General features: G+C 24.1%; 51 protein-coding genes, 1 tRNA gene and 1 rRNA gene (2 of these 53 running past the window's edge). 33 read left to right on the top strand and 20 right to left on the bottom strand.

The genetic code is table 4. From position 1 onward, the window contains the following. From ACR34G_RS04115 to ACR34G_RS04100, 4 genes are all read right to left on the bottom strand, one after another. Positions 1-64 carry the beginning of a signal peptidase II gene (locus ACR34G_RS04115; RefSeq protein ID WP_436358711.1) on the bottom strand. The gene continues 605 nt to the left of window position 1, outside the view, so the window shows 64 of its 669 coding nt (coding positions 1-64); it begins with the start codon at positions 62-64; the stop codon falls past the left edge of the window. Beyond that, positions 51-2,723: an isoleucine--tRNA ligase gene (gene ileS, locus ACR34G_RS04110; protein ID WP_436358710.1), complete on the bottom strand. Its 2,673-nt coding sequence runs from the start codon at positions 2,721-2,723 to the stop codon at positions 51-53. The genes ACR34G_RS04115 and ileS overlap by 14 nt, the downstream gene beginning before the upstream one ends. Positions 2,724-3,018: 295 nt before the next feature. Further along, positions 3,019-5,067, bottom strand: coding sequence for a heavy metal translocating P-type ATPase (locus tag ACR34G_RS04105; RefSeq protein ID WP_436358709.1), 2,049 nt, complete (start codon positions 5,065-5,067; stop codon positions 3,019-3,021). Then, positions 5,048-5,251: a heavy-metal-associated domain-containing protein gene (locus ACR34G_RS04100; RefSeq protein WP_436358708.1), complete on the bottom strand. Its 204-nt coding sequence runs from the start codon at positions 5,249-5,251 to the stop codon at positions 5,048-5,050. Before ACR34G_RS04100 ends, ACR34G_RS04105 begins: the two co-directional genes overlap by 20 nt. Before the next feature lie 219 nt (positions 5,252-5,470). On the opposite strand from ACR34G_RS04100, the gene ACR34G_RS04095 reads away from it, so the two are divergent. From ACR34G_RS04095 to ACR34G_RS04085, 3 genes are all read left to right on the top strand, one after another. After that, entirely contained in the window at positions 5,471-5,785 is a 315-nt protein-coding gene (locus ACR34G_RS04095; protein ID WP_436358707.1) for a hypothetical protein, read from the top strand. A 70-nt stretch (positions 5,786-5,855) separates the two neighbouring features. Then, positions 5,856-7,658, top strand: coding sequence for a translation elongation factor 4 (gene lepA, locus ACR34G_RS04090; protein ID WP_436358706.1), 1,803 nt, complete (start codon positions 5,856-5,858; stop codon positions 7,656-7,658). Beyond that, positions 7,658-8,524, top strand: a complete 867-nt coding sequence (locus tag ACR34G_RS04085; protein WP_436358705.1) for an MSC_0882 family membrane protein — start codon at positions 7,658-7,660, stop codon at positions 8,522-8,524. Before lepA ends, ACR34G_RS04085 begins: the two co-directional genes overlap by 1 nt. 35 nt (positions 8,525-8,559) lie before the next feature. Here the strand turns inward: ACR34G_RS04085 and ACR34G_RS04080 are convergent, their stop codons facing one another. From ACR34G_RS04080 to ACR34G_RS04040, 9 genes are all read right to left on the bottom strand, one after another. Further along, positions 8,560-9,036 carry a hypothetical protein gene (locus ACR34G_RS04080; protein WP_436358704.1) on the bottom strand — a complete coding sequence of 159 codons (477 nt, stop codon included), beginning with the start codon at positions 9,034-9,036 and terminating at the stop codon, positions 8,560-8,562. A gap of 106 nt (positions 9,037-9,142) precedes the next feature. Beyond that, positions 9,143-9,496, bottom strand: a complete 354-nt coding sequence (locus ACR34G_RS04075; protein ID WP_436358703.1) for a hypothetical protein — start codon at positions 9,494-9,496, stop codon at positions 9,143-9,145. A 19-nt stretch (positions 9,497-9,515) separates the two neighbouring features. Then, a complete protein-coding gene (locus ACR34G_RS04070; RefSeq protein ID WP_436358702.1) occupies positions 9,516-10,433 on the bottom strand; it encodes a DUF4231 domain-containing protein in 918 nt (305 codons plus the stop codon). Between the two features lies 1 nt (position 10,434). After that, complete coding sequence (locus ACR34G_RS04065; RefSeq protein ID WP_436358701.1) at positions 10,435-10,956, bottom strand: hypothetical protein; 522 nt, start codon at positions 10,954-10,956, stop codon at positions 10,435-10,437. After that, positions 10,949-11,185: a sigma factor-like helix-turn-helix DNA-binding protein gene (locus tag ACR34G_RS04060; protein ID WP_436358700.1), complete on the bottom strand. Its 237-nt coding sequence runs from the start codon at positions 11,183-11,185 to the stop codon at positions 10,949-10,951. Before ACR34G_RS04060 ends, ACR34G_RS04065 begins: the two co-directional genes overlap by 8 nt. Beyond that, entirely contained in the window at positions 11,178-12,269 is a 1,092-nt protein-coding gene (gene ftsY, locus ACR34G_RS04055) for a signal recognition particle-docking protein FtsY (protein WP_436358699.1), read from the bottom strand. The genes ACR34G_RS04060 and ftsY overlap by 8 nt, the downstream gene beginning before the upstream one ends. A 66-nt stretch (positions 12,270-12,335) precedes the next feature. Further along, entirely contained in the window at positions 12,336-12,653 is a 318-nt protein-coding gene (locus tag ACR34G_RS04050; protein ID WP_436358698.1) for a thioredoxin family protein, read from the bottom strand. Between the two features lie 18 nt (positions 12,654-12,671). Further along, entirely contained in the window at positions 12,672-13,478 is an 807-nt protein-coding gene (locus ACR34G_RS04045) for a hypothetical protein (protein WP_436358697.1), read from the bottom strand. Further along, positions 13,468-15,129, bottom strand: coding sequence for a ribonuclease J (locus ACR34G_RS04040; protein WP_436358696.1), 1,662 nt, complete (start codon positions 15,127-15,129; stop codon positions 13,468-13,470). Before ACR34G_RS04040 ends, ACR34G_RS04045 begins: the two co-directional genes overlap by 11 nt. A 194-nt stretch (positions 15,130-15,323) precedes the next feature. Here ACR34G_RS04040 and ACR34G_RS04035 point away from each other — a divergent pair, with 194 nt between their 5' ends. Together ACR34G_RS04035 and ACR34G_RS04030 are read left to right on the top strand one after the other, a co-directional pair. Further along, positions 15,324-17,120, top strand: a complete 1,797-nt coding sequence (locus tag ACR34G_RS04035) for an LppA-related lipoprotein (RefSeq protein WP_436358695.1) — start codon at positions 15,324-15,326, stop codon at positions 17,118-17,120. A 98-nt stretch (positions 17,121-17,218) separates the two neighbouring features. Beyond that, complete coding sequence (locus ACR34G_RS04030; RefSeq protein WP_436358694.1) at positions 17,219-18,136, top strand: hypothetical protein; 918 nt, start codon at positions 17,219-17,221, stop codon at positions 18,134-18,136. 60 nt (positions 18,137-18,196) lie between these two features. Here ACR34G_RS04030 and ACR34G_RS04025 read toward each other — a convergent pair whose 3' ends face one another. Both ACR34G_RS04025 and ACR34G_RS04020 read right to left on the bottom strand, forming a co-directional pair. Beyond that, positions 18,197-19,483 carry a glucose-6-phosphate isomerase gene (locus ACR34G_RS04025; RefSeq protein WP_436358693.1) on the bottom strand — a complete coding sequence of 429 codons (1,287 nt, stop codon included), beginning with the start codon at positions 19,481-19,483 and terminating at the stop codon, positions 18,197-18,199. Continuing rightward, on the bottom strand, positions 19,471-19,806 hold the full coding sequence (locus ACR34G_RS04020) for a S1 RNA-binding domain-containing protein (RefSeq protein WP_436358692.1): 336 nt from the start codon (positions 19,804-19,806) through the stop codon (positions 19,471-19,473). Before ACR34G_RS04020 ends, ACR34G_RS04025 begins: the two co-directional genes overlap by 13 nt. Before the next feature lie 218 nt (positions 19,807-20,024). Between ACR34G_RS04020 and ftsH the strand changes: the two genes are divergently transcribed. The 12 genes from ftsH (at position 20,025) to ACR34G_RS03960 (ending at position 35,052) form a co-directional block, all read left to right on the top strand. Continuing rightward, positions 20,025-22,202: an ATP-dependent zinc metalloprotease FtsH gene (gene ftsH, locus ACR34G_RS04015; RefSeq protein ID WP_436358691.1), complete on the top strand. Its 2,178-nt coding sequence runs from the start codon at positions 20,025-20,027 to the stop codon at positions 22,200-22,202. Positions 22,203-22,408: 206 nt separating this feature from the next. Then, positions 22,409-23,875 (top strand): lysine--tRNA ligase, encoded by a 1,467-nt coding sequence (lysS, locus tag ACR34G_RS04010; protein WP_436358690.1) that lies wholly within the window; start codon positions 22,409-22,411, stop codon positions 23,873-23,875. Next, on the top strand, positions 23,875-24,690 hold the full coding sequence (locus tag ACR34G_RS04005; protein ID WP_436358689.1) for an HAD family hydrolase: 816 nt from the start codon (positions 23,875-23,877) through the stop codon (positions 24,688-24,690). The genes lysS and ACR34G_RS04005 overlap by 1 nt, the downstream gene beginning before the upstream one ends. Positions 24,691-24,805: 115 nt before the next feature. After that, positions 24,806-26,422 (top strand): ABC-F family ATP-binding cassette domain-containing protein, encoded by a 1,617-nt coding sequence (locus tag ACR34G_RS04000; protein WP_436358688.1) that lies wholly within the window; start codon positions 24,806-24,808, stop codon positions 26,420-26,422. Further along, positions 26,422-27,750: a tRNA uridine-5-carboxymethylaminomethyl(34) synthesis GTPase MnmE gene (gene mnmE / locus ACR34G_RS03995; RefSeq protein WP_436358687.1), complete on the top strand. Its 1,329-nt coding sequence runs from the start codon at positions 26,422-26,424 to the stop codon at positions 27,748-27,750. Before ACR34G_RS04000 ends, mnmE begins: the two co-directional genes overlap by 1 nt. A gap of 268 nt (positions 27,751-28,018) precedes the next feature. Continuing rightward, positions 28,019-28,501, top strand: coding sequence for a hypothetical protein (locus ACR34G_RS03990; RefSeq protein WP_436358686.1), 483 nt, complete (start codon positions 28,019-28,021; stop codon positions 28,499-28,501). After that, positions 28,476-28,889, top strand: a complete 414-nt coding sequence (locus tag ACR34G_RS03985) for a hypothetical protein (RefSeq protein WP_436358685.1) — start codon at positions 28,476-28,478, stop codon at positions 28,887-28,889. The genes ACR34G_RS03990 and ACR34G_RS03985 overlap by 26 nt, the downstream gene beginning before the upstream one ends. A gap of 8 nt (positions 28,890-28,897) precedes the next feature. Further along, entirely contained in the window at positions 28,898-29,602 is a 705-nt protein-coding gene (locus ACR34G_RS03980; RefSeq protein ID WP_436358684.1) for a hypothetical protein, read from the top strand. 189 nt (positions 29,603-29,791) lie between these two features. After that, positions 29,792-30,139 (top strand): transposase, encoded by a 348-nt coding sequence (locus ACR34G_RS03975; RefSeq protein ID WP_436358344.1) that lies wholly within the window; start codon positions 29,792-29,794, stop codon positions 30,137-30,139. A gap of 433 nt (positions 30,140-30,572) precedes the next feature. Further along, on the top strand, positions 30,573-32,876 hold the full coding sequence (locus ACR34G_RS03970) for an alpha-amylase family glycosyl hydrolase (protein WP_436358683.1): 2,304 nt from the start codon (positions 30,573-30,575) through the stop codon (positions 32,874-32,876). A 150-nt stretch (positions 32,877-33,026) separates the two neighbouring features. Then, complete coding sequence (locus tag ACR34G_RS03965; RefSeq protein ID WP_436358682.1) at positions 33,027-34,040, top strand: hypothetical protein; 1,014 nt, start codon at positions 33,027-33,029, stop codon at positions 34,038-34,040. 1 nt (position 34,041) lies between these two features. Then, positions 34,042-35,052, top strand: coding sequence for a hypothetical protein (locus tag ACR34G_RS03960; RefSeq protein ID WP_436358681.1), 1,011 nt, complete (start codon positions 34,042-34,044; stop codon positions 35,050-35,052). 23 nt (positions 35,053-35,075) lie between these two features. Here the strand turns inward: ACR34G_RS03960 and fmt are convergent, their stop codons facing one another. Further along, positions 35,076-35,915 (bottom strand): methionyl-tRNA formyltransferase, encoded by an 840-nt coding sequence (gene fmt, locus ACR34G_RS03955; protein ID WP_436358680.1) that lies wholly within the window; start codon positions 35,913-35,915, stop codon positions 35,076-35,078. Positions 35,916-36,028: 113 nt separating this feature from the next. Here fmt and ACR34G_RS03950 point away from each other — a divergent pair, with 113 nt between their 5' ends. From ACR34G_RS03950 to ACR34G_RS03880, 15 genes are all read left to right on the top strand, one after another. Beyond that, positions 36,029-36,184, top strand: a complete 156-nt coding sequence (locus tag ACR34G_RS03950) for a hypothetical protein (protein WP_436358679.1) — start codon at positions 36,029-36,031, stop codon at positions 36,182-36,184. A 76-nt stretch (positions 36,185-36,260) separates the two neighbouring features. Then, on the top strand, positions 36,261-36,500 hold the full coding sequence (locus ACR34G_RS03945) for a hypothetical protein (protein WP_436358678.1): 240 nt from the start codon (positions 36,261-36,263) through the stop codon (positions 36,498-36,500). Continuing rightward, positions 36,490-37,716 carry a DNA (cytosine-5-)-methyltransferase gene (gene dcm / locus ACR34G_RS03940; protein ID WP_436358677.1) on the top strand — a complete coding sequence of 409 codons (1,227 nt, stop codon included), beginning with the start codon at positions 36,490-36,492 and terminating at the stop codon, positions 37,714-37,716. The genes ACR34G_RS03945 and dcm overlap by 11 nt, the downstream gene beginning before the upstream one ends. Then, the gene (locus tag ACR34G_RS03935; RefSeq protein ID WP_436358676.1) at positions 37,709-40,528 is read left to right on the top strand and encodes a DUF262 domain-containing protein; all 2,820 of its coding nucleotides are present in this window, start codon (positions 37,709-37,711) and stop codon (positions 40,526-40,528) included. Before dcm ends, ACR34G_RS03935 begins: the two co-directional genes overlap by 8 nt. Before the next feature lie 218 nt (positions 40,529-40,746). After that, positions 40,747-40,977 (top strand): preprotein translocase subunit SecG, encoded by a 231-nt coding sequence (gene secG, locus ACR34G_RS03930; RefSeq protein WP_436358675.1) that lies wholly within the window; start codon positions 40,747-40,749, stop codon positions 40,975-40,977. A 2-nt stretch (positions 40,978-40,979) separates the two neighbouring features. Continuing rightward, a complete protein-coding gene (rnr, locus tag ACR34G_RS03925) occupies positions 40,980-43,043 on the top strand; it encodes a ribonuclease R (protein WP_436358674.1) in 2,064 nt (687 codons plus the stop codon). A gap of 124 nt (positions 43,044-43,167) precedes the next feature. Beyond that, positions 43,168-43,737 (top strand): chromate transporter, encoded by a 570-nt coding sequence (locus ACR34G_RS03920; protein ID WP_436358673.1) that lies wholly within the window; start codon positions 43,168-43,170, stop codon positions 43,735-43,737. Continuing rightward, positions 43,737-44,393 (top strand): chromate transporter, encoded by a 657-nt coding sequence (locus tag ACR34G_RS03915; RefSeq protein WP_436358672.1) that lies wholly within the window; start codon positions 43,737-43,739, stop codon positions 44,391-44,393. The genes ACR34G_RS03920 and ACR34G_RS03915 overlap by 1 nt, the downstream gene beginning before the upstream one ends. Before the next feature lie 9 nt (positions 44,394-44,402). After that, positions 44,403-45,929 carry a GIY-YIG nuclease family protein gene (locus ACR34G_RS03910; protein WP_436358671.1) on the top strand — a complete coding sequence of 509 codons (1,527 nt, stop codon included), beginning with the start codon at positions 44,403-44,405 and terminating at the stop codon, positions 45,927-45,929. Positions 45,930-46,032: 103 nt separating this feature from the next. Next, the gene (locus ACR34G_RS03905) at positions 46,033-48,897 is read left to right on the top strand and encodes an SGNH/GDSL hydrolase family protein (protein ID WP_436358670.1); all 2,865 of its coding nucleotides are present in this window, start codon (positions 46,033-46,035) and stop codon (positions 48,895-48,897) included. Positions 48,898-48,963: 66 nt separating this feature from the next. Further along, positions 48,964-49,069, top strand: a 5S ribosomal RNA gene (gene rrf / locus ACR34G_RS03900). A gap of 35 nt (positions 49,070-49,104) precedes the next feature. Continuing rightward, positions 49,105-49,950, top strand: a complete 846-nt coding sequence (gene whiA, locus ACR34G_RS03895; RefSeq protein ID WP_436358669.1) for a DNA-binding protein WhiA — start codon at positions 49,105-49,107, stop codon at positions 49,948-49,950. A gap of 257 nt (positions 49,951-50,207) precedes the next feature. After that, a complete protein-coding gene (locus ACR34G_RS03890; RefSeq protein WP_436358668.1) occupies positions 50,208-51,719 on the top strand; it encodes an APC family permease in 1,512 nt (503 codons plus the stop codon). Between the two features lie 88 nt (positions 51,720-51,807). Continuing rightward, positions 51,808-52,626: a DNA-formamidopyrimidine glycosylase gene (gene mutM, locus ACR34G_RS03885; protein ID WP_436358667.1), complete on the top strand. Its 819-nt coding sequence runs from the start codon at positions 51,808-51,810 to the stop codon at positions 52,624-52,626. Then, complete coding sequence (locus ACR34G_RS03880; RefSeq protein ID WP_436358666.1) at positions 52,627-52,869, top strand: Smr/MutS family protein; 243 nt, start codon at positions 52,627-52,629, stop codon at positions 52,867-52,869. A gap of 41 nt (positions 52,870-52,910) precedes the next feature. On the opposite strand, the gene ACR34G_RS03875 is transcribed toward ACR34G_RS03880, so the two are convergent. The 4 genes from ACR34G_RS03875 to ACR34G_RS03860 form a co-directional block, all read right to left on the bottom strand. After that, a tRNA-Gly gene (locus ACR34G_RS03875) sits at positions 52,911-52,984 on the bottom strand. 116 nt (positions 52,985-53,100) lie between these two features. Continuing rightward, the gene (gene tilS / locus ACR34G_RS03870; RefSeq protein ID WP_436358665.1) at positions 53,101-53,988 is read right to left on the bottom strand and encodes a tRNA lysidine(34) synthetase TilS; all 888 of its coding nucleotides are present in this window, start codon (positions 53,986-53,988) and stop codon (positions 53,101-53,103) included. Continuing rightward, positions 53,948-54,526 (bottom strand): aminoacyl-tRNA hydrolase, encoded by a 579-nt coding sequence (pth, locus tag ACR34G_RS03865; RefSeq protein WP_436358664.1) that lies wholly within the window; start codon positions 54,524-54,526, stop codon positions 53,948-53,950. Before pth ends, tilS begins: the two co-directional genes overlap by 41 nt. A 55-nt stretch (positions 54,527-54,581) precedes the next feature. Further along, positions 54,582-56,711, bottom strand: coding sequence for an AAA family ATPase (locus ACR34G_RS03860; RefSeq protein ID WP_436358663.1), 2,130 nt, complete (start codon positions 56,709-56,711; stop codon positions 54,582-54,584). Positions 56,712-56,798: 87 nt separating this feature from the next. On the opposite strand from ACR34G_RS03860, the gene serS reads away from it, so the two are divergent. Then, on the top strand, positions 56,799-57,671 hold the 5' portion of the coding sequence (serS, locus tag ACR34G_RS03855) for a serine--tRNA ligase (RefSeq protein ID WP_436358662.1). It continues 399 nt past the right edge of the window; the window shows 873 of its 1,272 coding nt (coding positions 1-873); the start codon lies at positions 56,799-56,801; its stop codon lies off the right edge, out of view.

Raw genomic sequence — 57,671 nt, 5'->3', positions numbered from 1 at the left:
TTTTTTTATTAAAACTCAAAATTTTTGTTTTTCAATTCTTGAAAAAAATGTTAATTTTGTCCATCTTTTAAAACCTCAAAACATCTTAAACATATGTCATCTTTAATTTGAGTCATTTCAAAGTGATTTCAACATCTTTGACATTTTAATGAATCAAAAGCAGTAACTTTAGTTTCATTTGCAAATTCCACTGTACCAACCATTAAGAGTTTAACTAAGTTAAGTTTTTTAATAAATTCACTGTCTGTTTTTATATAAACTTTAGCTTCATTTTGTCTTTTGATAGCTCCATTTTTAATTTGTTCTTCAATTAATTTATATATTTCATCTTTAAGTGTAAAGAACTCTTTTCACTCTTGATCTATTTGTTCATCAATTTTTTTCTCTTTTAAAAAGTCTTCTAAGTGAATTGAAATTTGTTTATTTTCTTTTTTAAAGAAAGAATAAGCTTCTTCGGTTGTTGTTGGTAAAATAGGAGCTAAAGAAATTAAAAGTAATTGAGTTAAGTTGTAAAGGTTTTTTTGAATCATTAATCTTTCTGGCGAATTTTTTTTATCTGCATATAAACTATCTTTAGTTATAGAAAGATAAAATCCAGAAAAATCAATAATGAAATTATTTATTTCTTTTACAACCAACAAGAATCTAAAGTCATTATAGTGCTTAATAATTTCATTATTTAACTTATTAATTTTATTAGCAATAAATTCATGTATTCCTTTAAGTTGAATATTGTCAATTTTTTCATAATCAAAATCATTAATATTTCCAAGTAAAAATCTAATTGTATTTCTTATTTTTCTGTATATTTCTATGTTTTGTTCAAAAATTTTAGTTGAATAAGAAATATCATCAGAATATTCGCTGTTGGAAACTCAAAGTCTTAAAACATCAGCTCCGTGTTTGTTAATTAGGTCAATTGGTTCAACTCCATTACCAAGAGATTTAGACATTTTTTGTCCTTTTTCATCAACAATAAATCCGTGTGAAAGCAGTTCTTTATATGGAGCAGTTCCTCTATAAACTACTGAATTAATTAAAGAAGAGTTAAATCAACCACGATATTGATCTGAACCTTCAAAGTATAAATCAAAAGGTTTTGTTGTTCCTTCTATTTCTACTCCTATAGAAGTAGAACCAGAATCAAATCAAACATCCATAATATCTTTTTCTTTTGTTCAACCTAAATTTCTATATTTTTCAGGTAAAAGATCATCAACTTCTTTTTCATATCAAACATCGCTTCCGTTTTGTTTGACTAAATTAATTACATAGTCAAAAATTTCTTCGTTAATCACAGGATCTCTGTTTTTATCATAGAAAATTGTGATTGGAACTCCTCAAGTTCTTTGTCTGGAAATTGTTCATTCAGCACGATTTTCAATCATTTTTGATAAACGTTTTTTACCTCATTCATTGAAGAATTTAACTTCATCAATAGCTTCTAAAATTTTATTTTTAAATTTATCAATTGAAACAAATCATTGTGGTGTTCCTCTAAATATAATAGGTTTTTTAGTTCTTCAATCATGTGGATATGAGTGTTTTATAAATTGTAATTTTAATAATTCACCTTTTGATTCTAAAAACATTCCTATTTCTTTATTAGCGTCTTCATAGAACATTCCTTCATATTGTTCTGCTTCTTTATTTAGAGTTCCATCATCAGCAACGTGCATTATCATATCTAGATTTTCTTTTTTACCAATTAAGAAGTCATCTTCACCAAATAAAGGAGCCATATGAACAAGACCAGTACCTGCTGTGATTTCTACGTGATGTCCTAAAACCACTTTACCAGTTAAATCTCTTTTTATAGGTCTTATGTATTCTGCTCCATATAATTCTTTCCCTTTTGTAGTTTCAAGAATTTTATATGATTCTCATTTAAACTCTGCTGCAAGTTTTTCAACCAATTCAGTTGCTACTATATAAATTTTTTCTTGTACTTGAACTCTAGAATAATCAAAATCTTGCCCAATAGCAACACCTGAGTTAGCAATTAAAGTTCAAGGAGTTGTTGTTCAAATAATTAGATTATCATTTTCTTTTATAAAGGAATTTCCCTTTGTAACAAGATAACTAACATAAATTGAAGGAGATATGTGTTCTGCATATTCTACTTCAGCTTCAGCTAAAGCTGTTTGGCTTGAAGGTGATCAATATACTGGTTTTAATCCTTTTCTTAATAAACCATCTAAAGCCATTTTTTTAAGTAATTCAAGTTGTTTTGCTTCAAATTCAGGTCTTAATGTTATATAAATTTCTTTAAAATCACTAAGCATTTGTAATTTTTGCATTTGATTTTTTTGATTTTCTATTTGCTCTAAAGCATATTTTTTTGATTCTTTTCTAAGTTCTAAAATAGAAAAATCTTTTTGATTTTTATTCAAATTCTGTAGCATTTTTAACTCAATAGGTAGACCATGAGTATCTCAACCATTTACAAAAGGTGAGTAGAAACCACTCATACTTTTATATCTAACTATAATATCTTTAATAATTTTATTTAGAGCATGTCCTAAATGGATGTTTCCATTTGCATAAGGTGGACCATCGTGTAAAACATATTGTGGTTTACCTTTATTTTTCTTTAAAACTTGTTGGTAAATTTCTTTTTCGAGTCAGAATTGTCTGTATTTTTTTTCTTTTTCAACTAAATTTGCCTTCATTTCAAAATCTGTTTGAGGCATATTTAAAGTATCTTTATATTGTTTTTCCATAACTACTCCTTTTTAAATAAAATAAAAATCTGCATTCAAGGACTAACGTACCACCTTGAATCAGATTCTCTTTTTTGTTCGTTTCGTGAACCAAACGCCTTGTTAGGTCTCGGAAGTGATATTCAAAGGATCCAGATTGACTTGCACCAACCGTCAATTCTCTAGTGCTTTAACTCTTTGAACGTGTCTTCGTCATCGATATTCTATTATTTTTAAATTATATAAAAAAAATAGAAAAAATTCATTTTTTTGTTTTTAAATTATTGTTTATTTACAATTTTTATCCAAATATAAATTATTCAACAATAGTTTTGAGTTTTTTAGATGTATGTCTTTTAAAGTATAGTGTATTTACTAAAAGTAAAATATTGGAAAGAATCATTATAAGAGCAGCTATTCAAGGAAAAATTAATCCACTAATAGCTAAAGGAATTGCAAGTGAATTAAATAAGAAAGCTCAAATAAAATTCATTTTGATAACCATTAATGTTTTTTTAGCTAAATAAATTGCTTGATAAACAGCATATAATTCATTAGTCATTAATGAAATATCAGCTGTACTATTTACCAAATCAGACCCACTTGCAAAAGCAATTCCTAAATCTGCTTGTTTAATAGCTAAAATATCATTTAGGCCATCTCCAACAAAGATAGTTTCACCTTTTTCTTTGTATTCACTTATTAATTTGAGTTTATCTTCTGGTTGCAATTGTCCGTAAAATTCCTTTATATTCAACTCAGATGCAATTTGTTTTACAACTTCTTTATTATCTCCAGAAGCAATAACTACTTCTAATCCGAGTTTATGAAATTTTTCTATTATTTTTTTAGCATCTTGCTTGATTTGATCACCAAGAGCATAAACAAAAACTATTTTATTGTCCTTTGAAAGAACAACATAACTATATGCTTCAAAAGAATTGATTTTTACTTCGTCAATAAAACCTTTTTCTAACATTTTTTTATAAGATCCAAGTTCGTATTGACTTTGTTCAAATTCACCTATGATTCCATATCCCGGAATCTCTTTTTCATTAGAAATAGAAACGGGATTAAATTTTTTATAATTAGTTATAACTTGAGATAAAGGGTGGTGAGATTTGCTAGCTAAACTTTGAGCAATTGTTTCAAAATTGCTATCTCCAAAAACTTTAACAATTTCAGGTTTTCCTTTTGTTAATGTTCCTGTTTTGTCAAAAATTAGGTATTTTGCTTTTTTAAGTTTTTCATAAACATCAGCAGAAGAAAAGAGAATTTTATTTTTTGTTGCAAGTCCGCTTGCAGAATAAATAGCAGCAGGAGCCGCAATTCCAAAAGCACAAGGACAAGCTATAACAACAACAGTTACGCCAATTTTTATTCCATAATAAATTGGTTGTAGATCTTTTTCTAAATAAGAAGGTCAATACTTAGAATCAATTAGATATAAAGAAATTGTTCAAGCAAGAAAACTTATAAGAGCAATTGATAAAATAACAGGAATAAAATATTTAACTATTACATCAGCTAATCTCTGTATTTTCGAAGTTGAATCAACTATATTTTCAAGTTTATCAATGATTTTAGCAAGAGTAGATTCTCTTGCTGTTTTTTGTACTTGAATTTTTAGTGAAGCAGTTAAATTGATAGCACCAGAAACCACAAAATCCCCTGGTTGCACGGTTTTTGGTAAAGGTTCACCATTAATTGCTGCCATATCTAACTCAGAAGTATTTTCTAAAATTATTCCATCAATAGGCACGTTTTGCCCTTTTGGTAAAATGATGACATCACCTACTTTTAAAGTACTTGTTGATACTTTTTTAGTTGTTCCATCTTCTAAAACAAGCATTGAATAGCGATTTTGTAATTTTAATAATTCTTTAATTCCTATACTTGATTTTCTCATTAATTTATTTTCTAAATAGTGTCCAATGGACACAAAAAGAAGCAAAGCAGAAGGAACCTCTCAAAAATACATTTCTATTTTGTAGTATCCACCATCTTTAGAAAATAAAGTATATAAAGTCATTATTAATGAGTAAAAATAAGATATATGAACCCCGATTGCAATTAAAAGGTTCATATTCATTACACCTTTAAATAGTCTTACATAGTTTTTGAAGTATTCAACAGAAACTACAAAAACTATAAAGGATGCAAGCATTCCTAATACTATAAAAACTCAATTTTGTTGATTATTATAAATAATTTCGTGTTTATTGTTAATTGCACCAATTATATTAGTTAAAATAACTAAGAAAAAAGGGATAAAGATGATAATTTGAATTACCATATTGTTAAATGGGGTTCAAATTCATCTTAAAAATTTTGACCAAAATTTTTTAGTATGGTTCAGCATCATATCCAGCCTGTTTTGCTAATTTTATAATTAATTCATCTGGATAAAGTTCATCATCTGCATCTACTTTTAACATTTTATCCATTAAATTAAGTGAATATTTAATTTCAGGATATTGTTGAAACTGTTTATCAATATTTGATTTACATGATGCACATGAAACATTGATAGTAAAATATCTTGACATTTTTCCTCCTTGTTTTTATGAATAAATTTAAATTTATTTCGATTATATTATATAAACGCACTTAAAAATTTTTTATTTTTTTATGTTTTGAATAAAAAAAAGGCAAAATTTTGAGATTTTTTATTTTGTAGTGAATAATTTTATCTACAAAAAACAGAAAAAAATAAAAATAAATAATAAAAATGTTATAATTTTATATATTTAAATTAATGAGGTAATATGAAAAAAGAAATGACGTTAGAAGAAAAAGAAGTAAAACAAGAAAAATCTCAAAAAAAATCAAAAGAAAGTAGAAAAGCTAAAACAAGACAAGGAAGAAATAACAGATGACTTTGAGGAATTTTCTTAGGATTTGCATCTGCTGTATTTTTAGGTGCTTCTGTTTGACTAATTGTTCAAAAAGTGCAAAAAGATCATTCTGTAAATCCAGCTGTTCCTACAACTCAAAATATTCAAAAAGATAAAAATAATGATAATTCTAACAAAGAAGCAGAAACTTCAACTAACAATCCAAGCACTACTACAACAAACTAATTTTTAGAACCTTAATAAAAGGTTCTTTTTTTAATATTTGTTTTACAAAAATATTGTAAAATTTATAAATATGAAGAAAGAAAATATAAGAAATTTTTGTATAATTGCACACATTGATCATGGAAAATCAACATTAGCTGATAGAATACTAGAATTAACTGGTGCTGTTGCTAAAAGAGAATTAAAAACTCAACATTTAGATTCAATGGACTTGGAAAAAGAAAGAGGAATTACAATAAAATTAAACGCTGTACAACTAAAGTACAAGGATTTTATTTTTCATTTGATTGATACTCCTGGTCATGTTGATTTTACTTATGAAGTTTCTAGATCGTTAGCAGCAACAGAAGGTGCTTTGCTTCTTGTTGATGCTACGCAAGGAATAGAAGCTCAAACATTAGCTAATGTATATTTGGCAATTGATAATAATTTAGAAATAATTCCTATAATTAATAAGGTTGACTTACCTTCTGCTGATCCAGAAAGAGTAAAAAAGGAAATTGAAAATGTTATTGGAATCCCTGCTGATGAAAGTGTGCTTATTTCCGCTAAAACTGGTCAAAATATTGATCAAGTTTTAGAAGCAATAATTAGTAAAATTCCTGCACCTAAAGAAGCAGATGATAATAAACCTTTAAAAGCTTTAATTTTTGATTCTTATTTTGATCCATATAAAGGCGTTGTTCTTTTAGTAAGAATTGTAGAAGGAAAAATTAGAGTCGGAGATAATTTCTTTTTATTTTCTTCAGGAAAAAAATTCCACGTGGTTGAATTGGGTGTAAGAACTCCTGCTGAGTTAAAAAAGGAAGAATTAGTTTCTGGTGAAGTTGGTTGAATTGCTGCTTCTATTAGAGATGCTAAAGATATTTCTGTAGGAGACACCATTACTTTAGTTGATAATCCAGCAGATAGTGCTTTACCTGGTTATAAAAAACTAAAACCTGTTGTTTATACAGGGTTTTATCCAATAGATGGAAAGGATTACGATTTATTAAAAGAGTCTTTAGAAAAAATTTCTTTATCAGATTCTTCAATAACATTTGAACCAGAATCCTCAAAAGCCCTTGGTTTTGGTTATAGAATTGGATTTCTTGGAATGCTTCATATGGAAATATTACAAGAAAGATTAGAAAGAGAATTTAATATGGATTTAATAGCTACTGCTCCTTCAGTGGAATTCCATGTGTATAAAACTGATGGTTCAATGGAAATTATCGCTAATCCTTCTAATTTACCTGATCCAACATTTATTTCAAAAATCGAAGAACCTTATATTAAAGCATCAATTATAGTTCCTGAAAATTATGTAGGTTCTATTATGGAATTATCACAAAATAAAAGAGGAACTTATGTTGATATTGAATTTATAGATGCCAATAGAAGAAGAGTTATTTATGAATTACCTTTAGTAGAAATAATTTTTGATTTTTTTGATAAATTAAAATCTATTTCTAAAGGTTATGCTTCTTTTGAATATGAATTAATTGGATATAGAGAATCAAATTTAGTTAAACTAGACATCCTTTTAAATGGAGATAAAGTCGATGCTCTTTCAATGATCGTACACAAAGATTTTGCTTATAATAAAGGAAGAGAACTAACTGAAAAGTTAAAAGAAGTTATTCCACGTCAATCCTTTGAAGTTCCTGTTCAAGCGGTAATTGGTTCAAAGGTAATAGCAAGAGAAACAATAAAAGCTTATAGAAAAGATGTTACAGCAAAATTATATGGTGGAGATCCAACCAGAAGACAAAAACTCCTTAAAAAACAAAAAGAAGGAAAAAAACGTATGAAAGCAATAGGTTCTGTAGAAGTGCCACAAGAAGCATTCTTAGCAATTTTAAAAACTGACAACAATGGTGGTAAAAAATAATGAAAATAACACCACTAAATAACACGGAAACTGTTAGATTTACTCATTTTAAAGTTGCAGAAACAGACAAAAAACAACCAAAATATAAAAGTAGTTATAAAGATCCTGAAAATGTAATTCCCACAGGTGCTTATAAAATTTTTGCTCTTGAAAATAAAATCATACTATCTATGCTTTTGTTTTATTCAATAATGATATTAATAATTTCTATTTTAATAACGCTTATTGCAACAAATAGTTTTAAAGCAATGAAAATTGTTGATAGAGATTATAGTTGAAGTTGATTTATTATTCCTGTTGGTTTATTATCATATTCTTTTTTTAAATTTATAATGAAGTTAATTGAATTTTCTTCTATTAAAAAGGCTTTAAAGTTTTATAGAATAGAATTAGAAAAAAATACACAAGCTATTCCAACATTTATAGCTCAGTTGTATAAAAAGTTAATAAAACAACAAATTCATCACAACTGATTCTTAGTCTTTTCTATATTTTATATGGGTATTTTTACTTTATTTATATGATATTTTAAAGATAAAAATTATCACGATATATTTTTAAATTTTAAAGCTTGAATTAGTGCTTTAAGTCCCAATCCACAATTGCTTTCAATAATTCTTTCTTTAATTATTTTAGGAAATATTGTTATTTGAGCAATATTGACTATAGCAAGAAAAAAAAGAACAAATGATATACAAGATTATTTTGGTTATCAAATAGTTAAAGATACAGAAATTGATCAAATGAAGATTAAAATGAATAAAGGATATTTAAAATTATTTTTCTTATCTATTGCTATCATTTTAATTCTTCCTATAATTACCTTATTGATAGTAAAAAGAATAATTTTAAAAAGAAAAAAATAAAGGAAATTCCTTTATTTTTATTTTATTTGTTTTATTTAGAACACAAAAAGAAAATCGAAGAAGCTTGAATTTTTCTTAGCTCATTTTAAATATCTTTCGTGTTTATCAAGTTGCTCAATTGCATCTAATGCAGCATAATATTTACTTAATGTAGAAATTCTTACTGATTTGTTTTTAGATAATGAAAGTTGAATTTCTTCATCTCCTGCTTTTTTTCCTAATTGTTTTAAAGCTTTTCTATTATTAACAAAATTAATTATAAAAAATATCAATAAAATTATAGATATTAAAATTGTTATTGCTGAAATAATTGAATATGCTATTTTATATGAATTTTGTCTTTCTAAAGGAAGAATAGCATAAATTATTCCGTGAAAAATTGAAAACAATGCAAATAATATAAAAGGCAATCAAAACATAAAGAAATTTTCTCTAGAAGCATAACCAATAACTTTTTTAATTTTTGTTTCTTTAATTGTAAGTTCAACTTGAGTATTTTCTTTATTTTTCATATCACTCCTATTTGTTATGTAATAAAATTACTAAATAATTATAATACAAAAAGCGTTTTTATAAAAGAACTGAAAAAAAGAAAAGAATTTTTAAAAACTCTTTTCTTTATTTTTCTTTATATAATCATAAAGGATTTTGTTTTACTTTAAAATAAACATAAATTTCTAAACTATAAAAAGAAACAGAAAGAATATAAATTAAAGTAGAAAATAATGTTAAGAAAACTGCAACAGATAAAGAAAAATGGTTATTAAATAATTGATAAATTACATTAACTAAACCACCTAATGAAGCAAAAACATAAGTGTTATAAGTTAGTAAATTGAATTTTTCTATTTTTCCTCATACATGAGTTTTTCTAAATGTTTTATAAGGTTTTTTAATTCTGTTATATAAAATAGCAGCAGATGCTATATTTCATAAAAAGAAAATTATAATTTGAATTATTGGTAATCACATATTTTAATTATATTAAATTTTATAATAATTCTCCATAATTTGATATAGATTCAATTCATTCATTTAGATTTTCAATTGGAACTGTTTTAAATTCTTCTAATTTTTTTTCTAACTCTTTAATATCACTATTAATTTTTTCTCTTTTTTCTCCAAAGGCAAAAAAGGAAGAAATAGAAGTAAGTAAGGTTGTTAAAGCAGAAGCTAAAGTTATTTCTAGTAAGTAATAAATTGATTTTTCTGTTCCTTTTATGTCAGGAAATTGATTAAATCTTAATGAGTATAAGTTGAATACAATCATTAAGGAAGTCATAACTATTACTAAAATATTAAGTAATAAAAATAAATAGTATGAAATTATAAATTTTCTTTTATATTTGTTTCTTGTTTTATTTACAAGTTGTAATAATTCCTTTTCTTCCATATTTTCTAGGTTTTTTAATACATATTTTTTATGTGTTTGACTTGCGAGAATAGTTTCTGAAGATACATCACTTTCTCTATCTAAATAGTTTCATTTTAATATTAAAAATAATCTTTTTAAAAGGATTTCTCCTTTATGCTTGTTTTTTTTGTACAGACCAAGATTAGCATCATAAAGAGCTTTTTCTAGTTTGATAGTAGTAAGAGCTTTTTTATTTTTTTTATATTTTGCTTGCATTGCAAAGAAAGAAATAATAGATGTTATGAAACTACCTGAAGCAGATAATCAAGCAATTATAATTGCATAGTTATTTCTAAATTCGCTGTTTGTGAATTGTTCTGGCAATACCGGTCTAAATCTTTCTCCTACTCCGGCTAAAAAATAAGCAGTAAGCATAGAACTTAAAAAGACCAAAATAAAAGTCACAAAAGTTAATGTAAAGAAAAGAAATCTTAATACAAAAACTTTGGAAAAAAGAATATTATATATTTTCTTGTATTTTTTTTCAATTTCCATATTAGTTTACCTTCTTCAATAGAGTTGATTTTAATTCTTTTTTTAGACTTTTTTTGTTTCTGTTAATTAGTATAGGTTCAACTAACTCTAATTCTTTCTTAAATTGTTCAATGGTATATTCTTCATCTTGTGATTCATATTTTATGAGTAAATAAGTTAACTGTCTTTGGACTTTTTTATATTGATTGTAGTGAAAAGAAGTTTTAAATATAGCTAAAAATAAACTTAGGAAAAAGATGGTGATAAGAAATACAACAAAAATCGCAGTATATGAAAGAGTTTTTAAAATTTCAATTCATTGACTTTTTGAAGTTATGTGTCTTCCTATCTCTGAATTATCTTTAACTAACTCAGTGGCAGCATAGTCTAAATAGATAATAGCGCTAATTATAGAGTAAATATTTAAGATAATAATTAATGCTGAAAAAGCAATGTTTGCTCAAAAATATATTTTTGATATTTTTTTCAAACTTTTTATCTTATTTTCTATATGTTTTATTATTTTTACATTAGGTTTAAACATCTATTTCTCCTTTCTCTATTTCTTTATAAAATTTAGTTAATTTAGTTTTTGTTTTTTTCAATGAATCAAAAACTGCACTTCTTGTTGTGGCACAAATTTCTGCAATTTCTGCCAATGAAAGATCTTCAAAATAAAAAAGCTGGAAAATTTGTTTTTGATTTTGTGTTAATAATGAAGAATATTTATCGAATAATTTAATTAATAAATCTCTATCTTCGATATTACTCATTGCTTTCCTTATTCATAAAGTCTTTAGTTAAAGCATAAATAAATGCATCTAAATCAAACTCTTCTAAATCTTCCATTTTTTCACCAAGACCTATTAATTTAACATCTAAATCAAGTTTTTCCTTTATGGAAAGAATTATTCCACCTTTACTTGTACCGTCCATTTTAGTTAAAACAATACCAGAAATAGGGGTTACTTCTTTAAAGTGCATAGCTTGAGAAATTCCGTTTTGACCTGTAGTTGCATCAATAACTAATAAAGATTCATGAGGTGCTTCCGGTATTCTTTTTTGAATAATGTTATTAATTTTAGCAAGTTCATTCATTAAATTAACTTTATTTTGTAATCTTCCGGCTGTATCTATTATTAATAAATCATAGTTTTCAGCAATCGCTTTATCTAAAGACCTATAAACTATTGAAGCAGGATCGTGTTCATTTGGATTAGGCATAATAATATCCGCTCCTGCTCTTTGTGCTCAAATAGATAATTGTTCTACGGCAGCAGCTCTAAAAGTGTCACCAGCAGCAACTAAAACTTTTTTATTTTGGTCACAATATTTTTTTGCTATTTTGGAAATAGATGTTGTTTTTCCTGAACCGTTAACACCAACCATTAAAATAATATTTAAACGGTTTTCTTCGATGTTTAGTTGAGTGTTAATTATTGAATTATTGGCATAAATTGTGTAAATTTTGTCAGCAATAATTTCACCTATTAATTTAGGATCACTAAGATTTTCTCTTTTTACTTCTTTTTTTATTTCATAAATAATCACTTCAACAAGCGAATAAGAAATGTCAGACATAATAAGAATTTCTTCTAATTCTTCAAACATTTCTTCATCAATTTTTTTATAAGAATTTTGTAAATTTATAATTTTTTCAGTTAAAGAAACATTGGATTTTTTTAAACCAGCAACGTATCTTTCTACTTTGTCTTCTTTAATTATTTTCTTTTCTAAATCTTTTTCAATTTTCTTTTCTAATTTTTCTTTTTTCTTTTCTAATTCAAGTTCTTTAAGTTTTTCTTTATCTTCTTTTGAACCGAATAATCTTGTTTTTAGTTTTTCAAAAAATTTCATAATTATAATTATAAATGTTTATAAAAAAAATTCTAAAATATAAATAAAAAAAGTACCTTCAGGTACTTATTTTAGAGCGTTTTCAATTCACTCAATTAAGACTTCTTTTGGAAAATATTCAAATCCTTTGTTTAAAATTTTTCCATCTTTTAAAACAAGGTGAGTAGGAACTCTTAAAACTTCAAAACGAGTTCCTTCTTTTCTAAATAATTGTGCTTCTTCAGCATCAACATTAATCATTTTTAAACCTGAGTTTTCATCAAAGTGATCTGCAACTTTTTGCACCACTGGTGCCATCATTTTACAGTCTCCACATCAAGTTGTTGTAAATTCTAAATAAACAACTCCGTTTTCAATGTGTTTTTGAGCTTCTTCTCAACTCATTTTTTTTATTTCCATATATTAATCAAAAGGATTTTCAAAAGGTAAAGTCTCATTTAAGTCTAAATTATTTTTAGATGGGTTATCTTTATTTTCATCAATTACTTTCTGATTGTCATAAGTTTCTTGATGTTGCTTAACACTAACTTCATCTTTTGAAATTCCTTCTTTATCCTCCGTTGATTCTTGATTTATTTTTTTCTTTTTAAATTTTACTATTTTTTCTTCATTTTTTTCATTTTTCTTAATTTTGGGCATTTTTTTCATAAAAATCAATATTTTTACCAATAAGTAAGTTATAAATGCTACAAGAGGAACAAGAATAACCCCTATTACTGAAGTGGTGGATTTTAGTACAGAATAAAGAAAAATATTGATAAATCCCAAGTGATTTAAATTTGGTAAAGATGAATTTACTTTTTCAGGAGCTAAAGTATTTCATCACTCTTGAAAATTGTGATTTCAAACATTAGCACCCACACTAAAATAGAAATTGCCTTCATATTGCACAACTTCAAGCACTATAAAAGAAACAAACATATTTACAAAAATTAAAAATAAACTAATTAAAAACAAGTCTATTTTGAAATTTTTAATAAACATAATTTTAGGTGTACTCAATTTTATTATGCACAAAATAAAAACAATTAAAAAGTAAGAATATGCTAAATTTCCAAACAAAAGACCAATAGTGTATGAATAAATAGTAGTTAAACCTTTGATATTTAAAAATGCAAAAACAATTAGTGCTAAGTGAATAATTATGATAATAAATCAAAGAAATTTATTTTCTAAAATTTTTTCAACATTTCTGTTTTTAAATTTCATAAAACACCACAACAATGATTGGTTCCTTATCAAAAATTTTGAAAATTTTCTTTTTAATTATTTTTTTAATTTTTTCTTGTAAATCTTTTAAAACTATTTTTTCTGCATCTAAAAAAGATTGATAAAAAGCAGAAGTTATTATTTCATGAATTATATTTTTGTTTTCTTTAGAAATAATTCCAGAAGAATTTATTTGTAAATCACCTTGAAGTTTTTTGGTTTTATATTCCACTAAACTGGTTATTGTTATGATTCCATCACGGGCAAGAGTTTCTCTTTCTTTTATTACTTCAGAAGAAATATCTCCAATTCCAAAACCATCTATAATTACTTCACCAACTTGTTTTAGGGTTCCTTTTTGTGAAAATAAGTTTCCATCAATAAAAGTTGCTATTTTTCCATTTTGTAAAATTATAGAATTACTTTTATTAACTCCAGCAAGTGCTGCTATTTCAGATGCAACCACAAGATATCTATAAAGTCCTTGTAAAGGGATAAAGTATTTAGGTTTCAAACTGGAAACAGTTTGGAAAATATCTTCTCTTGCAGGTCTTATTCTATAATATTCATTTTCTGTAATATCTACAACTTTAGGGGTAATTCTTGCAATTTCATCTAAAGTCATAGCATAAAGAACTTCTAAACCATTTAATGGTGGTGCAATCATAATTACTGTATCGGTGCTTAATAATTTAAAAAATACATCGTTATTTTCTGTAATTCTTAAGAATCTTTGATACAGTCTTTCACTTGTAGAAGTGATTAATACAACAGCATTTTTGTGATTGTTAACTTCTTTATAATCGATGAATTTGGGTAATTTTAAAAATTGACCTTCATATTTTATTTTTTTAATAAGATCTACCAGTTGTCCGTATGTTCTACCATAAACAGCAACAGGTCTATCATATTTTTTAGCTAAATCTAAAATTTCTTGTAAAAGGGCCATTTCTTCATCAAATGAACCAATAACGATTCTAGAATTTTGATCAGTTTTGAAAAAAATATTTTCAATAGATGGAGTCACATCTATTTTATCAATGGCTTTTCCTTTATAATTAGCTCTTCCAGAATCAATTAATAAAGTGTGAATTCCTTTTGGAGATTCAATTGATGATTTAATATAATCTAAATTTGTAGTTCCATATATATTTAAAGATCCAACAACAAAATTAAGCATCACAACAATAGAACCATCTTCTGTTTCGAAGTTGTATCCATAAACTCCAGGCATTGATCCAGCAAGTGGAATAGATTTAACTATTGCATCATTACAGTCAATTTTTTCATTTGTTATTGAAATAACTTCAAAATCTGTGTGTCCTATTTTATACTTTGAAATCCTGTCTAAAATTAAAAATTTAGTAAAAGGCGAACAAAATATTTTTAAACCTTTTATTTTCATCAATAATCAAGGAATTGCTGAAAAAGATTCGTTTTTCCCATCTGTAATGAATATTCCTTTAATTTTGTCTTTGTTTTGTTCTAAATAGGTAAAATCAGGGATTAAAGTATCTACACCATTAGTTGAACTTATAGGAACCTTTGCTCCTGCATTAACTAGAAAAATAGAATTATTTACTTCAATAACATAGGAGTTTTTTCCATTTTCATCTAATCCTCCTAAACCAAAAATGCTAATTTTTGCCATTTTTTCCTTTCTTTTCATTATTAATTATTAATTTAATAAAAACATCTTGTAATTTCTTTTTTAAATTATACTTTTTTTTATTGAAAAAGTAAGATAATAATGAATTTTATATAAAAGATTATCTAATTCTTTTTATTTTAAAAGAAATTTGCAAAATTTTATAAATTTAAAATAAAAAGTGTTATATTTAAAATATGATAAAAAAGAAAAATAAATTAATAAATTTAGTTTTAGTAACATCAATAGTTACAACATCTATTGTTGCTGTTTCTTGTAAAAAAGAGCAAAATGAATCTGATATTTCACCATTTCCTCCAATTAAAGTAATTTCATATGATGTTAATGATTTAAAGTTTAAAAATGTTAAGGAAACTTCTGTTGAAATTGAAGTAGGTTTTAATTTAAATATTGAAAAAGATATAACTTTTTCTTTTGTTCTTAAAAATTTAGATAATTCCGAAACAAAGGAATATTACGTAACTCCAAAAGCAATTGAAAACAAAAGAGAGTTTAAAATTGAAAATCTTGAAGAAAATACAAATTATAAATTAATTTCAATAGATGCAAATAAACCTAATTCTGATATTTCTATATCAATTTCCCCTATAAAAGAAGAAATAAATACAATTTTTAGAACAAAAAATAGCAAAATTTTAGATGAAAATGAGCAAGAAATAATGAAATCAGTTGATGAACTTGGTAATTCGTTAAATGTAATTGATTTTTATAAAACCTATGATGCATCTTCATTTTATGAAAGATTTAAAAATAATGATGCAGAAAGTTTAAGTTCTAGCATAAGTTTACCTTATGATATTAGACATAAATTTTCTAAAATTATAGCTACTTTTTCTAAAGGAATCAGTGATGTAAAAAATAATGTAGGAATAATAGATAATGTTAAAATTTCCTTTTATACAGAAAAAAACAACAAAAAAGATATTTTCGTTTCTTTAAAAGGTTTTAGTTATTTTCAAAACAAAAATACAGAAAAAGATGCTGAAAAAGAAAACTTTTTAAGAGCAAAAGAATTGTCAGCAGAAATAAAAGAACTTTATCCTTCATTAATAGCAAGTTTATTACTTTATAACGAAAATAGAGAGAGTTTTCAAGATATAGAAAATCAACCGAAAAGTGAAAATGAAACGATACTAAATTATGAATTTTTAGTTTCTGGCACAAATGCAAAAGACTTATTTAGAAATCCTAAAATTAAACTAAATCCTTCATTAATAACAAAATTTTTAGAAAGAAATATAGAAAATAATAATAATCCAAAATTTCATTATGAAGTTTTAGGTGTTAAAGCAGATGATTTAGCAGGAACATTAGATATAGAAGTTGGAATTTACAATAGAGATGAAGAAGAAGTTAATGCAAGTGTTCCAAGGTATTTAAAAATATTTAGTTTTTCAGGATTAAGAAAACATAACCTAAATGAAAAAGGCAATGTTGATAATGAATTATTTAATTTCAGTATAAATAAAGAAAAATTTAGTGAATATTTATCTAAATTGAAAGTTAAATCCCTTTTAGAAGAAGAATCTAAAAATCTAAATAATACAAAAACCAAAGTCAATGTTAATTCATTAATTAAAAATGCTAATTTATTTGAAAGAATCAAAAATTACGTAATTAATAATTTACTAGTAAAAATTAAAGATAGTAATTCTTCTAAAACTTATGAGTGAAAATATGACTTTTTACCTTTAAATTCATTAATTTCAAGAAACGATCGTTTAACTGCTTATCCTTTTGTAACCATTATAAATAATTCTAATTTTGACAACATTAATTTTTATTTAAATAAAAAAGAAAATAATGAATACGAACTAAGTCTTGAATTAAATGCACAATTTCCTTTATATAAAGCAGAAAGAATACAGGACATTAATTCCTTTGATTCATTTTCTGATAAAAATCTGGTCTATACAGGAGAAATATTTAAAGTAAATATTGATGAATTAAAGTCAACTAATAAAAGTAAATAGAAAAATACAAAAAGTTTAATTGAAAAAGTTTGAACTTTTTGTATTTTAATTATGCTATTTTATTCAAATTATGTATAATTATATTATAAGGAGGGAAAGTGAAAAAAAGATGAATTTTGCTTAATTTAAGTGCTTTTGTATTTTCATCTATTGCCATAACTTCTTGTAATTCTAAAACAGAAGAAAATAAGAAAATACATAGCGATTCTGAAGGTGGAGAATTTCGTTATACAACAGAGCCTTTAGTTGATGATTGAAATCCTGATATTCATACTTTCAATAATCAAAATCTTAAGAACGTAGAAAAACTAAAAAATATTTTTGGAATAGATTTAACCAATTCAGATACTTTTGAAAACAAAAATTTGTTTTTAAGCGACAAACAACACAACATTTATTTTAATAATGAATATATAAATCATTCTAATAAAGAAAAAGAAGAATTTTTAGAATTTTCAAAAAATAGCGAAAATGCTTTATTTTCTATAGAAAACAACTTAAATATTTCTAATTTTGAAAATTATAATTTTGCTTTAAGTGTTAAATTATTGAATTATAAAAATTTTAGATATGACATTAATTTATTACCAAGTATTTTAAGCGAAGCAGTTCTTATAAACTTTTATGTTAAGGCTCCTTCTGATTTTAATCAAGAAAATATAAAAAAATCAGGATTAAATATTGATGTTTCTGATAAAAAAGATAGTTTATCTTTAGGAACTATAGTTAAAAATAATTCTCTAGATTATGATGTTTTAAAACGAATTTATCCTATGTTTAATTCAATTTATTTTGATTATAACAACAAAACACTTCATATGAATTTTCAGTTAGAAAAATCAAAAGAAAGGAAAACTGATTTTAAATTTTTAAAACAAACAAAATTAAATAATTCATACAAAATATTGCAATTTTCCTTTATGGTTCCAATTAATAGTATGGATTTAAAAGACTTTAATTCTATTAGTGATTTAGAAGTCAAAATGAATAATTGAGAGCAAATTTTTACTAAATAAGTTAAGTTACTTTTTGATAAAAAAATCATAAACCTGTATAAGATTTATGATTTTTATTGTCTATTTTTTACCAAGAATTTTAAACATATTTGATTTATATACTTCAACACCTGGTTGATTAAATGGATTAACTCCAAGTAAGTATGCTGAAATTGCACAAGCTCTTTCAAAGAACATTACTAATCACCCAAAACTTCTTTCTTTAGAATCTTCTAATAATAAGTGAATGTTAGGAACTTTACCTACATTTACGTGTGCATCCATTGTAGCTTCAAAAGCTGCATTATTTACAAAATGAACTGTTTTATCTACTAAATAATTTAATTTATCTAAATTCTCTTCATCTTCATTAATTATTAAATCGTGTTCTGGGTGTTTTAAGGTTATTATTGTTTCAAAAAGAATTTTTGATCCTTCTTGAATAAATTGACCTAATGAATGAAGATCGGTTGAGAATATAGCAGATGTTGGTAGTAATCCTTTTTCATTTTTACCTTCACTTTCTCCAAATAATTGTTTTCATCATTCATTAAAGAAAGCAAAATTAGGTTCATAAGAAACAAGCATTTCTGCTTTATTTTTTTTACCTAAAAGGAATCTTGCAACAGCATATCTATAAGCATCATTTGTTTCAAGCGAACTATTTTTATAAATTTCATTAGCTTCTGCAGCACCTTTAAGCACTTCATCAATATCTACTCCAGCACAAATTAAAGGGAATAAACCAACTGGAGAAAGCACACTGAATCTTCCACCAATATTATCTAAAATAACGAATTTTTGGTATTTTTTAATTTTTGCCATTTCAAATAATGTTCCTTTATTTGCATCGGTAGTTGCAAAAATTAATTCTTGTGCTTGTTCAACACCTACTTTAGATTCTAAAAGAGATTTAAAGAATCTAAAAGCAATAGCAGGTTCTGTTGTTGTTCCTGATTTGGAAATAACATTGATTGCAAATCTTTTGTTTTCCACATATTTTAATAATTGATATAAAGAATTTGAACTAATGGAAGTACCTGCAAAAATGATTTCCATTTTTCTTTCAATTCCAGGATACATACCTTGAATAACATCAAGAGCGGCTTTAGCTCCTAAATATGAACCCCCAATCCCTATAACTACTAAAACTTCAATATTATCAGCATGAAGTTTTTTAGCAGCTTTTTTCATTTCATTTATTTCTTTTCAATTGCTATTTTCTGGTAAATCTTTTCAACCTAAAAAATCAGAACCAATTGCAGAAAAATCATTCATTGAATCGTTAATTTTAGTCACTTGATCTTGAAATTTTAAAATTTCTTCTTCTTTTATTGCATTTTTTAAATTTAAAGTTATTTTTTTCATTTTTCTACCTCGTTTTTTGTAAATCTTAATAAATTTTTAAAACCATTTTCTGTTTCGGTTAATTTAAAAGAAAAAGGACTTTTTAAGTATTTAGGTCTTATTTGTTTAAAAGAAAGTGTTGCTTTTTTTGTATGGTGATTAATACTTAAAATTTTTAGTTTTATTTCATCCCCTATTATAAACATTTCTTCTAAATTTTGAATGTAATAATCACTAATTTCCTTTATAAAAACAATACCTTGATAACCATCTTTTAAATTGACACAAAAGTAATTTTTAAAGATTTTTTTAACTTTACCTGTTACTATTTCTCCATTTTCCATAATTATTTAAAATTATAGCACTATAAAGCAAAAAGAAATCAAACTGTTTTTAAATTTATTTTTTTATCACTAAGAGTGAAAAAAATTGGAAATTTTATTTTTTGAAATGGAAAAAAGGGACTTTTTTCCCAAATAAGTATCATTTTTATAAATTTTATTAATAAATCAATTAAAAGTCTTATAATTTATAATACTTAATATGAAGAAAGGATTAATTAATGAATTTTTTAAAGAAAAAAAAGTGAACTGTAGTATTAATTACAATTTTAACTATCATACTTTTATGATTTTTATGACAACTAATTTTTGGTTCTCATCCACAAACAATTAGTATTACGCAGTTTGAAGATAAAATAAGAGAATATAGTGCATCCACTACTGATGATAAATTCTTCGCAAATATAACAATCAGTGAAAACGAATGAGTTTTAAGGTTTCAGGAAATAGGTGGTCAAAAAAATAATAATTTTTATGTTCAAGATTACATAGTGCAAATTTCACCAACTATTGCAAATAAATACAATGGAAATATAGCAAAAATAATGGGTGATACTACTTATTTTGAAGCAATTCAAAAAGCACTTGCTTATAAACAATTTGATCAAAATGGACAAGAAGTTAAAACTGAACTTTCTAAATTTATTTTAAATAACAGAATTCAAACTGGTTATTATAGTTTAGGAATTCCACAACCATCAACTTTAAGTAGAATTTTAGGATTTATTCCATTACTAGTTTCTGTAGGTTTCCCTTTAGTTTTATTATTTTTTATTTATAGACAATTTAGAGGTTCAGGAAACGGAAATGGATTATTTGGTGGTCTTCAAAGTAGTCAAGCAACTAAAATAACTTCTGACAAAAAATTTAGTGATATTGCTGGAAATAAAGAAGTAAAAGAAGAAGTTATGGAGTTAGTGGATTATTTAAAATATCCACAAAAATATCAAGCAGCTGGAGCAAGAATTCCAAAAGGAATTTTACTTGGTGGTCCTCCAGGTACAGGAAAAACATTACTTGCAAAAGCAACTGCAGGTGAAGCTAATGTACCTTTCTTATTTATTTCAGCTTCCAATTTTGTTGAACTATATGTAGGTATGGGAGCAAAAAGAGTTAGAGAATTATTTAGAGAAGCTAGAAAAGAAGCACCAGCAATTATATTTATTGATGAATTAGATGCTGTTGGACGTTCTAGAGGTTCAGGTATTGGTGGTGGAAATGATGAAAGAGAACAAACACTAAACCAATTACTTGTAGAAATGGACGGAATGGCTGATAATAGTGGTCTTTTAGTAATTGCTGCAACAAACAGAACAGATGTTTTAGATCCTGCTCTTCAAAGACCTGGTCGTTTTGATAGAACTATTACAGTTGGTTATCCAGATGTAAAAGAGAGAGAAGAAATTTTACATTTACATGCAAGAGGTAAAAGAGTTGATAGTTCTATCGATTTTAGAAACATTGCTAAAAGAACTCCAGGTTTTTCTGGTGCACAATTAGAAAATGTAATAAATGAAGCTTCCATTTTATCAGTTAGAGAAAAAACAGAAGTTATAACTCCAGAACAAATTGATGAAGCAATTGATAGAGTTATGAGTGGTCCTGCTAAAAAACACAGAACAATTACAGAAGCTGAAAGAACAATGGTTGCTTACCATGAAGCTGGTCACGCTGTTGTTGGTATTAAAGTTCCAGGTGGAAGTAAAGTACAAAAAATCACTATTATTCCAAGAGGAAATGCTGGTGGTTACAATTTAATGCTTCCAGAAGAAGAAAAATATAATGCAACTAAATCAGAATTATTAGCGACAATAGCATCATTTATGGGTGGTAGAGTTGCAGAAGAATTAATTTATGGACAAAAAGAAATTTCTACCGGAGCAGCAAACGATATTGAAAAAGCTACAAAAATAGCAAGAAGAATGGTTACTGAATTTGGTATGTCTGCACTTGGACCAATTCAATATGAAGAAAATACAGGTTCTCCATTCTTAGGTAGAGATTATGCAAAAAATATGTCATTTTCACACCAAGTAGGGCATGAAATAGACTTAGAAGTAAGAAAAATAATTTCTGAAGCTTATGAACAAGCAAAAGAAGTGGTTAAAAACAATAGAGAATTATTAGAATTAATTAAAGATTCTCTTCTTGAAAATGAAACTATTGTTTCTGAAGAAATTGAATATATTGCTAAATATATGAAATTACCAGAAAGAAAAGAAAAAGAAGAATATAAAAAACAAGAAGAAATTGATATAGATAAATTAATTGAAGATGTTCAATTGGAAAATTCTAATGAAAAGAATTCTGAAATGGAAACAGAAAAAGAAACTCAAGAAACACAACCAATCTTAGATTCAGAAAACCAAGATAAAGAAGATGAAAATAAAATAATCTAAAATATTAAAAGGTGAGCATAAAAAAGTTCATCTTTTTATTTCTAAATTTACTTCATTAAATTAAATTCTGCTTACAGAACACAATTTAATAAAAGCAAGATTAGAATATCTAAAATTAAATAATAAATAGCATATTTATTTATATAAAATAAAGAATTTATAATATAATTTAATATATTAATTTATAGTTAGAAAGAAAGGGTAAAATGGAAAGAAATTTTAATGAACAAGAACTAATTAGAAGAAAAAAAATAGACAAATACAAAGAAATGGGTATTAATCCTTTTTCACAAAATCAACCAATTAGCGATAACTCAATTTCACTACTTGTTAAATATAATTCTTATAGCAAAGATGAATTACACAATAAAGAATTTAAAGCTTCAGTGGTTGGAAGAATAATGACTTTTAGAGGACCTTTTATTGTTATAAAAGATGAAGAATCAAGAACACAAATTTATTTTAATAAAAAGGAAAATACTGTATATTCAGAATTAGTAGAAACTTTAGATATAGGAGATATAGTTTATTTTGAAGGTATTGTAATGAAAACAAATACTGGAGAAATTTCACTAAAAGCAGAAAAAGTTCAATTATTAACTAAAGCACTTAAACCACTTCCGGAAAAATATCATGGTTTAACTGATATCGAAGAAAAATACCGTCGTCGTTATGTGGATTTAATTATCAATGAAGAAGCAAAACAAATTTTTTGAACAAGAAGCAAAATTATTTCTTATGTTAGAAAATTTTTCGATGATTTAAAATATTTAGAAGCTGATACTCCTGTATTACATCCTATTTTAGGTGGTGCAAGTGCTCGTCCATTTACCACTTTTCACAATGCTTTAAGTATGGACTTTTATTTAAGAATAGCTACAGAATTGCCTTTAAAAAAACTTTTAGTAGGTGGTTTTGATAGAGTTTATGAAATAGGAAGAATTTTCAGAAACGAAGGTGTCGATACCACTCATAATCCTGAATTTACTTCAATTGAGTTTTATGAAGCTTATTCAGATTTACACGGAATGATGAAAAGAACTGAAGATTTAATTTCATCTTTAGCTAAAAAGTTAGGAAAAGAAGAAATAATGTATGGTGGTCATAAAATTTCACTAAAAGCACCTTTTAGAAAAATTGATATGGTAGATGAAACCTCTAAATATGTAGGTATTGATTTGAAAAAAGCAACATTTGAAGAAATTAAAGAAGTTGCTATCAAAAACAAAGTAAAAATTGAAAAATATTTTACATCAGGTCACTTAATTAATGAATTATTTGAATTATTTGTTGAAGATACATTAATTCAACCAACATTTGTTTATGGACATCCAATCGAAATTTCTCCATTAGCAAGAGAAAACGAAAAAGATCCAAGATTTACAGACAGAGCAGAATTATTTATCAATAAAAAAGAATATGCTAACATGTTTAGTGAATTAAACGATCCAATTGATCAATTAAAAAGATTTGAATCACAACTAGAAGAAAAAAATGCTGGAAATGATGAAGCTAGTGAAATTGATATGGATTTTGTTGAAGCTTTAGAATACGGAATGCCGCCAGCAGGTGGTTGTGGTATTGGTATAGATAGATTAGTAATGCTATTAACTCAAAAAGAATCAATTAGAGAAATACTTTTATTTCCACACTTAAAAAATAAAGGAAACTAATGAAAAAATTATTTGCATTTGATTTAGATGGAACATTACTAAGAAGTGATGGAACAATACATCCAGAAACTATTAAAATTTTAAAACAAGCAAAAAGTAAAGGTCATTATTTAGCAATCGCTACAGGTAGAGCAATTGCTTCCACTACAATCTTTTTAAGTCAATTTAGTGATTTTGATTTTTTAGTTTCAAACAACGGAGTAGCTATTTATGATGTTAAAAATAAAAAAACTACAATAAAAGAGTTTTTACCTGTTGAATTACTTAAAACACTTTTAGAAGAAGCGAAAGAAAGCGAAAGTTTCTTTACATTAAGTACAGAAAAAAACGTTTATCCTTTCAAAGACAATAGTAAAACTTTTTCATGATTAACAGAGCAAGAAAAAATGGATTATGATGAACAAGGTTTTAAAACAGAAGAAGAAATTTTAAATGCAATTTACAAAAATAATGAAAAAATTACCCAATTAGCTTTAAGAAATTCTGAAGAAAAAATTAAGCAATTATTCGATAAATACAACAAATTAATAGGGGATTCATACACTTGTTTATTAACAAATAGAGTCTATTTAGATGTTAATCCAAAAAATACAGATAAATTTTATGGACTAAAAAAAGTTTTAGAGTTATTAAATTTAACAACAAATGACTTAATTACTTTTGGTGATTCTGGAAACGATGTTTTAATGATAAAAAACGCTTATAAAGGATTTGCTATGGAAAACGGAACAGTTTCATCAAAAGAAGTGGCTTGTGAAGTTATTGGAAATCATAATACAGATGCTATTGCTAAAACAATGGAAAAACTAATTTAAGACACAAATTAGTGTCTTTTTTAATAAAATGAAATTAAACATATATAATTTAATATAAATTACTAACTAATAAAATAATAAATTAAATACTATTGATAAAAAATAAAGGAGTAAAATGTTAGAAATCAAAAATCTGTCCAAAATTTTTTATGATAAAAAATTATTCGACAATGTTAATTTAAAATTCACTGAAGGAAACACTTACGGAATTATAGGAGCAAATGGAGCTGGAAAATCTACCTTTTTAAAAATAATTTCAGGGCAAATTGAAGCTTCTTCAGGTGAAATTATCAAAGATAAAAACCAAAGAATTTCAGTTTTGAGTCAAGATCACAATATGTATAATGATTTTAATGTGACTGATGTGGTTATTATGGGAAATGAAGAATTATTTAAAATTCAACAAGAAAAAAATGCAATTTATGAAAATCCAGAAGCTACAGAAGAAGACTATACAAAAGCAGGGGAATTAGAAGAAAAATTCGGTCTAATGGGCGGTTGAAACGCTGAAAATGATGCACAAATTTTATTATCTGGGTTAGATATTCCTAAAGAAAAATGGAATGTAAAAATGAGCGATTTAAAAGCTTCACAAAAGGTAAAAGTTCTTTTAGCAAAGGCTTTATTTGGAAATCCAGATATTTTGATTATGGACGAACCTACTAACCATTTAGATCTAAAAGCAATCAAATGATTAGAAAACTTTTTAGTTGATTATCAAAATATTGTTATTGTTGTTTCACACGATAGTGACTTTTTAGATCAAGTATGTACTAACATTGTAGATATTGATTTTGGTGAAGCTAAAATGTTTACAGGTAATTATAGTTTCTGAAAAGAATCTTCAACATTAATAAGAGAAATGCAAAAAAATTCTAATGCTAAAAAAGAAGAACAAATTGCTAAATTACAGGCTTTTATTGCTAAATTCTCTGCAAATGCTTCAAAATCATCTCAAGCAACATCAAGAAAAAAATCACTTGAAAAAATTACTCTTGAAGAAATTAAACCTTCTTCAAGAAAATATCCTTTTATTAGATTTGATATTTTTAAACAACCAGGAAAGCAAATTTTAAGAGTAGAAGACTTATCTTATGTTAATCCAGAGACAGGAGAAACTTTGTTTGAAAGTTTATCATTTGATATTTTACCTGGCGAAAAAATGGTTTTACTTGGTGAAGACGACATTGCTAAAACCAAACTACTTGAAATTCTGCTTGGACTTGAAAAACCAACTTCTGGTCAAGTTATTTGAGGATCCACAATAACTCCAGAATATTTCCCATCAGATAACTCTAAATATTTTGATAAAGATGAAAACTTAATGGAATGATTAAGCAAATGACCAATTGAAAATACAGAAGAATCTAATAAAGATAACTCAGATCAAAGAATGAGAAGTTTTTTAGGTAGAATGCTTTTTAGTGGTGATTCTGTTTTTAAAAATGTTAAGGTAACATCCGGTGGAGAAAAAGCAAGATTAATGTTTTCTAGAATGATGCTAAAAGAATCTAATTTTCTTGTATTTGACCAACCTTTAGATCACTTAGATGCAGAATCAATTGATTCAGTAATTGAAGGACTTGCTGATTATAAATCATCTATGATTTTTACAACTTATAATCGTGCTTTAGTTAAACAAGTTTCTAATGTAATTTTAGAAATCAAACCAGATTCCTCTTTTATTTTTAGAGGGACATTAGATGAATATGAGAAAAAAATGGGATACTAATGTTTGATAATATTGCCGCGATTTCATCTGGAGGTTTGGTTAACCAAGCAATTTCCATAATTAGGATCACTGGTCCAGACGCTTTTTTGATTGTTAAAAAAATTTTCACAGGAAAAGTTGGTAAAGATAAAGAAATTACTTATGGTTGAATCAAAAATAAAGATGAACTTATTGATGAAGTTTTAGTAATGTGATTTGAAGGCAAAAATAATTTTATAGGGGAAAATACCGTAGAAATAAATGCACACGGTGGTATAGTTAATACTAATTTAATTCTAGAATTAGTACTAGCTAATGGAGCTAGAATGGCTGAACCAGGAGAATTTTCTAGAAGAGCCTTTTTAAATGGAAAAATGGATTTAATCAAAGCAGAAGCTATCAATGATTTAATCCATGCTAAAACCAAGTTACAAACAAAAGCATCTATTGAAAAATTTGATGGAAAAACAAGTAATTATATTAAAAATTTAATTAGTGAATTGTTAGAAATAATAGCAATTATAGAAGTTAATATCGATTATCCTGAATATGATGATGTAGAAATTTTAACTAATCAAACCCTTTTACCAAAATTAGAAATATTAAAAGAAAAACTCAAAACCACTATAGACCTTTCGGAAAGATCTAGAGTTATTTATGATGGTGTAAAAATCGCTATTGTAGGTAAACCAAATGCTGGAAAATCTTCTTTATTAAATGCTTTTTTAAATGAAGAAAAGGCAATAGTAACAGACGAAGCAGGAACCACAAGAGATGTTATTGAATCTGAGTTTGTTTTACAAGGGATACCTTTTATAATAAAAGACACTGCTGGTATTAGAAACTCAACAAATAAAGTTGAAAAAATAGGTATAGAACGTTCTTTTAAACAAATAGAAGAATCTGATATTGTCATCCACTTGCTTGATGCTTCGGTAGAAACCGACCAATTTGATCAACAAATTGTTGATTTTTCTAAAAATAAACAATATATCCCTGTTTATAATAAAAAAGATTTATTGGATTCTAAAAAATTAGATAATACCAAAATTTATATAAGTGCTAAAAATAAAGAAATAGAAAATCTCGAAAACGAGATTATAAAAAATTATCAAAATATTGATATTAATAATGAAAAGGTTATTACAAATATAAGACAACTTTCTTTAATTAAGTCTTCTTTTCTTTCAATAGAAAACGCCATTTTTTCTTTAAAAAATGGTTTTGAACCAGATGTAGTTATAGTTGATTTAAGAAAGTCTTGAGAAGACTTGGTAAATATTAAAGGTAAAGCTGATAATGAAACTTTATTAGATTCAATGTTTAAAAACTTTTGTCTTGGAAAATAATTATATTTTGAATAAATCATACCAGTATTTTTACTGGTTTTTTTCATTTCAAAAACTATTTAAACAATATCACTATTTTGCATATTTCAAAGAAAAAAAACCGAAAATGCAAAAAACATGAACTTTTTTAAAATTTTTAAATTTGTTGTATAAAAAAAAAAAAGAATAAATAAGAATAAAATTATATTGAAAGGAGCAAAAATGTTTACACCAAATACGGTTATAGAGAAAAAAATGATTTTAAAAAAAGAAAAAAAAGAGGGAAAATATGGAAAAAGTATTTTATAGATTTGCTTATGCAATAATAAGAAATTCTATTTTGTTATTTGTTTATAATATATTATTAGTAATTTATTTATCTTTGTTATCATATTTTACAATAATTAGAGATCTATTCTTTTGACAAAGTAAATGAACTTTATTTTTTGCTTTTATTTGACCAGTTTTCATAATTGTGCCTTTATATATTTGAAATTTGTATAACTTATTGAAAATTTTTAAAATCACTAAAAACAAAGAAAATTTAGAAGAATGAGAAATAACAAAAATTAATAAATATTTTAAAGTTTTATTTTTAATAGGATTTTGAGGAAAAAAATCAGAAAATAAATTAGAAACAAAATCAATTAAACAAAAAGAAAAATTGAAAAAAATAGCTTGTACACATCCTTTATTAGGTTTATATCTTCAACTAAATTTAGTTTTATTTACTAAAGAGGTGAAAAATGATAAATTTAAAAAACAAAATTAGACTTTCTTTTTATTTAAAGACTTACTCTAATATTGTATTTTTTCTTTGAATAAGTCAAATAATAATAGTATCAACTACTTTTTCTTTAGATTACAAAGAAATTGCATTACTTTGATTTGGATGATCAACTTTATTAGTTAATGGTATTTTATATCTTTATATTCTGTTTGTATATATGAAATTAATAAAAATAAGAATTAAATTAGAAGAGAATCCAGATATAGAGATAAAATTTAAATCCTTTTTTATTTTCTTTATAAAAGAAAAAACAATAATGAAATTTATTTCTGATTCTAAATATCAACAAAAATTAAATTTTGCTTTAAAAATGTATAACAAGATAAACAGGGACATAAATTTGGGACACCAAATTTATGTTTTTATTTAAGGAGAAAAATGTCAAAACAATTAAAACCAGAAGAATGAAAATATTGAATTAAAAAATATTTAGCTAATTGTGAGAAAATGAGAAATTTAGATTTATTTTGAACCGAATATTTTCATTTTAGAAAAACAGAACCAACTAATTTTAAAAAAATGTTTTTTAAAGAAAAAGTTAAACTTTATAATTTAGGTATGAATTTAGAATCTCAAACAGGAAAATCACCTAAGAAAAATAAAGGCGTTGGAAGAAAAAGAAAAATCTTAACACCAGAAGAAGAGAAAAAAATTTGGGATAGTATCCCAAGAGAAATTTTAATTAAATCCATAAAAATTTATCAAGATGTTTTACCTAAAGAAGTTTTTGATGAGATTTTTAATCGTGTTGTAAAAGAACATGAAGAAGAGCAAAAAAAAAAAAAAAAGAAGCAAGAAATTTTAGAAAATTTCTCTTCACTATGAAAATTTCTAAATCAACTTTTTACAGAAACAAGAATAAAAATGTTGAAGCAAAAGAATTGAATCAAGAAGAAAAATTGATTTATGAAGGTTTTACTGAAAATAACTGTTTGTATGGAAGAAAAAGACTTGAAGTTTTTATCGAAAAAAAAACATAAAATAAAGATAAATTACAGGAAAATAGGTAGAATTATGAATAAATTAAATTTATTTTGCATAGTTAGAAAAAAATCCAAAAGAAGAGAAGATAAAAATACTTAAGTAAAATTTGAAAACATAATTAATAGAGATTTTCAAGGAAAAAACAACAATATTTTTGCAACAGATGTTTCTTATATAATCTCTCCTAAAGATGTATTTGATTCTAATCATGTATATTTTTCAGCAACAATTCATCACAAAACTAAAAAGATTGTTTCTTGAAATTTATCAAGAAATAATGATTTAAATTTGGTTATAGAACATAATAAAGATTTAAGTTTTAATGAAAAATGAATTATGCATACTGATCATGGAAGCGTTTATTCTTCTAATAAATTTGTAGAAATTATTGAAAAAAATAATGGAATAATTTCAATGTCAAGAGTTGGTAATTCATTAGATAATAGAGAAATTGAATATTTCTTTTCTAATATAAAGAGCGAATGTTTATCACACATTAAAATTAAAAATTTAACTTTTAATAATTTAAAAGAAATGATTAATAATTATATAAATTGATATAATGAAGAAAGACCACAATCAATTTTAAATTGAAAAACCCCAAATGAAATTTGAAATTCTTGAATTTCAAAGTAAAAAAATTTTACCAGTGATATCACTGGTAAAATGTGTCCCAATAAATTGTCCCACTTTAAGAGATTATTATTAAGTGTTTTTTTGCCTATTCCTTATTACTAAATTTTAAAGTTAAAAATTAAAAAAGAAGAAAAAAATAAATAGATAACTTTATTAAAGTAAAAATAAATTTATTTTAAATTATTAACAATATAAATTGTATACTTAAAAAGATTTTAACCCTATATATAATAAAACAACCGAAACACATCTAAAAAGATTTTAAAAGATATGTTTCGGTTTTTATTAACGAAAAATAAGAATTTATAAACATTTTTATAATTAAAAATTTATAATTTTCTCATTTTATCTATTTTTTGTTCATAAAAATTCAAATTCTATGTATTATATTTGATATAATTAAATATATATAAGTATTTAAAAAGGAAAAAGTATGAAGAAAAAAAGAAAATCTTTAAATTTGTTATGAACAATTCCAACTGTTACATTTTTCTCTTCTCTTGCTGTATCTTGTAAATATGGAGAAGAATCAACAGAAAAAACTAAAATAGATAATCCTAAAACTTCAACAGAAAAAGAAAAAAGAAAAGAAACAACTGATGTTCCAACTGTTCCGGTTGTTGAAAAAGAAACAGAAAAACCCGTAGAAAAAGGTAAAGTAGAAAATCCAAAACCAAAAGATAAAAAAGAAGAAAAAGACAAAATTACAACCAATCCAGATGATCAAAAAACTAAAACAGATTCTGAAATTCAAAATTCAGAAAACCCAGGTAAAGACAAAACTCCTGTAGATAATCAAAATGAAGAAGAAGTCATTGACAAAACTCCAGTTTGAGATGAAGAAACTCCTGATTTAACAGGAAATAGAGTAAATAAATATAGTATTGAAGAATACTTAAATTCTCCTGAAAGAGCAAAATTATCTAAAATAAAAACTTTAAGAGGTTGATCAAATGAAAAGTTTTTAAAAGATATTAAAAAATCAGGTGCTCTTGATAATTTAACTTACAAAGATGAAAGTGATTCAGTTCAATTTATTGCTCCATTTGATAATAGTAAACCTAAATCAAATACAATTTATCAATTAACTGTTTATTCATTTGCTGATGGAAATAATGATGGTATTGGTGATTTTATAGGTTTAAAAGATAACATCGATTATTTTGTTAATTTAGGAATTGATACATTATATCTTTCTCCAATTCATCCTGCAAGCTCATATCATGGATATGATGTGATCGATTATACAAAAGTAGCTCCTGAACTTGGAGGTTTAAAAGCTTTTGAAGAATTTTTAAAAGTAGCTCATTCTAAAGGAATTAGGGTAGTAATTGATATGGTTCTTAACCATACATCTTATGAACACCCATGATTCCAAAGAGCATTAGCTGGAGATGAAAAATATCAACAATACTATTATTTCTACAATCCTGAAAATAATCCTTTAGCAAATGAAGGGCAAGATAATATAAGACAATATTTTAAAAATGTTTATGATAAAGAGCATACAGAAAATAATCCTAAAGCTTCAAATAAAAAATGAGTATCTCAATTTTGATCAGGAATGCCAGATTTAAATCTTACAAATGAAAACGTCTTAAAAGAAATAGATTATATTCACAAATTTTGAGCAGCAAAAGGAGTAGATGGATTTAGATATGATGCTTTTGAGCATTATTTTAATTCAAACAATCCTAAAAAACCAAGAGCACATAATAGTGATATGGTAAGACAATTATTTGAAAGATGAAGAGGCGTAGTACAAGACGAATATAAGAAAGCAAATGATTCAGGAGTTTCCAGATCTAGCGATAAAACCTTTTTATTTGGTGAATGATGAAAAGATCCAGCAGAACCAGAAATCAAAGGATATTGAGGTGGTTGAGAAGGAACTAAACCAGGATTAAGTTCCGTTATAGATGGAAGCAAATGAAAAAATCAACTCAATGTCTCATTAAATCCAAATGATGAAAAAAATGTAATCAGAAGTTTAACAGACTCACAAAATCAAAAACATGAATGATTACCATTTTTAGATAATCATGATGTGGAAAGATGAATTACAACTTTCAAAGAACAAAATCATAGAACAGTTACAATTTCACCACATAGATTAGATGATGATGAAAGATCTGCTTATGAATATGCTCTTACTTCGTTACTTTCTCGTGGTGGACATCCAATCTTATATGATGGAAACGAACTTTTAATGCAAGGTGGTAAAAAAGGTGGTCAAACCGATACACACATTAGAGAAGCATTTAACTGAAAAGATCTTAAAAAACGTGTATTTTTCCAAGATGAAAGGGATAAAGATAATTTTATCACAACTTTATCTTCTCCAGGAGAAGGAAAAGTAGAAGATATAGTAGCTAATCAAAATTCTGCTTATAATCTAGTTACTAAAATGAATAAAGCAAGACAAAGATTTGCATCAATGAGAGAAATGGATGAAAAATATGTAGGTGATCCAAATGAAATTCTTTGAATTTGACACGATAATGCACTTAGATATGATGAAATGACTGTAAGAAAAAATGAAGATGGCACATACTTATTAGCAATTTATTCTTGAGGTAATAGACCACAAGCAAATACTTCTTTAAAAAATGAATTTGAAATAGCAGAAACATTAATCTCTAAAAATATAACAACAAGAGTACAAGATGGAACAACCTTTATTGAAGGTACAGGAAACGGTAAAATTGGATTATTCTTAGTTAGAAGAAAACCTTAATATAATAAAAGAATTCCAGGAAACTGGAATTTTTATTTAAAAAAAGTAAAAAATCAAATTATAAAGAAATTTTTGAATAAATATGAATTTTTTACCTTGAAAAAATAAAAAAATATGAATGAGTTATATAATTAAAATAAGGAGGTGTTTATGAAATTATTTAAAATAAAAAGAAAAATTTTATATTCTATAGTTGTCACAACTATTCCTGCTTTTTCTATTATTTCTTGTTCTAACCAAAATTCAGTTGGAGAACAAAAAGAAGATAAAATTAATGATTTTTATTATTGAAATTTAAAACAAATAGAAGATTTAAAAGATAAGGATAATATTGATTTTATAGACTTAAGCAGAGAGCAATCTAATAATCTTTTTCAAAATCAAACATCAAAAGTTATATTTTTTAATGAAAAAGAAGAAAAAGAGTTGGATTTAAACAGATTTTGATCTTATCGAACAAAATACGAAGAAACTCAATTTGATTCTAAAGTGCTTAACATTACAGAAAATAAAGCAAATTATAGGTTTTTAAGTTCAGAAGAAAGTATTGATTCACAAATTAAAAATTATGACTTTGCTTTAGAAATCAAACTTCTTAATAAAAAGAATTTAGAAAAAACTTCTTTTTGGCGGTCTAAAAAAGAAGAAAAAGAAAATTTTCTTTTAGTAAATTTATATAGAAAAGTACAATCTAAAATAGATTATAGTTTAAACTACAGATTGAATAATGAAAAAGATAAAGTTGACACAGCAAAAGAAAAACCAATTGTTGATTTTTATAAATATTACGATTTAGTTGCTTCTAATGTTAAATTTAATTCTTTTGATTTTGATAAAACTCAAAAGAAAACGAAAATTTCAATTAATTTTGATAAAGGACAAAATTTAAAATATAGAAACTTTAATTTATTAGATCAAAATGATTATTTTAGTATAAAAACCATTTTAATTGATATGCCTAATAAAAATTGAAGTAAAACAAGTCAGCAAAAAATTAAATCTTTTGAACCGTATCATTTAGTTAAAGATTATATTTTAGAAAAAACAATTTTTAATCGTTTAATTCAATATTCTTTTATTGTGCCAACTAATTTAACTGAAAAAGAATTTAACTCATTAAAAGACATAAACTTGATTTTTAATGATAATGCAGGAGTATATTAAAATGAAAAATAAAAAGATTTTATTAAGTACTATTTTAATTTCAACATTACCGTTAACTGTTTTTTCTTGTTCAAAGGAAGTTCCAAAAGAACAAAAAGCAGAAACAGAAGAAAAACAAAAAAATGAATTTTATAATTTAAATTTAGAAAATATAGCTGATTTAAAAAATAATTGAAAAATTGATTTTATTCAATTAAACAATGAACAAAATAGAGAAATTTTTGCAAATAATGAATCTAAAATAATCTTTTTTGAAAAACCTTATCAAGAAGTAACAGAATTATCTAAAACTCAAAATTCAGAAGAAAAAATAAATGTTACATCTAACAAAAGAGATTATACATTTATTAATAAAAATCAAAACATAGGTAGTGAAATTAAAACTACTGATTTGGGCTTAGAAATTAAACTTCTTAATAAAGATTATTTAAAAAACAAAATTAATTTGAAATTTAAAGAAAATCAAAATTTATTATTAGTAAATTTTTATAGTACTGCAATATCAAGACTTATTGATGGGCATCCTAAAGATCTACACGATCCTTTTAACAAAAACATTACAACAGATATTGTAAAACCAATAGTTGATTTTTCAGAATATCAAAAGTTGGTTTCTTCAAAAATTAAATTTAACTCATTAAATTTTGATAAAAATCAAAATAAAATAAATTTAACTATTGATATAGATGAAAATCAAACAGAAAATGAAAAAATGATTAATTTATTAAATCAAAATTATTTTTTCAATATAAAAACAATATCAGCAATAAAAAAAGAAAAAAAAGATTTTTATATCAATGCAGAAGAACCAGTATATGAACCCTATGGAGTTTCTAAAAAGTATATTTTAAATAATTGAATTTTAGTTCGTTTACTTCAATATTCATTTATTATTCCTGTAAATATTTCAGAAAAAGAATATAATTCCATCAATGATATTAATTTAACACTTAATGATAATGCAGGAGTTTTTAAACATTTAGTACAAGAATCAAAGATTTTAGAAAATTAATAAAGATATTAAAAATTTAGAATTTAAAGAACATTTACAACTTTTTTACCTTCATATTGATATTCATAAATATATAAAATCCCGTTGATAAAAGTTAATTTTAAAGCATTTTTAATAGGAGAGAGTGAAGCTCTAAAAAGTTTCACTCTTTTATTTTGTTCGTTAATATAAAAAGCACCAGGATTATCGTTTAAAGCCTTTATTTTTCTATATGCTTGAATATAATCATCACTTAAAAAAATTTGAGCAAATTCTTTTTCTATTTTAGGCGAAAAAACTACAAGATTGTCATCTTGTTTTTCAGATTTAAGTTCATTTTTAGATAATTTATTTAATCACTGGACAATATTATTTTTTGCAAGTAAAGAAAGTTTATGAAATAAATCTTTTGATGTGTCTTCTTCTTTTATATCTAATTTTGCTTTTGCAAGCATATCTCCTGCATCCATTTCTTTTACCATATACATTAAAGTTACTCCTGTTTCTTTATCACCGTTTAATAAAGCGTGTTGAATAGGAGCAGCACCTCTATATTTAGGAAGTAAGGAACCATGTATATTAATAGCGGCTATTTTAGGTATGCTTAAAACTGAAGTAGGAATTCATTGTCCAAAAGCAGCAGTGACTAAAATATCAAAGTCTATTTTCTTTAATTCTTCCGTAATTTCTGAAATTTTTGTAGGTTGAAATAGCTTTATGTTATATTGGTTAGCTAAAATTTTTACAGGTGTAGGTAAAATTTTATAACCTCTATTTGATGGTTTGTCTGGTTGACTAATAATTGCAACCACTTCAAAATTATTAATAATTTCTTCAAAAATAGGAACTGCAAATTCTGGAGTTCCTGCTAATACAATTTTCATCTTTCTCCTTTAGTTTTCTTTACTTTAAATTATAAAATAAAGAAACAAAAATTTTAATTTAAAATGAATTAATTTATCTAAAAGTAATATAATTAAATTATAGGATAAAAAAAATGAGCGGAATAATTGTTATTATAATTTTAATATTAGGATTAGCTGGATTAGTTTGATTAATTAAACTAGCTAAATTTCTATTTTCTTTAGCAGTAGGTGCTGTGATTATAGGATTAATTTTACTTTTAATTTTTGGACATCATTTCCTGTTTTAGTTAAAGAAAAACTAACAAAACAAGTCTTTTTTACCAAAAGATTTGTTTTTTTTTTTTTTTTTTGTAAAATTGAATTATGCAGAAGAAAGAAAAATTAGAAGATTTATCAATTTTTTCTAATTTAATGGGTAAATTAAAAGAAAAATACAGAAATTTAATTAGTAAACTAATAGATAAATTTTGTATCTATTTATTAACATTGCCAAAAGCAAAATTTTTACAAAATATTTCAATATACAAAAATACAATACTTGCTATATCAGTTTTTAATAAAAAAATCTTAATAAAAAATTTTAAGGTAGATTTTGTCTTCTAAAAAAATAATAAATGTTCTCGAAACATTTGCAGGTATTGGTGCACAACATAAAGCTATAACAAAAATAAACAAAGAAAAAAAGATTTTTGAGATTGTTTCAACAGTGGAGTGAGATGCAAGAGCAAATATTGCTTATGGTTTAATTCATAATTCTTTAGATAAAAAATTAAAAAAAATTTTGAAAAACAATAATTTAACTTCAGAAGAAGAAATAAACAAATTTTTATTAAATTTTACAATTTCTTTAGATTCTAAAAAACCAGCAAAGATAATTTCTAAAGACTATGAATTTAAGCAACTGTTAGCTGCTTCGATTATTTTATCAAACAATAATGTTGATATAACTAAATTAGATCCAAAAATTATTCAAGAAAAAGATATAGAACTTATAACTTATTCTTTCCCTTGTCAAGGTTTATCAATAGCAAATATGGGAAGATCAAAAGGAATTAATGATGATAAATCAACTTCTAGTTTAATTTGAGAAATATACAGAATTTTAAAAGGAGCAAGTAAAAAACCAAAATACTTATTAATGGAAAATGTAACAAATCTATTAAGTAAAAAATTCAAACCTGAATATGAAAAATGGCTTTCTGTTTTAGAAGATTTTGGTTATAAAACTTTTACAACCACTATTAACAGCATAAATGCTGGTTCTATTCAAAAAAGAGAAAGAGTTTTTGCTTTAAGTGTTAAAAAAGAAATAAAAACACCATTTAATGATGATAAAAGTTTTAAAGAATTTGTAGATAATATTGCATTTAAAAATAAATTAAGCCTAAATCAAAGAAAAAAAGTTTTTGAAAAAATCTTTAATTTTGACTTAAATTACAGCGAAAACCTAGATGTTTTAATGAATAATACAAAATCTAGAATAAAAATGGTCAAAACACAAAAGATTATTAATAAAAGTGAAAATTATATTATTAATACCTTGACAACCGTTCAAGACAGAATACCTTGTGTTGGAATTATTGAACATAAAAACAATTTAGAGCATAAATTAGATTATCGTTATATAACACCAAGAGAAGCTTATAAATTAATGGGTTTTAGTGATCAAGATTTTAATAAATTAAAACCATACTATGAAAAAAATATTCTCACAAAAGAAAGTCTTTATAGGCAAGCAGGAAATTCTATTGTAGTAGAAGCAATAGAGAATTTATTTAAGGTAATAAAAATCATTGAAAAAGGACAAGATAATGAATAAAAACATAAAATGATGAAAAGACAGAATGAAAGAAAATAATTTTATTACTTGAACAATTGGAACTAATATTTATTCTTATTTAAGTTTCACAGTACTTCAGTGACTTAATGAAGTTGATGAAAATGAAGAAATCATTTTAACAATTGATAAAAAAGAAGTTTTAGCTGAATTTAAAAATAACACACAATTCCCCTTTTATAAAGACAAAAAGTCTAAATCAGACTCTACAATTAGACAAATTTTAGATGTTTTATCTTCTCTTGGGATTATAGAACCGATAGGAGATAATTACAAAATTAATAAAGAATTAATAGATGTAAGAAAGACTGAATCAAACAATTTCTATGCTCTTAAAAAATTTGTAAAATCTAATTTTGCTAATTATATAAAAAAATTTGTTATAGATAAATTAAGAGACATTAAGGAAGAAAAGGAAATTTCGAATTCTTCTATTGAAACAAAATTTTGATGAAATGTTTTAGTAGTTTCAGATGAAACATTATTTAACGATAGACTTAAAGGCATATTTAACACTTTAGTAAAAGTTGGTAATGAAAAACGATTTTATGAAGACTTTGTATTAGAATTTTTATATAAAGAAATCGATAATGATGATATGGAAAAAATAATTTCTGACATAAAAAACATAACGGGGATAGAAGATTATTTATCTATTTTATATGAAGTTATAGATAATTATGAAAAAAATATTGTAAGATATGAAGACAACTCTTTAGATGAAGCAATTAAAAAAATTTCTAATTATTCAACCAAAAGTGAATTTGAAGTCATTAAAACAAGTGTTAAAGATATTTTTACTTCGCAAGAATTAAAATATATTTTACCTTTATATCAAAGAACTTATTCTTGAGATTCTAATATTATAATTGGACTTTTTGAATCTATTTATAATGATTTTATTAATACTAAGCAAAGAAAAAATGATTTCAGTTTTCTAAATAATATAATTATTGTTCAAAATGCAACAACAAACTCTATTGTAGATGGTCAACAAAGAATGGTGTCTTTAATAATAATTATTATTTTATTATATAAATTTTCTAAAAATAAATTTTTTGAAAATGCTCAAGAAAAATTAATACACTTAATTCCTAAAATAAAAGAAATGATTACTGAGTTTGCAAAAGATGATAGTAATTATTTAAGTCTGCAAAATATTTTTAATTCTATAAAAAAAGATGCTCAATTACAAAAGGATAGATTTTACGAAAACTCTTTTGAAATAATAAACCTTATTGTTAAGAAATTTGATAAAAAAGACGAGGATTTTCTTTTAGATTTCATTGATTATATTTTAAATAAAACATTCTTAATTACTACATATATAAAAGTTATGGATGATGATTTTGTAACTAAAATTTTTCAAAATTTAAATCAATATAGCAAAAAATTAGGAGTGCTTGATTTACTAAGAAATAAAGTTTTTGATATATATCGTGATGAAAAAGAGAATAAGATAAAATTATATAATTTAACTGTTAATATTTATTTTAGACGAAAACAGAAAAACGTTTGAAATGAAGATCTCAAAAAAATTTCAAATTTTTTAGATGCAGTTTTTATAAAATATAGATTATTTGAAGAATTGGAAAGAACAAACAAAAAATTTTATGACGAAATAGCAAATTGTTATAATAAATTTGAAAATTTATTTGAATATTATAATAGTAATTTTGAATTTGAAGATAAATTGGAATTACTATGAAAAGATATAATTGAATTTGAATATTGTTCTACTGGACATTTTAATAAATTCTCTACTTTATTAAGTGATAGTGAAATTAAAGAAAATAATAAATATTTAAATAATTTTAATGCCATTTTAACAGAGTATGAGCAAAAAATTTATGACTACAAACAAGTTAATTTTCAAATTAATAATATTTCTAATTCTGGTTCTAAAACTATTTTTACTCAATTAATTTGATCATTAGCATATAACTTGCAATTATTTGAAAATGAAGAAAATACAGAAAAAATGGTTATTTTTAGTAAATATTTAGCTGAAATAGAAAAATTTTCAGCTTTATGAGAAATAAGATTTGCTGGACAATCGCTTTCTAGTTCCATAAAATTAATTTGTAAAAATGATTTATTAAATTCAGATTTTAATTTAATAAATGAATCAAAACTTTACGAACTTTTAGAAAGAATAATAGTTGATTTAACAAAATTATCACTTGTTGAAAAAATCAATGAATTATGAAAATATTTATATGAAAAACAAAATAGTAAAAGCGATAACAAACTATACAAAAACATTATTGCAAAAGTTATTTACAGCTTACAAAATTCAAAAACTCCAAAGAGTTTTACAGGTTTTAAATCACAAGAAGAAAAATATCAAAGTATCGATTTTATTCCTTATACATATGAACATAATTTTCCACAAAAATTAGATCAAAGTACATTGAAAAACTTACTTGAATTAGGAATAAACAGAGAACAAATAGAGAGAATAACTAATTTAATTGGTAATGGGTTTTTATTGTTAGGAAAAGATAACTCTAAATTTAGTAATAAAACAACGAAAAACTATAAAGAAAGCAACATTGAAAACAAAACTATTGAAGGTTTTCAAAATACAGATTTTTATCTACTTGATTTTGAACAAATGAAAACATCAAATTCTATAAAATGAACTAATAATAAAATTCAAATTTCAAAATTAGATAATTTAGACATTGATAAAATTTCAAGTAAAGATGAATTTTTAGAATTATTAAATCAAAGAGAAAAAAGAACAAAAGAAATCATTGAAGCTTACATTTCTATATTGTTTTATGAATAGAAATAGCGAATATTTGATTTAATCCTTTTAATATTTAATAAATACTAATAAAGTAACAAAAAAATATTAACTAAAAAACAAAAAAATTTTTGTAACAGTTGCTTTTAATAGAGAAATTCATAAATTCTTCTTAATTAAAAATAGTTTTTTAAACTTTTTAATAGTTTTATAATATAAATTGTTTATAATTTATAATAAATTAAAAGAAAAGGAGAAATATGAAAATAGCATTAACAGTAATTTTAGTAATAATTTCATTAGTTATAATGATAGTTTCTCTTTTAATGTCTCCTAACTCTAATGGTTTTTCAGGAGCACTTGTTGGTTCTTCAGATTTAGATTTATTTAAAGTTTCAAAAGAAAGAGGACTTAAAAAAGTACTAAAATGAACAATGTTTTCAATGGGTTTTGTTTTACTTTTAGTTTCTTTAGTCATTAGGTTGTTTTAAAAATGAAAACATTTAATTTAAAAGCAATACAATCATTAGTAACAAATAAATCTTTAACTTTTTTAGAATTAGTAAAAAAAATGCAAATAGATAGAAAATTAAATAAGGAATTTTCTATTTTTTTAAATAAATCAGTGCAAAATAATCATTTGTTTTGTAAGGATCAAAAATACTCTTATAAACATGAATTTAAAAAAATTGTAGGAGAATTTTCTTTAAATTCAAAAGGTTTTGGCTTTATAAAAGTTTCAGAAACCGAAGATTTCTTTGTTCCAAAAGTTTATACTTGCAACTCTTTGGACAAGGATTTGGTTGAAGCAACATGTTTTGAAGAAAAAGATGGGGAAATATGATGTGCAATTAACAAAGTGGTTGAAAGATCAAAAAGTTTTCACTATGGTTACATTAAAAAAAATGGTTCCTTTTTTGATTTTATTTCTTTAGATCCACGTTTAAAAGCAAGATTTAGATGAAAAAATAAATACGCTTTTAGTGAAAATGATTTAGTAAAAGTAAAAATAGTAGATATACAAGGTAATAATTTAGTTATTGACTTGATTAAAAACTATGGTGATTTAAATAAACCTTTTCAAGATATTGAGTTAAGTATAGAAAAAAGCGAACTACCACATATTTTTCCTGAAGATGTTTTATTAGCTGCTAAACTTTTACCACAAACAATTGATAATGAAGATATAAGTGACAGAATTGATTTAAGAAAAGAAATAATAGTGACAATTGATGGTGATGATACTAAAGATTTTGATGATGCTATTAGTGTAAAAAAACTTGAAAATGGAAACTATATTTTAGGAGTTCATATAGCTGATGTAAGTTATTATGTTAAAGAAAATGAAACAATAGATTTAGAAGCAAGAAAAAGAGGAACATCTATTTATTTAGCAGACAGAGTTATTCCAATGTTGCCTTTTGAACTTTCTAACGGTATTTGTTCTTTAAATCCTAATGTTGATAGATTCACTATTACAATGGAATGTGAAATTGATTCCAAAGGAAATAATGTATGAATGAAATTTTATCCATCCATAATTAACTCTTACAAAAGACTAACATACAAAGAAGTTAATGATTTTTATAATAAAAACAAAGAATTTGATAAAAACATTTCTGAGTTATTAACTAATGCTAAAAATTTAACAGAAATTATTCGAAAATATAAGGTAAAACAAGGATTTATAGATTTTGAATTCGAAGAATCAAAAGTAGTTTTAGATAAAAATGGAAAAACTGTTGATATAGTAGTTAGAGAAAGAAATGAAAGTGAAAACATGATAGAAGATTTCATGGTAAGAGCTAACGAAAATGTTGCAGAATTTATGACTAAAAAGAATTTTCCTTTTATTTATAGAATCCATCCAGCACCAGATGTTGAAAAAATAAATGCTTTTAACCATGTTTTAAAACTATTAAATATAAATGTAACTATTCCTTTAACAGAAGAACCGAAGGAATTTGCCAAAGCAATGGAAAAAATTAAAAAAATTAATTTTGATAACTTTATAAAAATTAATTTATTAAGAACTATGCAAAAAGCAATTTATTCAGAAAAAAATGTTGGTCATTTCGGACTTGCTTCAGAATATTATACACACTTCACAAGTCCTATTCGTAGATACCCAGATTTGATAGTTCATAGATTACTTAGAGAACTAGTATTTTTAAAAAATACAGAAAAAATCGAAGCATACAAAAATGAATTACAAGAAATTTCTTTAAAAAATTCTTTAAGTGAACAAAGCGCTATTTCTTTAGAAAGAGAAGTTCTTGGAATAAAAATGGCAGAATTTTATGAAGACAAAATCAATAATAAAGAATTTAAAGCACAAATAGTTTCAGTTAAAAAATTTGGTTTTTTTGTTGAATTAGAAACTGGAGCAAGTGCATTAGTTCACGTTTCCGCTTTACCTGGGGAAGGATTTGAAGTTGATGAAAATGAGTTATTTTTATCTAATCAAAAAATAACATATAAAGTTGGTGATTTTGTAAATATAAAAATAGAATCTGTTTCTAAATTTGAAGGAAAAATAAACGCAATTTTAGCATAGTTTTATACTATGCTTTTATTTTGAAATTTTTGTAAAAAATCCTTTTATACCTATAAATCCTTTATAAAAGTATTTTTTTTAAAAAAAATATAACAGAGATTTAAAAAAATGTAAAATTTATGTTATGAAAAGTAAGGAATTTTGAAAAGTTTTTTTATTTATTATTAAATGTACTTTTATTGGTTTTGGTGGCGGAAATGCACTAATGCCAATAATAAAAAAATATGCAGTTGATCAATATGGATGAATAACTGAAAAAGAATTTAATGATGGAATTGTTGCTGTTAATTTAATTCCTGGGCCAGCGGTTATAGAAATGTTATCTTATATTTCCATAGTAAAACTAGGTAAAATAAAAGGAATGATAGTTACACTTTTAGCAATAATGCCACACGTTATTATGGCAATGCTTCTTTATTTTTTAACAACATTTTTACCTAATAAATACTTATATGTAATTAATGCAGCAGTTATTCCTGTATTAATTGGAACAATAATAGCATTTGCTTATAGATATTTAAAAACAAGTTTTAAAACATTAAGCTTACCAATTTGAATTCCACTTTTTATACTAACATTATCATTTTGTTTGTTTGCTCCAAGTCCTTTTAATATACCAGCAATTCCTTTAGTATTAGTTATTTTTATAGTATTTATAGTTGAATTTATTAGAGTTAAAAAGGGGAAAAAATAATGATTTTAGCTATTTTAGCTTGTTTTTTAGGAGTACTAATAATAGGTTTAATTGTTTTTGGTGGTGGTCAAGTTTTCATACCTATTTTTGAAAATTTTTGAAATTTTTTATCAAATACATTCAATCTAGAAATTACAAAAGATCAAATTGATACAGTTATAACCATTTCTAATTCTACTCCCGGTGTAGTTTCTACCAAATTTGCAGCATTTACTGGTATTTTAGTTTCAAACGGACAATGATGAGGATGAATAATAAGTTTTTTTACATATTTAATTTTTTGTCTTCCTTCTATATTTTTAATGATTTTATCTGTAAAATTAATAAAAAATACAGAAAAAAATAAATATTTATCTAAAGTTATAAAATATTTAAATCCAGTTTTAGCAGGAATTTTATTTGCTCTTGCTATTCAATTATTTATAAGCATTACATTTCCAAATATTTATTTTAATGATACTAATTTAAGATATTTTGGTGTAAAATCAACAGAAAAAAGTTCGTTTTTTAGTGGATGAAGGTTTATAGCATTAATAATTTATTCTATATTTTTTATAATTATTTCTATAGTGTGAAATATAAAGAAAAAACCCGTATTTTTATTAATTTTAATTTCTATAATAACTGCATTTATTGTTTTTGAACCTTGATTGTAAAGGAGAAAAGTGTTAACAAAAGTAAAAAAAGTTACAACTAAACCTGGAGTTTATTTTTGAAAAAATGAAAAAAATGAAATCATATATATAGGTAAAGCTAAGAATTTGAGAAACAGAATGATGCAATACTTTAAAGGTAGCATCAATTCTCGTTATACTTATAAAATGGTAGAAGAAATCAGGGATTTTGAAATCATTGAAACTAATAGCGAAAAAGATTCTTTAATTTTAGAAACCAGATTAATTAATGAAAAAAAACCAAAATATAATATTCTTTTAAAAAATAATAAAAAATATCCTTATTTAGTAGTTAAAAAAGATAAAAAAATCTCTATTTTAAGAGAAAATAACTTTAAAGAAGGAAAGAATTTATATCACTTTGGACCACTTCCACCTAGTTACGGTTTTAGAGAAATTCAAAATCTAATTGAAAAAATGTTTTTATATAAAGATGGACTTAAAATAAAAGAAGATCAATGAAATGAAGAATCTCTAAACTCTACTTTTTTTCAAATAAAAAAGTTATTATCAAACAAAATGTCCTTTTTTATAAAGGAATTAAAAGAGAAATATGAAATTTATAAGTTTGATGATGTAAAGTTAGAATTAGCTTTAGAAATTAAAAAATTTATAGATAAATTAGAGAAAAATCTTAATGAGAAACAGACTATAGAATTAAATATCGAATACGATGTTGATATTTTTGATATTCAAGAAACTGAAAAATTCTTTTTTACTACAATTTTTATTTATCGTGCAGGATCTTTGTTAAGCATTATAGATGATAAATTTGACAAAAATACAGATAAAAACCTTTTTATAGCAAATTTTATTAATGAGTATTATAAAGAAAATATAATTCCTAAAAAAATAGTTTTAGGTGCTAATTTTTCAAATATAGATTTTAATTTAATTAATTTGGATAAAAAAATCCAAATAGCAAAAAAAGGACAATTTAAATTAGCTTGTGAAAATGCAGAATCTCACAATAAAAATAGAATATCTAAAATCGATGAAATTAAAAATCAAAATCAAGATTTTATTATTTTAGAATTAAAAGAGAAATTACAATTACAAAAATTAGAAAATTTTATTATTATTGATAATTCTTTTGAATTAGATAAAGTTCCAGTCACTTCTATTCTTTATTATAATAAGACTGAAAACATTGAAGATCTAAACTTTTTCTATGTTCATAAAAATAGTAAATCAAACTCTGATGTCGATTTTATGAAACAAGGTTTTCAAAAATATTTAGAAAAATTTTCTCATTTAGAACTAGATTTAATTTTAGTTGATGGTTTCCAAAATCAAATTTCAGCAATAGATAAAATTCTATTTAAAAACTCTTTATCTATACAAGTTTTTGGTCTTAAAAAAGATGAACATCATAGAACAAAATACTTAGTAGATTATAAAGATAATCAAATAAATGTAAGTGAACACTTATTTCTTTTTCTTTCTAAAATACAGGAAAAAGTAGACAAAACTGCAAAAAATTACAGAAACGCAATAAAGTTAAAAAAATTCAATTAAAGCTATTTATAGATAAAAATGTATAAGATTTTTATACATTTTCTTTATTTTTTTAATTTTATTTTTTTCTTATGGTATTATTTTTGCAACTCAAGGAGGTAATATGAAAAAGAAAACAAAAATCATATTAGGAGCTTCTGCAGGGTTGACATTATCTGTAGCAGTTATAACAATACCGAGCGTTTTATATGTTCAACAAAACTTAAATAAATCTGATAATAGTAATAACTCACAAAAAACTAAGATTACTAATAATGATCAAAAAGATTTATTAAAAGACAATATTAATTATTTAGCTATTGGAGATTCCATTAGTGCCGGTTTCAATAGTGAATACGGTTTTGAAATTGCAGGAGATTTAAAAAATAATCAAATTGAAGGATTAAGTTTTCCTGCTTTTTTAGCAAATTATATAAACAAATTAAAACCAAATGCAATACACCAGTTTAATAACTATGCTTTATCAGGTACAAGAATAGTAGATTGATTATATTTACTAGATGCACCTAATGCAAACTATAATCTTAAAGCAGAAAAAGGTTATTTTCAATTTCTTTTATCTTGAGATGATGACTCTCTAAATCCATTTAGACATAGAATAAAAGAGGCTTTTGGTGATTTTCAAAAAGAAAATTTAGAAAATTTAAAAAATAAAATAAAGGAATCTAATCTTATAACAATAAGTTTAGGGGCTAATGATTTATTTGGTTCTTTAAATTTTAATAACTTAGAAAAGTTATTTAATAAAGAAACTCAAAAAGAAGCAATTTTTAATTTAAAACAAGATTTAGAAAGAATTTCTAAAGAAAATTATGTAAATTTAAATAAATTAGTCTCTAAAATAAAGGAAATAAACAGTAAAACAGAAATTGTACTTGTTGGTTATCCAATGCCTTTATTGAGACTATTAAATATAATTGATCATTTTTTTAGTTCAATAGCACAGGAAAAAGTTAATTTAAGTAACCAAATTTTAGATTCCATTAATGCAGTCTCTAAAAAAGTAGCAATTGAAACTAAAATTAATTATATTGAAACTTTTGATGAAGATGATTGAAAATCTAATAATGATAAATGAGCAAAATCTATTTTTGATATTCATCCAACAGAATTAGGATATAAAAAAATGGCTCAAGATATTATTTTAAAATTATCTCTAAATGACATAGATAAAAACTATAGTTTAGTTAAGAATTGAGATGAAAACTATATAGATAAAGATAAAAATGCTTTTCATAAAATTTTTGATTTTTCAAAAAATAACGAAGAGATAGTTAAAATAATTTCAAATTCCAAACTATTTAATGATGAGATTTTAGAAAAATCAAATTATCAAACAGAATTAAATAAAGAAAAAAGCAAACTCTTTTCAATGAAAAGAATAGTCTTAAATTGAATTAATGCAAATCACCATTTAACTAATCAAATAATAAATTCGTTTATTTCTAAAATAAAGGAAAAATACGGAATAAATGATGAAATTGTAGAACTTTTTAATGAAAAAACAGAAGAAAATAAAACATTTATATTTAAATTAATGGAAGAGTTTTTAAGAACCGATTTTATAGATGTTGTAATTTTAAAACTACAAAAATATTTTGATGAAAATGATTTAGATTTAAATGGCATAGAAGGTACACAAATAATAACTTCTAAATTGTTATTAGAAGAATTAAAAACAATATTTAAAGATCAAAAATTTATTTTAAGAATTTTAAAACAATTTTTAAAATCTGATTTTGCTATAAAAAATAAGAATAAATTAACTGCATTAACTAATTTTGCAACAACCTTTATTTTAGAAAATCTGGACAAGTTAAACTTAGTAAATTTAAAAGAAAATAAAGCAACAATTTTAACTTTAACAAAGGAAAAATCCTTTATTAAAGTAATTTCAGATATATTAAATGATTTTATTATAAATGAAAATCATTATGATTCAATTAATGATTTTAATTCTTTATTTGTAGTTTATTTAGAAAACCATAAAGAAGAATTCAAAACCAATTTAATAAATTTTATTAAATCCTTAAAAAACAATGAAACCATTTTAAATGTTATATCTAATACTATAGAACAAAAACTAAATTTAGAAAATCCTCAAGAAAACAAGGAAAATATTTTACCTTTTATAACTGATTTAATAGGTTCTGTCGATAAAATTGATTTAGTTTTACAAAATATTGATAAATTAATAGATTCTTTTGTTAAAGGAGAGTTGAGTTTTAATAACTTTTCTTTTGAAAAAGTAATTAGTATTTTGGATTTCAATTCACTAACTGGTGATTTAACTAAATTAGCAGATTTTTTTAAATTAATAGAAACTGGCGATATTTCAATAGAAAATTTTGTTAACTTTTTCAATGTAATAATAGAAAATTCTCCATTTAGCAACACCGAAAACTTAACAAAAGAAAAGAATCTATTCTTTTATTATTTAAATAATATAAATAATGATCCTGACACAAAAAAAAGAACAAGTTTAAGTATAAGTGATATTACTAAATTAAGCGGTGATTCTTTAGTTTCAAAAATTACTTTAATTTCAACAAAAGCATTTGAAAAATATAAAGAGTTTAAAAAGACTCATCCAAATGTTAATGAATTGGACAATCCATATAGAAAATTTCTATATAGATTTTCAGGATTAATTTTATGATATGCATATGAAACTTATGCAAGAGAAAGTTCTGTCCGCGGTATTATTTACTATTCTTTTTCACCATTCAATATAGAAAAAAGCATATATAATTCCTTAGCAGGAAAATCAAAAGAGCAACAATCATTAATAACTTCAATATTTGGCAATAGATATTCATCATTTTTTGGTGATTCAGCAAAATCAATTCATAACAACGATTTAATGAAAATGATTTATTATAATACTGAAGCTAACAAGCACAATATTAAATGAAGAGAAAATCTATTTAAATTTATTAAACAAGGAAAACCAGATTTAAACAAATAGTTTGCTTATACAAGTAAAAAAAATAAAAAAATTATTGACTATTTTTAAAATTGTGGTAATATATATACAAGCGACCATAGCAAAGGGGATCACCTGATACCATTCCGAACTCAGTAGTTAAGACCTTTTACGCCGAAGATACCAGAGATGGGAAAATAGGGAGTTGCTGCTTTTTTTTTGCTTTTTTATAGATATAAAGGAGGTTTTATGTCATTTACTCATGAAATAAAAATGGAATTAATTGAAAACAAGATGAAAGAAAAGCAATTTAAAAGCTTCTTAAAAGGTTTAATCTTTACAAATTGTCAATTTAATAATAATGATTTAGAAGTTGTTATAAAAATTAATAGAGCAGATATTTCTATGAAAATAAAGGAAAAATTAGATAAATTTAAGATTAAATTTTATCGTTCAATTAAAAATAAAAACTGAATAATCATTTTAAAAAAAGATATTGATTTAGAATTAGTTATTAATGAACCAGCTTTCTTTTTTGCAGGAACATTTTTGGGTGGTGGTACTATTTCTGGCATAGATTCTACTTCTTATCATCTTGAAATAAGTTATTTTGAAGAGAAAATAGGTAATTTAATGATTGAAAAATTAAATAACTATGAATTTAATTTTATTTCTAAAAAAAGAAAAAATAAATTTTTTATTTATGAAAAGAAAGTAAATAATATTTTGGACTTTTTAAGTGCAATTAGAGCAAACACTAGTTTTTTAAAATTTTTCAATTTGAAAAATGAAAGAGATATTGAAAATAACGCAAATAGACTTGCTAATTTAGACTTTCATAATCAACAAAGACTTGTAAATGCTTCTCAAAGAGATATAAAAAATTATTTATTTTTAAAAGAAAATAATTTGGTAGATCAACTCACTGATGATCAAGTGATTTTTTTTGAAATAAGAGTAAAATTCCCGTATTTACATTTAAATGAAATAGTGGAAATTTTAAAAGAAGAGCATAATATAATAAAAACTAAAGGTGGCTTAAATCATTGATCGATAAAATTAGCTCAAATCGTGTCTAAATATAAAGCAAAATAATATTTTTATAAAAAAGTCAAAAATAATATATAATAAATTTGTTATATAAACTTAGGAAGGGTATGAAAATGAGCAAATCAAGTTCAATTATTATGTTCTGAAATAACTCAATTGAAATTTATGCAATTGCTTTTTTTCATACCTTTTTTAAGTAAGAGAATAAAATTATTTTAAAAATAATAAATAAAACAAACTCTTACTTTTAAAAAAGTAGGAGTTTTTCTCTTTTATATAATAAAAAATAATAAGGAGATTTTATGCAAGAAAAATCAGTAAGAAAAATTGGCTTATTTGTTTCATTGATGTTGCTTATTGGTTCTGTTGTGGGAATAGGAATATTCTTCAAAAACGCATCAGTAGCTAAAGCAACCGGAAATAATGGATTAGCTTGATTATTGAGTTGAATTATTGGTGGAGTTATTTCACTTGGTGCAGCTCTTAGTTTTTCTGAAATAGGAAGTTTCAGAAAAACTAAATTAACAGGTTTATCTAGTTGAGCTTATAAAATTTATGGTGTAAAAGCAGGGTATGGAGTATCATTTTTATATTCACTTTTTTATTATGGGTTATTAACTAGTGTTTTAGGTATTTTTGGATCAGAAATATTTTTCTTTTTCTTATCAGGAATAACAAGTTTGGAGTTTGGTAAAATTCCATTTTGAGTAATTGTTGTAGTAGGTTTATTATTCTCTGTTCTATTTTTAGCTTTAAATCATTTATCTATTAGAACAAGTGGAATAATACAAACAGTAGTAACATTTACAAAATTTATCCCTTTAATAGTTGCTGTTATTGTGGGAATTGCATTTTTTGACACCCATAATTCAGAAGGTGGAGTAAATGCGTTTTTAGATTTTGAAGGGAAAGCACCTTTTGGATTAAAAGGAATGATTGTCGCAATTCCTGCAGTTCTCTTTTCTTATGATGCTTTTTTAGTTGCCGGTTCTGTAAGAAACAAAATGAAAAATGCATCTAAAAATTTACCTTTTGTAATTTTATTTGGAATGACTCTTATAGTTATTTTATATACTTTAATTGCTGTGTCATCCATTTTACATAATAGCGGTATTGTTTGAACAGTTTTAGCAGATACATTACCAAAAACTGTATCTAAATATATTATTCCATCTGTAGTGTTCTTTATTTTAATATCAACTTTTGGAGTAATAAACGGAATAACATTAGCATTTATTAGTGAAACATATAGTGCAATTGACTTAAATTTATTTTTTGGTTCATATGCACTAAAAAGAAAAATAGGTGCTAAAAAAACAGAATTAATATACAATGCAATCATTTTAACTTTTTGAGCTATCTTGATTTTAGTACCTTCAGTGGTTTTAAAAATGGATAGTTGAATAGATGGAGCAACAAATTATCCTACAGTTTTCTTTTTTGGTATATATGGATTTGTAATTGGTTCATATTTAATAAAAAGAAATAAAATTACAGAAACTAAGAAATTAAATAGTTATTTATTTTATACATTTTCTGTAATTTCTGTTGTAGGTATTGCTTTTGTAGAAGTAGTTTATTTATATACAATTTTTTCAGATTTATTTAACCCTGATTTTAAATCTTCATGAGGTTTATTTAGAGACAATGGAAATTTAATATATAAATGAGTTCCTGTTTTAGTTTATTTCTTATTTTTAGGATTCTGCATTGGTTCTTTATATTTAAATATTTTCTTAGAGAAAAAAGTTTTCAAAAGAAATATTTTAGAAGAAATGAAGTTAAAATTACAAGAATATGAAGCAGAAAATTAATCGGTTACAAACCGATTTTTTTCTTATATTTAGTCATTTTTATAATATTTTTGAAATATTTATAATAAAAGTGTAAAATTTTTATATTATGCCAGAATTACCAGAAGTTAGAGTCGTAAGACAAGAATTAAATAAATATGTTCAAAATAAAAAAATTGAGAATATTCATATTTTTAGAGATTCATTTATAAAGGAAATTTCCGTAGAAAAGTTTAAAGAAGCATTGATTGGGCAAACAATTTTAGAAGTAACTAATGAAGGAAAATTCCTTGTATTTCATTTAACTAATGACAATATCATTTTAAGTCATTTGAGAATGGAAGGAAAATATAATTATTTTGAACCAGCCAAAATAAGATTAAAACATGATTATGTTCTTTTTGAATTTAGTGATAATAGTAATTTACACTACAATGATACAAGAACATTTGGAACTTTCCACTTAAGAACAAAGAAAAACTATTTAACAACAAATCCACTTGCTAAATTAGCTAAAATACCTGCACAAACAAATCTAGAAGAATTTTTTAATAAATTAAAATCTAGAAAAAAAGCAGTTAAAACTTCTTTATTAGATCAAACTCTTGTTTTAGGATTAGGAAATATTTATGTAGATGAAGTACTATTTGCAACTAAAATTCATCCAGAAACTCCTAGTAATTTAATTTCCAAAAAACAAGCTAAAGAAATTTTAGAAGTAGCTACAGATATTTTAGATCGCTCCACTGAATTAGGCGGAAGTAGTATAAATTCTTACACATCATTAAACAAGAAAAAAGGTTCTTTCCAAAACTTTTTACAAGTTCACACTAAAAAAGGATTACCTTGCCCTATCTGTCAAAATGAAATTTTAAAAATAAAAGTAAATGGTAGAGGAACCTATTACTGTAAGGAATGTCAAAAATAAATGAATAATTGAAGTTATGAAAAAACAATTGATTTGCACGGATTAACTACATCAGAAGCAGAAATAGTATTATCAAATGCCATTTTTGAATTTAATAATTCAAATCAATATGACAGTTTAAATATAATTGTAGGAAGGGGTACAGGAACATTAAAAGTTTTTGTTAGAAGTTTTCTTGAAAGAGAAAATCTCTTTTTTACAGAAGGTGAAATAAACTTTTCAGTGTTCAAAAAAGAATTTTAAAAGCAAGCTATAAAGCTTGCTTTTTTGGTCAAATTAATGATTGGAGCGAGTGAAGGGAATCGAACCCTCATAGTCAGCTTGGAAGGCTGAAGTTCTGCCATTAAACTACACTCGCGAGATACTCTATTATTATAAACTATTTTTTGTAAAAATCAAGAATTTTTATAGAATTTTTTGTTATTTTTTAAAAAAATTAAAAAAAACGCAAAAAATAAATAAAAAAATAGATTTTTATTCATTAAATATTATGTGATTTTTTACTTTATAAAGAAAAATACCTTTTTTTAATAAAAAGGAAGATGTCCTATTTTGAGAAAAGAGAAATTGTAAAATTAAATTAATTTTATTTTCAGTTAAATTTATATTTAAAAATTTTTGGTGAATTAGGTTATATATTAAATTTTTTTGCTTTTTTTCTGTTTGTTGTTTTAATCAATCAATATCAAAATTTGTTTTTTCTCATTTTTGCAACATTTTTTTATTTTTTCTATCTTTAAATAATAAAAAAATGTTTTTAATTTTGTAAGAAAAAATTGTTAGATTTTTATAAAAAGATTTATTTTTAAACTCAATTCTAATTTTATTTCTTTCATAAATTGGTAAGTTATTTGTATAGTCAATGGCAAAATTTATGTTTTTATTTTTTAATATTTTTTCAATTTTGTTTTTTGAATACTTAAAAAGTAATGGTCTATAAATTTGCATATCAAAGAGTTGACTTTTCTTTTTTATACCTCAATAATTAACTATTTTATTTTTATTTTTTTGAAGCATTATTGTCTCAAAAAAATCATCTTTATTATGGGCAATATAAAGGAAATTACAGTTATTTTCTTTATAAATTTTTTTAAAAAAATCATATCTTATTTGTCTGGCAAAATTTTGGAAATTTTCTATCTTTTCATAATTATCATAACTAACAGTTAGAACAAAAAAAGGAATTTTGTATTTTTTACAAAAATTCTCTACTATTGTTTGATCTTCATCGCTAGTTTCTCTTTTTTTATAGTTAACGTGTGCCACAACAATATCTTTATTTTTAAACTTATTTAACATAAAGATAGAATCTGGCCCGCCACTAACTGCTAAGAGAAGTCTTTGCTTTTTTATTTTTAGCATTAAACCTTTCAATAACCATTCTTATATCGTTAGAAATAAATTCAATTGAAGCAAGAGCAGCATCTTCAACAACTTTATCAATTATTTCTTTTTCACTTTGACTAAAAGGGGTTAAAACGTAATTTCTAGTGTTTTTATTTTCTGGTCGACCAATACCTATTTTTAATCTTTTAATTTGATCAGTTCCAAGTTGTTCAATAATGTTTTTCATACCATTATGCCCAGCGTGAGAACCGTGATTTTTAATTGCTGCTTGACCTATTTTAAAGTCCATATCATCATAAATAACAAGAATATCATCAGCAGGAATTTTAAAGAAAGACATTATTTCTCTTACAAAATCACCTGACTTATTCATATAAGTAAATGGTTTTACTAAAACATAATCTTCTTTTTTTGCAAAAACACCATTGAATTTACTTTTTTCAAATTTTAATTCTAATTCATTAGCTATTTTATCTAAAACTCAAAATCCCACGTTGTGCTTTGTATTTTCATATTCAACACCAGGATTTCCTAAACCTATAATTAATTTCATATTTTAAATTATATTCCATTATAAGAATAATTTTTACAAATAACAGTAAAATTCTTTAGTCATTTTGTTCTAAAAAATAATTGATATTTGTTTTTCTTTCTCTCTCTTCTGTTGATACAGCTATTTCAATAGCATCTTTTTCTCCAATAATTATTAATTCATCCTTTGCTCTTGTAATTCCTGTATAAAAGATTTTTTTATTTAAAAATATATTATATTCTTTAAAAATTAAATATATAAGAGCAGATGTTTCAGAACCTTGAAATTTATGTACAGAAACACAATAAGATAAAACTATAGAATTTCTGAATTTTTGCTCTGTAAATTTAATTAGTTTATCATTAAATTTAATTATTATAAATTCCACTTTTTCTTTATAAAACAGAATATTTTCTATATAACCGATTTCCCCGTTTACTAAATTTTGACTGGAATCATTTTCTGTTTGCATAACTTTGTCGTTAACAAAGTACTTAATGCCGTCTATTTCAAAAAAAGTATTATTTTTTTCATCAAAAATTTTGCTTTGAATTATTTTATTAATATTATTAATTCCTGCATTTCCTGCATATTTTGGAGCAATTACAATAAAATCATTTATTGAAAATTTTGATAAAAATAAGTCAATTTGTTTATTGAAAATTTCTAGAAAAGACTTTGTATTACTTTCATAAAATTTTACATAATTATTTTTAAATACAGGTATTTGACCATTATTTACAGATGATGCAATTTCTAATATTTCTTGTTTGTCTTTTTGACGATAATTATTTATTAATTTATTAGTAATAAATTTATCACTGTTAATAAAGTCATTTAATAAATTTCCATAACCTATTGAAGGTAATTGATCTTTGTCTCCAATTAAAACTATCTTTTTGATTTTATTTAAATCTAAAGATTTTAATAGTTTATAGAACAAATCAGTATTTACCATAGAAAACTCATCGATAATTAAAGCATTAATTTCTTTTGTTAATTCTAAATTATATTCAATATTTTCATTTTCTCATGAGACTTCTAAAAATGAATGTATTGTTCTAGAAGGGATGGATGCTTTTTGAAAAATGTGAAAAGATGCTCTTCCAGTTGGAGTAAGAACTGCAACGTTTTTTTCTCCAAAAACATCGCTAAATCCTTTATAAATGAATTTTAAAATTTCTGTTTTACCAGTCCCTGGACCACCTGTTATAATAGTTAAATTATTTTCAAAAGCAGAAATTACAGATTTTTTTTGTATATCATCTAAATACTTACCAATAATAGATTTTTTATATTTAAATTTATATTCTTTCTTTTTAATTTCATTAATAGTTTTTGCAATAAATCGCTCTTGTTCATACATTATAAAGTGAGTAATATTTTTTTTATCTTTCACAAAAAATAAAAATTTTTGATCCATTAAAATCTTTACATATTCTTTAAATTCTTCAATAATCATAAAAATTTTTTTATTTGTATTTTTATAAATGTGTTTTATTTCTTCTGGTTCTAAAAAAGTATTTTCATTATCTTTTAAATAAGATAAAAACTCATTTAAAATTATGTATTTTTTTCTAATTTTACTTTCTGGTTTTATACCTAAAGCTAAAGCCATTTTATCTACATCAGCAAAAACATATTCATCAACTGTATCTAAAATACAAAAAGGTTGTTCCTTTAAGTATTTTCAAAATTCTAGAAGTCTGTATTTTTTATCTAATTTAGAATATAAATTTTCTAAACCATTGGAAAAAAAGAAAATCTCTATTTCTTGTTTTAAAGAATTGGCAGAAATTTTGTCAAAAATAATTTTTGCTTTTCTTTCAGGAATTAATTTAGGAATAGAATAAATGAGATTAGGATCGTTTTTTAAAATAAATATGGATTTATCTCCTCAAGTGTTATAAATGCTTTGAGCCATTTTTTGACCTATTCCTGGAAAAAGCGAAGAAGAAAAGTATTTTACTATTTCTTTTTCGTTGGTTTCAATAATTAATTCACATTTTTTTAATTCTCAACTATTTTGATATTTTGGATGGTTTTTTTCTAAAGCAGTAATTAAATAAGATTTTTTTAATTCTAAATTAATTTTTGAAGTTAGACTAATTATTTGTTTTTCTTTAGTTTTTACTAAAAAAATAAAGAAATTTTTAGTATTGTTTTCAAAAATCTTTCTTTCTACTTTGACTTCAAATTCTTTCATATGGAAATTATAAACTACTATTAAAAAATATCAATTCAATTTTAACTAATAAGATATATTTTTAGTTTTTGTATTATAATTTTATTTATGTTAAATATTAAATTTATATTAAATAATAAAGAAGAAGTTATTAATAAACTTAAAACAAGAAATTTTGATATTTCTTTAGTAGAAGAAATTTTTAAACTTGGAGAAAAAAGGAGTGAAGTTATGTCAAAACTTCAATTTTTAGAAAGTCAAAGAAATGAAAAATCATCCAAAATTGGGCAAATGGTAAGAAATAAAGAAAATACTGACCAAATCAAAAACGAAGTAAGTGAACTTAAAATTCAAATCGATTCATTAAGTGAACAAAGCAATGAAATTAACTCTAAAATTGAAAATATATTACTAAATATTCCTAATTTACCTTTAGATTCAGTTCCTGTAGGTTTAGATGAAAATGATAATGTAGTAGTTGAAGTTAAAGATAAAATCGGTAGAGGTCTTGTAAAACCATTAAAACCACATTATGAAATTGGTTTAGATTTAGACATTTTAGATTTTTCAAGAGCAGTTAAAATGTCTGGTTCTAGATTTGCTATTTTTAAAAATGAAGGAGCAAGATTAGTAAGAGCATTAGTTTCATTTATGTTAGATGAACACGTAAAAAATGGTTATACAGAAATGGTTACTCCTACAATGGTTTTAAGCAAAATGCTTTATGGAACAGGACAACTTCCAAAGTTTGCTGAAGATTTATATAAAATTGAAAATAATGATATGTGAATGATTCCTACAGCAGAAGTAACTTTAACCAATTATCATAATGATGAAATTTTAGATTTAAATGTTGCTAAAAAATACGTTGGTTATACAAAATGTTATAGATCTGAATCAGGAAGTGGTGGAAGAGATACTAAAGGATTAATTAGATCTCACGAATTTCACAAAGTAGAATTAGTTAAAATAGTTAATGAT

Source organism: Mycoplasma sp. 480 (assembly GCF_051353065.1).
In the GTDB taxonomy this organism is placed as follows: Bacteria; Bacillota_I; Bacilli_A; order Mycoplasmatales; family Metamycoplasmataceae; genus Mesomycoplasma_A.
This window is presented reverse-complemented; position numbering and strand designations above follow the sequence as displayed.